The sequence below is a fragment of the Blastococcus sp. SYSU D01042 genome (assembly GCF_054050515.1).
In genome coordinates, this window is the sequence record NZ_JBJGZM010000013.1 from 1 (window position 1) to 51,878 (window position 51,878).

At 75.2% G+C, this 51,878-nt stretch carries 53 protein-coding genes and 1 riboswitch; of the genes, 25 read left to right on the forward strand and 28 right to left on the reverse strand.

Features of this window, described 5'->3' with window-relative positions; translation table 11 throughout:
* The first annotated feature begins 243 nt into the window (after positions 1-243).
* A complete protein-coding gene (locus tag ACI79H_RS18630) occupies positions 244-2,802 on the forward strand; it encodes a SpoIIE family protein phosphatase (RefSeq protein ID WP_456555912.1) in 2,559 nt (852 codons plus the stop codon).
* Between the two features lie 4 nt (positions 2,803-2,806).
* Here the strand turns inward: ACI79H_RS18630 and ACI79H_RS18635 are convergent, their stop codons facing one another.
* From ACI79H_RS18635 to ACI79H_RS18655, 5 genes are all read right to left on the reverse strand, one after another.
* Positions 2,807-3,232 carry an ATP-binding protein gene (locus ACI79H_RS18635; RefSeq protein WP_456555913.1) on the reverse strand — a complete coding sequence of 142 codons (426 nt, stop codon included), beginning with the start codon at positions 3,230-3,232 and terminating at the stop codon, positions 2,807-2,809.
* Between the two features lie 116 nt (positions 3,233-3,348).
* Complete coding sequence (locus tag ACI79H_RS18640; RefSeq protein ID WP_456555914.1) at positions 3,349-4,116, reverse strand: energy-coupling factor transporter transmembrane component T family protein; 768 nt, start codon at positions 4,114-4,116, stop codon at positions 3,349-3,351.
* The gene (locus ACI79H_RS18645) at positions 4,113-5,519 is read right to left on the reverse strand and encodes an ABC transporter ATP-binding protein (RefSeq protein WP_456555915.1); all 1,407 of its coding nucleotides are present in this window, start codon (positions 5,517-5,519) and stop codon (positions 4,113-4,115) included. The genes ACI79H_RS18640 and ACI79H_RS18645 overlap by 4 nt, the downstream gene beginning before the upstream one ends.
* 41 nt (positions 5,520-5,560) lie before the next feature.
* Complete coding sequence (locus ACI79H_RS18650; protein ID WP_456555916.1) at positions 5,561-6,169, reverse strand: ECF transporter S component; 609 nt, start codon at positions 6,167-6,169, stop codon at positions 5,561-5,563.
* Positions 6,166-6,269, reverse strand: a riboswitch (TPP riboswitch). It overlaps the preceding gene by 4 nt.
* A 101-nt stretch (positions 6,270-6,370) precedes the next feature.
* Positions 6,371-7,663, reverse strand: a complete 1,293-nt coding sequence (locus ACI79H_RS18655) for an Nramp family divalent metal transporter (RefSeq protein WP_456555917.1) — start codon at positions 7,661-7,663, stop codon at positions 6,371-6,373.
* Positions 7,664-7,876: 213 nt separating this feature from the next.
* Between ACI79H_RS18655 and ACI79H_RS18660 the strand changes: the two genes are divergently transcribed.
* Entirely contained in the window at positions 7,877-8,674 is a 798-nt protein-coding gene (locus ACI79H_RS18660) for an SDR family NAD(P)-dependent oxidoreductase (protein WP_456555918.1), read from the forward strand.
* A gap of 5 nt (positions 8,675-8,679) precedes the next feature.
* On the opposite strand, the gene ACI79H_RS18665 is transcribed toward ACI79H_RS18660, so the two are convergent.
* Together ACI79H_RS18665 and ACI79H_RS18670 are read right to left on the reverse strand one after the other, a co-directional pair.
* Positions 8,680-9,123, reverse strand: coding sequence for a rhodanese-like domain-containing protein (locus tag ACI79H_RS18665; RefSeq protein WP_456555919.1), 444 nt, complete (start codon positions 9,121-9,123; stop codon positions 8,680-8,682).
* Between the two features lie 107 nt (positions 9,124-9,230).
* Positions 9,231-10,253 (reverse strand): NADP-dependent oxidoreductase, encoded by a 1,023-nt coding sequence (locus ACI79H_RS18670; protein WP_456555920.1) that lies wholly within the window; start codon positions 10,251-10,253, stop codon positions 9,231-9,233.
* 78 nt (positions 10,254-10,331) lie between these two features.
* On the opposite strand from ACI79H_RS18670, the gene ACI79H_RS18675 reads away from it, so the two are divergent.
* The 5 genes from ACI79H_RS18675 to ACI79H_RS18695 all read left to right on the forward strand — a co-directional run bounded on the left by ACI79H_RS18675 (position 10,332) and on the right by ACI79H_RS18695 (position 15,106).
* Positions 10,332-11,246, forward strand: a complete 915-nt coding sequence (locus tag ACI79H_RS18675) for a haloalkane dehalogenase (protein ID WP_456555921.1) — start codon at positions 10,332-10,334, stop codon at positions 11,244-11,246.
* On the forward strand, positions 11,243-12,361 hold the full coding sequence (locus ACI79H_RS18680; protein WP_456555922.1) for a class I SAM-dependent methyltransferase: 1,119 nt from the start codon (positions 11,243-11,245) through the stop codon (positions 12,359-12,361). The genes ACI79H_RS18675 and ACI79H_RS18680 overlap by 4 nt, the downstream gene beginning before the upstream one ends.
* Before the next feature lie 54 nt (positions 12,362-12,415).
* Positions 12,416-13,501: a class I SAM-dependent methyltransferase gene (locus ACI79H_RS18685; RefSeq protein WP_456555923.1), complete on the forward strand. Its 1,086-nt coding sequence runs from the start codon at positions 12,416-12,418 to the stop codon at positions 13,499-13,501.
* The gene (locus ACI79H_RS18690) at positions 13,498-13,965 is read left to right on the forward strand and encodes a hypothetical protein (RefSeq protein WP_456555924.1); all 468 of its coding nucleotides are present in this window, start codon (positions 13,498-13,500) and stop codon (positions 13,963-13,965) included. The genes ACI79H_RS18685 and ACI79H_RS18690 overlap by 4 nt, the downstream gene beginning before the upstream one ends.
* Before the next feature lie 133 nt (positions 13,966-14,098).
* A complete protein-coding gene (locus ACI79H_RS18695) occupies positions 14,099-15,106 on the forward strand; it encodes an anti-sigma factor RsbA family regulatory protein (protein WP_456555925.1) in 1,008 nt (335 codons plus the stop codon).
* 18 nt (positions 15,107-15,124) lie between these two features.
* Here ACI79H_RS18695 and ACI79H_RS18700 read toward each other — a convergent pair whose 3' ends face one another.
* The 5 genes from ACI79H_RS18700 to ACI79H_RS18720 form a co-directional block, all read right to left on the reverse strand.
* On the reverse strand, positions 15,125-16,972 hold the full coding sequence (locus ACI79H_RS18700) for a diguanylate cyclase domain-containing protein (protein ID WP_456555926.1): 1,848 nt from the start codon (positions 16,970-16,972) through the stop codon (positions 15,125-15,127).
* A gap of 75 nt (positions 16,973-17,047) precedes the next feature.
* Positions 17,048-18,061: an ATP-dependent DNA ligase gene (locus ACI79H_RS18705; RefSeq protein ID WP_456555927.1), complete on the reverse strand. Its 1,014-nt coding sequence runs from the start codon at positions 18,059-18,061 to the stop codon at positions 17,048-17,050.
* A gap of 71 nt (positions 18,062-18,132) precedes the next feature.
* Complete coding sequence (locus ACI79H_RS18710; protein ID WP_456555928.1) at positions 18,133-18,513, reverse strand: MerR family transcriptional regulator; 381 nt, start codon at positions 18,511-18,513, stop codon at positions 18,133-18,135.
* On the reverse strand, positions 18,513-19,991 hold the full coding sequence (locus ACI79H_RS18715; protein ID WP_456555929.1) for a SulP family inorganic anion transporter: 1,479 nt from the start codon (positions 19,989-19,991) through the stop codon (positions 18,513-18,515). Before ACI79H_RS18715 ends, ACI79H_RS18710 begins: the two co-directional genes overlap by 1 nt.
* Before the next feature lie 111 nt (positions 19,992-20,102).
* Positions 20,103-20,639, reverse strand: coding sequence for an NUDIX domain-containing protein (locus tag ACI79H_RS18720; RefSeq protein WP_456555930.1), 537 nt, complete (start codon positions 20,637-20,639; stop codon positions 20,103-20,105).
* Positions 20,640-20,831: 192 nt separating this feature from the next.
* On the opposite strand from ACI79H_RS18720, the gene ACI79H_RS18725 reads away from it, so the two are divergent.
* Positions 20,832-21,314: a DnaJ family domain-containing protein gene (locus tag ACI79H_RS18725; protein WP_456555931.1), complete on the forward strand. Its 483-nt coding sequence runs from the start codon at positions 20,832-20,834 to the stop codon at positions 21,312-21,314.
* A 4-nt stretch (positions 21,315-21,318) separates the two neighbouring features.
* Here ACI79H_RS18725 and ACI79H_RS18730 read toward each other — a convergent pair whose 3' ends face one another.
* The 3 genes from ACI79H_RS18730 to ACI79H_RS18740 all read right to left on the reverse strand — a co-directional run bounded on the left by ACI79H_RS18730 (position 21,319) and on the right by ACI79H_RS18740 (position 22,062).
* Positions 21,319-21,453 carry a hypothetical protein gene (locus ACI79H_RS18730; RefSeq protein ID WP_456555932.1) on the reverse strand — a complete coding sequence of 45 codons (135 nt, stop codon included), beginning with the start codon at positions 21,451-21,453 and terminating at the stop codon, positions 21,319-21,321.
* Positions 21,454-21,531: 78 nt separating this feature from the next.
* Positions 21,532-21,900, reverse strand: coding sequence for a nuclear transport factor 2 family protein (locus tag ACI79H_RS18735; RefSeq protein ID WP_456555933.1), 369 nt, complete (start codon positions 21,898-21,900; stop codon positions 21,532-21,534).
* A 30-nt stretch (positions 21,901-21,930) separates the two neighbouring features.
* Complete coding sequence (locus ACI79H_RS18740) at positions 21,931-22,062, reverse strand: hypothetical protein (protein ID WP_456555934.1); 132 nt, start codon at positions 22,060-22,062, stop codon at positions 21,931-21,933.
* Positions 22,063-22,436: 374 nt separating this feature from the next.
* Between ACI79H_RS18740 and ACI79H_RS18745 the strand changes: the two genes are divergently transcribed.
* Positions 22,437-23,213, forward strand: a complete 777-nt coding sequence (locus ACI79H_RS18745) for an MmyB family transcriptional regulator (RefSeq protein ID WP_456555935.1) — start codon at positions 22,437-22,439, stop codon at positions 23,211-23,213.
* On the opposite strand, the gene ACI79H_RS18750 is transcribed toward ACI79H_RS18745, so the two are convergent.
* Entirely contained in the window at positions 23,203-24,291 is a 1,089-nt protein-coding gene (locus ACI79H_RS18750) for a DNA glycosylase AlkZ-like family protein (RefSeq protein ID WP_456555936.1), read from the reverse strand. The two genes, ACI79H_RS18745 and ACI79H_RS18750, sit on opposite strands and share 11 nt — an antisense overlap.
* Positions 24,292-24,320: 29 nt before the next feature.
* Positions 24,321-24,737, reverse strand: coding sequence for a MarR family winged helix-turn-helix transcriptional regulator (locus ACI79H_RS18755; protein WP_456555937.1), 417 nt, complete (start codon positions 24,735-24,737; stop codon positions 24,321-24,323).
* A gap of 83 nt (positions 24,738-24,820) precedes the next feature.
* Between ACI79H_RS18755 and ACI79H_RS18760 the strand changes: the two genes are divergently transcribed.
* The 6 genes from ACI79H_RS18760 (at position 24,821) to ACI79H_RS18785 (ending at position 31,095) form a co-directional block, all read left to right on the forward strand.
* Positions 24,821-26,665, forward strand: a complete 1,845-nt coding sequence (locus tag ACI79H_RS18760) for an ABC transporter ATP-binding protein (RefSeq protein WP_456555938.1) — start codon at positions 24,821-24,823, stop codon at positions 26,663-26,665.
* A gap of 64 nt (positions 26,666-26,729) precedes the next feature.
* A complete protein-coding gene (locus ACI79H_RS18765) occupies positions 26,730-27,623 on the forward strand; it encodes a diguanylate cyclase domain-containing protein (protein ID WP_456555939.1) in 894 nt (297 codons plus the stop codon).
* Between the two features lie 102 nt (positions 27,624-27,725).
* Positions 27,726-28,349 (forward strand): dihydrofolate reductase family protein, encoded by a 624-nt coding sequence (locus tag ACI79H_RS18770; RefSeq protein ID WP_456555940.1) that lies wholly within the window; start codon positions 27,726-27,728, stop codon positions 28,347-28,349.
* Positions 28,350-28,449: 100 nt separating this feature from the next.
* A complete protein-coding gene (locus ACI79H_RS18775) occupies positions 28,450-29,586 on the forward strand; it encodes a serine hydrolase domain-containing protein (RefSeq protein WP_456555941.1) in 1,137 nt (378 codons plus the stop codon).
* A gap of 5 nt (positions 29,587-29,591) precedes the next feature.
* Positions 29,592-30,146, forward strand: a complete 555-nt coding sequence (locus tag ACI79H_RS18780; RefSeq protein WP_456555942.1) for a hypothetical protein — start codon at positions 29,592-29,594, stop codon at positions 30,144-30,146.
* A gap of 19 nt (positions 30,147-30,165) precedes the next feature.
* Entirely contained in the window at positions 30,166-31,095 is a 930-nt protein-coding gene (locus ACI79H_RS18785) for an oxidoreductase (protein ID WP_456555943.1), read from the forward strand.
* 12 nt (positions 31,096-31,107) lie between these two features.
* On the opposite strand, the gene ACI79H_RS18790 is transcribed toward ACI79H_RS18785, so the two are convergent.
* A complete protein-coding gene (locus ACI79H_RS18790) occupies positions 31,108-31,563 on the reverse strand; it encodes a winged helix-turn-helix transcriptional regulator (RefSeq protein WP_456555944.1) in 456 nt (151 codons plus the stop codon).
* Between the two features lie 84 nt (positions 31,564-31,647).
* Between ACI79H_RS18790 and ACI79H_RS18795 the strand changes: the two genes are divergently transcribed.
* Positions 31,648-33,123, forward strand: a complete 1,476-nt coding sequence (locus ACI79H_RS18795; RefSeq protein WP_456555945.1) for an MFS transporter — start codon at positions 31,648-31,650, stop codon at positions 33,121-33,123.
* Positions 33,120-33,872 carry a thioesterase family protein gene (locus ACI79H_RS18800; RefSeq protein ID WP_456555946.1) on the forward strand — a complete coding sequence of 251 codons (753 nt, stop codon included), beginning with the start codon at positions 33,120-33,122 and terminating at the stop codon, positions 33,870-33,872. Before ACI79H_RS18795 ends, ACI79H_RS18800 begins: the two co-directional genes overlap by 4 nt.
* Positions 33,873-33,879: 7 nt before the next feature.
* Here ACI79H_RS18800 and ACI79H_RS18805 read toward each other — a convergent pair whose 3' ends face one another.
* Positions 33,880-35,229 (reverse strand): alpha/beta fold hydrolase, encoded by a 1,350-nt coding sequence (locus ACI79H_RS18805; protein WP_456555947.1) that lies wholly within the window; start codon positions 35,227-35,229, stop codon positions 33,880-33,882.
* Positions 35,230-35,285: 56 nt separating this feature from the next.
* Between ACI79H_RS18805 and ACI79H_RS18810 the strand changes: the two genes are divergently transcribed.
* Entirely contained in the window at positions 35,286-36,386 is a 1,101-nt protein-coding gene (locus ACI79H_RS18810) for an alkene reductase (protein WP_456555948.1), read from the forward strand.
* 62 nt (positions 36,387-36,448) lie between these two features.
* On the opposite strand, the gene ACI79H_RS18815 is transcribed toward ACI79H_RS18810, so the two are convergent.
* Positions 36,449-37,372 (reverse strand): hypothetical protein, encoded by a 924-nt coding sequence (locus tag ACI79H_RS18815; RefSeq protein WP_456555949.1) that lies wholly within the window; start codon positions 37,370-37,372, stop codon positions 36,449-36,451.
* An 85-nt stretch (positions 37,373-37,457) separates the two neighbouring features.
* Positions 37,458-38,240: a DUF4386 domain-containing protein gene (locus ACI79H_RS18820; RefSeq protein ID WP_456555950.1), complete on the reverse strand. Its 783-nt coding sequence runs from the start codon at positions 38,238-38,240 to the stop codon at positions 37,458-37,460.
* 92 nt (positions 38,241-38,332) lie between these two features.
* Here ACI79H_RS18820 and ACI79H_RS18825 point away from each other — a divergent pair, with 92 nt between their 5' ends.
* Positions 38,333-39,061, forward strand: a complete 729-nt coding sequence (locus tag ACI79H_RS18825; RefSeq protein WP_456555951.1) for a TetR/AcrR family transcriptional regulator — start codon at positions 38,333-38,335, stop codon at positions 39,059-39,061.
* On the opposite strand, the gene ACI79H_RS18830 is transcribed toward ACI79H_RS18825, so the two are convergent.
* From ACI79H_RS18830 to ACI79H_RS18855, 6 genes are all read right to left on the reverse strand, one after another.
* Positions 39,043-39,687, reverse strand: coding sequence for a hypothetical protein (locus ACI79H_RS18830; protein WP_456555952.1), 645 nt, complete (start codon positions 39,685-39,687; stop codon positions 39,043-39,045). The genes ACI79H_RS18825 and ACI79H_RS18830 overlap by 19 nt on opposite strands.
* Positions 39,684-40,121 (reverse strand): MarR family winged helix-turn-helix transcriptional regulator, encoded by a 438-nt coding sequence (locus tag ACI79H_RS18835; protein WP_456555953.1) that lies wholly within the window; start codon positions 40,119-40,121, stop codon positions 39,684-39,686. Before ACI79H_RS18835 ends, ACI79H_RS18830 begins: the two co-directional genes overlap by 4 nt.
* Before the next feature lie 43 nt (positions 40,122-40,164).
* Positions 40,165-41,715: a methyl-accepting chemotaxis protein gene (locus tag ACI79H_RS18840; RefSeq protein WP_456555954.1), complete on the reverse strand. Its 1,551-nt coding sequence runs from the start codon at positions 41,713-41,715 to the stop codon at positions 40,165-40,167.
* 94 nt (positions 41,716-41,809) lie between these two features.
* On the reverse strand, positions 41,810-43,204 hold the full coding sequence (locus ACI79H_RS18845; RefSeq protein ID WP_456555955.1) for a uracil-xanthine permease family protein: 1,395 nt from the start codon (positions 43,202-43,204) through the stop codon (positions 41,810-41,812).
* A gap of 81 nt (positions 43,205-43,285) precedes the next feature.
* Positions 43,286-43,696 (reverse strand): DUF4345 family protein, encoded by a 411-nt coding sequence (locus ACI79H_RS18850; RefSeq protein WP_456555956.1) that lies wholly within the window; start codon positions 43,694-43,696, stop codon positions 43,286-43,288.
* A 41-nt stretch (positions 43,697-43,737) separates the two neighbouring features.
* Positions 43,738-44,529, reverse strand: a complete 792-nt coding sequence (locus ACI79H_RS18855) for a DUF2470 domain-containing protein (RefSeq protein WP_456555957.1) — start codon at positions 44,527-44,529, stop codon at positions 43,738-43,740.
* A 63-nt stretch (positions 44,530-44,592) separates the two neighbouring features.
* On the opposite strand from ACI79H_RS18855, the gene rpsD reads away from it, so the two are divergent.
* The 3 genes from rpsD to ACI79H_RS18870 all read left to right on the forward strand — a co-directional run bounded on the left by rpsD (position 44,593) and on the right by ACI79H_RS18870 (position 47,507).
* Complete coding sequence (gene rpsD / locus ACI79H_RS18860; RefSeq protein ID WP_456555958.1) at positions 44,593-45,195, forward strand: 30S ribosomal protein S4; 603 nt, start codon at positions 44,593-44,595, stop codon at positions 45,193-45,195.
* A 226-nt stretch (positions 45,196-45,421) separates the two neighbouring features.
* Positions 45,422-45,826, forward strand: coding sequence for a hypothetical protein (locus ACI79H_RS18865; RefSeq protein WP_456555959.1), 405 nt, complete (start codon positions 45,422-45,424; stop codon positions 45,824-45,826).
* A gap of 61 nt (positions 45,827-45,887) precedes the next feature.
* Complete coding sequence (locus ACI79H_RS18870) at positions 45,888-47,507, forward strand: signal peptidase I (RefSeq protein ID WP_456555960.1); 1,620 nt, start codon at positions 45,888-45,890, stop codon at positions 47,505-47,507.
* Between the two features lie 23 nt (positions 47,508-47,530).
* Here ACI79H_RS18870 and ACI79H_RS18875 read toward each other — a convergent pair whose 3' ends face one another.
* A complete protein-coding gene (locus tag ACI79H_RS18875) occupies positions 47,531-48,364 on the reverse strand; it encodes a histidinol-phosphatase HisJ family protein (protein ID WP_456555961.1) in 834 nt (277 codons plus the stop codon).
* A 79-nt stretch (positions 48,365-48,443) separates the two neighbouring features.
* Between ACI79H_RS18875 and ACI79H_RS18880 the strand changes: the two genes are divergently transcribed.
* From ACI79H_RS18880 to ACI79H_RS18890, 3 genes are all read left to right on the forward strand, one after another.
* Positions 48,444-50,660 carry a DEAD/DEAH box helicase gene (locus tag ACI79H_RS18880; RefSeq protein ID WP_456555962.1) on the forward strand — a complete coding sequence of 739 codons (2,217 nt, stop codon included), beginning with the start codon at positions 48,444-48,446 and terminating at the stop codon, positions 50,658-50,660.
* A gap of 103 nt (positions 50,661-50,763) precedes the next feature.
* Entirely contained in the window at positions 50,764-50,973 is a 210-nt protein-coding gene (locus tag ACI79H_RS18885; RefSeq protein ID WP_456555963.1) for a hypothetical protein, read from the forward strand.
* A gap of 57 nt (positions 50,974-51,030) precedes the next feature.
* Positions 51,031-51,657: an alpha-ketoglutarate-dependent dioxygenase AlkB gene (locus ACI79H_RS18890; protein ID WP_456555964.1), complete on the forward strand. Its 627-nt coding sequence runs from the start codon at positions 51,031-51,033 to the stop codon at positions 51,655-51,657.
* Positions 51,658-51,878: the final 221 nt, after the last annotated feature.

Consider the following 51,878-nt stretch of genomic DNA (forward strand, 5'->3'; position numbering starts at 1 on the left):
CCCCCCCCCCCCCCCCCCCCCCCCCCCCCCCCCCCCCCCCCCCCCCCCCCCCCCCCCCCCCCCCCCCCCCCCCCCCCCCCCCCCCCCCCCCCCCCCCCCCCCCCCCCCCCCGGCCCGCCCCCCCCCCCCCCCCCCCCCCCCCCCCCCTCTGCCGTGTGCCCGGTCCGCGGGCCGGCCGGGGGCCAGGGACAATGGCAGGGCGGACCGCTCCGGGTCCCGCGCGGCCGCTGGGGAGGGGACGACGTGACCTCGGTCGACCCGGCCTCCGCCCCGCGCGTGGCCGCCGTCCGGCGCCTCGAGTCGACGGCCCTCGGCTCCGATGCGCTGCAGCGGCTCACCGCCCTGGCCGTGCAGCTGCTGCGCGCCGACGCCGCGCAGGTGTCGTTGTTCGGCGAGGACGAGCTGGTGCTCGGGGGCACCGGCCTGCCGCAGGGCACGGTGGGCATCCGCGTGCCGCTGGCCGAGTCCCTGTGCGCCGTCACCGCCGACGCCTCCCCGGACCCGGTGGTCGCCGGGGACGCCGCCGCCGATCCGCGCCTGGCTGCGCTCCCCCCGGTCGCCGCCGGCGAGGTCGCCAGCTACCTCGGCATCCCGCTCACCGTCTTCGAGGGTCAGGTCGTCGGCGCGCTGTCGGCCTTCGGCCGGGACCGGCGCACCTGGTCCGACGCCGACGTCGCCCTGCTGCGCCAGTTGGGTGACTCGGTCGCGACCGAGCTGCAGCTGGCCGCGCAGGTGCGGGAGTTGGAGTCCAGCCGGCTGGCCTTCGAGCTGGCCATCGACGCGGCCGGCATCGGGAGCTTCGACTGGGACCTCGTCAGCGGCCGGCTGGTCTGGGACGAGCGGCTCAAGGAACTCATGGGCTTCGAGCGGCACGAGTTCGACGAGACGATCGACGCCTTCACCGCCGCCTGCCACCCCGACGACCGCGAGCGGACGACGGAGGCGCTGCAGAACGCCATCGACACCGTCGGCGAGTACGACGCCGAGTTCCGGGTGGTCCTGCCCTCGGGCGAGACCCGCTGGGTGCAGGGGCGCGGGCGGGCGCTCGCCGACGACCGCGGGGCGGCCGTCCGGCTGGTCGGTGCGGCCTACGACACCACCGCGCAGCGGAACGCGGACGTGCGGGTCGCCCGCGTCATGGAGTCGGTCAAGTCGGCGTTCTTCACCCTGGACCGGGATTGGCGGTTCACCTACCTCAACGCCGAGGCCGAGCGGGTGCTGCAGTCGACGCGGGAGGAGCTGGTCGGGGCGGTCATCTGGGACGCGTTCCCGGCCGCCGGCGCCGGGGAGTTCGGCGTGCGCTACCGCGAGGCCGCGGCCACCGGCCGGGAGCAGGTGTTCGAGGCCTACTACCCGGCGCCCCTCGACGCGTGGTTCGAGGTGCGGGCGTGGCCGGGTCCCGACGGGCTCTCGGTGTCCTTCCTGGACGTGACCGAGCGCCGCGCCGCGCAGGAGCGGGCCCGGCGGAGCGCCACCCGGATGCGGCTGGTCGCCGAGACCACCGGCGCGGTCAGCGAGCGGCTGGCCGCCGGAGGCGGCGAGGAGGCGGCGATGCAGCGCATCGCCGAGGTCCTGGTCCCGGTGAGCGGGGACTGGGTGATCGCCAGCCTGGTCGACGAGGACGGGCGGATGCGCGACGTCGCCGCCTGGCACCTGGAGGAGGAGCTGCGCCCGCTGGTCGACCGGTACGCGCTGCTGCGGCTGGCGTCCCTGCCGCCCGATGCCCCGATCCTGAAGGCGTTGTCCTCCGGTCAGCCGCGCGAGGTCCCCGACGTCATGCAGGCCCTGGGCCGGTTCCTGCCGCCGGGCGAGGCGCGGGACGTGCTGCTCGCGCTGGCCCCGGGGTCGGCGGTCACGTTGCCCCTCGTGGCCCGCGGGCGCACCCTCGGCGCGCTCAGCGTCTACCGCTCACCCGAGCGCGGGCCCGCCGATCGCGAGGACGTCGACACGCTCCGCGACATCGCCGACCGCGTCGCGCTCGCGCTGGACAACTCCCGGCTGTACGAGCAGCAGCGACGCCTGGCCGAGGGCCTGCAGCGCAGCATGCTCACCGAGCCACCCGAGCCCGACCACGCCGAGATCGTGGTGCGCTACCTGCCGGCGGTGCAGGCGGCCGAGGTGGGCGGTGACTGGTACGACGCCTTCCTGCAGCCCAACGGCGCGACCGTCGTCGTCATCGGTGACGTCGTCGGGCACGACACCGCGGCGGCGGCGGCCATGGGCCAGCTCCGCGGCATGCTGCGCGGCATCGGTTACCGGGACGGGATCGGACCGGCCGCCGTCCTCTCCGACCTCGACGCCGCCATCGAGGGCCTGGGCATGGGCACCATGGCCACCGCGGCGATCGCCCGGGTGGAGCAGACGCCGGAGGAGCGGGCCGCCGGGCTGAGCCGGCTGCGGTGGTCGAACGCGGGCCACCCGCCGCCGCTGGTCCTGCACGTGGACGGCCGGATCGAGGAGCTGGCGACCGAGCGGGCGGAGCTGATGCTCGGCGTCGACCCGACCGCCCGCCGCACCGAGTCGGTGCTCACGCTCCGGCGGGGCGCGACGATCTTGCTGTACACCGACGGCCTGGTCGAGGGGCGCGACCTGCCGCTGGACGAGGGCATCGCCCGCCTGCGCGCGGCGTTCGCCGAGCTGGCCGACCGGCCGCTGGGCGAGCTGTGCGACGAGGTCATCGAGCGGCTGCGCCCCGAGGGCCTGCAGGACGACGTCGCCCTGGTGGCGATCCGCCTGCACCCCGAGGACCGACCCCGGCCCCGGGAGGCGGGTCCCGAGCAGCTGCCGCCCGGGTTCGGCTGACCGCTCAGCGGCGGGGCAGCAGCGCCCAGACGTGCTTGGCGCCGACGCCGGCGTACCAGCCGTGCCGCAGCGCCATGCGGGCGATCAGGTAGAGGCCCAGCCCGCCCTGGCTGGGGTCCCGGTCGACGGCCGGGGTGGGCGGCTGCGCGGCCGCGGAGTCGGTCACCTCGATGAGGTAGCCGGTGTCGGTGAGCCGGACGGCGGCCTCGACGCGACCGCCCCCGTGCCGCAGCGCGTTGGAGGCCATCTCGTCGAGGGCGAGGACCAGCTGGTCGAGCACGTCGGGGTCGGTGGCGGCGTCGATCGCGCGGCGCACCTGGGCCCGCATCACCGGCAGCTCGGCGACCCCGCTCAGCTGCCAGGACAGGAGGGGCTCGGCACGAGGGGGCGCCGCCGACGGCCACACGTGATCCGCCGCCTGCCCTGTCACGTGCTGCACCCTCGCATTCAAAGGCGGCTGCCGTCCTGGGCAGCCGAACGATTGTGTATGGGCCGGCCGGATCCCCCGCAAACCTGGATGAGACCCACATCACTTCCCGGGTCGGGTCAGCCGAAGACGGGGTGCCAGCTCCCGGTGACGACGCCCAGCAGCACCGCGGCCGTGCAGACGACGACCGCGCCGACGACGTAGGCGACGTCCCGGCGGCGCAGCTGCGAGCCGCGGGCGTTGGTGCGCGGGATGCCGGAGTCGAAGCCGCGGGCGTCCATCGCGGCGGCCAGCCGCGTACCCCTGCGGACGGCGCCGACCAGCAGCGCGAACGCGGTGCCGGCGAACAGCCGGGCGTGCGCGACGGGGTTGCGGCCCGGCTCGATCCCGCGCGCCCGCCGGGCCAGCCGGATCGTCTGCCACTCGGAGGCCAGCAGCGGGACCAGGCGCAGCGCGGCCAGCGCGCCGTAGGCGAAGCGGGTGGAGACCCGCCAGTGCAGGGTGAGCGCGTCGGCCAACCGCACCGGGTCCGTCGAGGCCACGAGCAGGACCCCCGGCAGGGCCAGCGCGAGCACCCGCACGGCCAGTGCGGTGGCCGAGGACCAGCCGGCGCCCTCCGAGGCGTCGCCGAACAGCACGTTGACCCAGGCCACCCCCGCCGCGCCGAGCAGCAGCGGCCAGGTGCGGGCCAGCAGCGCCCGCGGCCGGCCCAGTCCCGCCGCCGGCAGGAGGCAGACCTCGGCGGCCAGCACGACCAGAGGGGTGAGCAGGTCGCCGCTGACCAGCAGCACGGGCAGCACGACGGCGAGGGCGCCCAGCTGCGCCACCGGGTTGATCGCGGAGAGGGGCACCGGGCGGACCGGCCCGAGGGCCAGCGGCGAGCTCACGTCGTCCCCCGCGCTGCGAGCGCCGGGCCCAGGTGCAGCACGTCGTCGGCCAGCGCCTCGACCACCGCGGCGTCGTGGGTGACCAGCACCATCGCCCGGGCGTCGTCGTGCTGCTCGGCGAGGAGCGAGACCAGCTCGCTCCAGGTGTCGCGGTCCTGGCCGAACGTCGGCTCGTCCAGGACCACGACGCCGGGAGCCGTGGCCAGCGCGGTCGCCACCGACAGCCGGCGCTGCTGGCCGCCGGAGAGGGTGAACGGGTTGGCCTCGGCGAGCGGGGCCAGACCGAGCCGTTCCATGAGCTCGTCCGCCCGCGACCGGGCGTCCTCGTGGCCGGCGCCGGAGCGCAGGGGCCCGAGCGCGAGCTCGTCGCGCACCCGGCCGGTGAGGAACTGGTGCTCGGGGTGCTGGAAGACCGTGCCGATGCGGGCGACCAGGTCGTCGGCGCGCCAGCGGTGCAGCGGCCGGTCGGGCCGGCGCAGCCCCGCGGTGAGCGCCGGGCCGGCCACCACCCGGCCGCACGTCGGCCCGCGCAGCCCGGCGAGGAGCAGCGCGAGGGTCGACTTCCCCGTGCCGTTGGGGCCGGTCACCGCCAGCGTCCGGCCCGCGGGCACGACGAGGTCCGTCGGCTGCAGGGCGGGGAGGTCGCTGCCGCGGTGGGTGAACGCGGCGGCCTCGGTGCGGAGCAGCACCTCGCCGGCCGGTCGCGGCGCGCGCACCGGCATGCGCAGCGGCGCGGGCGCCCAGCCGGGGCCGTGCTCACGAGCGCCGCCGTCCGGGAGGAGCTCCACCACCCGGTCGACCAGCGGCAGCCACGCCGCGGCGTCGTGGTCGACGACGAGCAGCGTGGTGTCGCGGGCGGCGGTCGCGCGCGCCACGGCGCCGCGGACCAGCTCGGCGCCCTCCGGGTCCAGCTGAGCGGTGGGCTCGTCGAGCAGCAGCAGCCCCGGCCGGCCGGCGAGCGCACCGGCCAGCACCAGCCGCTGCTTCTGCCCGCCCGACAGAGCCGCGGTGGCCCGGTCGCGCCCGTACGGGAAGCCGACCGCGGCCAGGGCGGCATCGACGGCGGGCCAGATGCGGTCGGGCGGGGTGCCGACGTTCTCCAGCCCGAACGCGACGTCGTCCCCGGCGCGGGTCATGACCAGCTGGGCGTCGGGGTCCTGGAAGACGACCGCCGTCGCCGAGCGCGCCTCGACCGGGGGCCGGCCGCCGACGGTGACCGCGCCGGCCTGCTCGCCCTGCTCCGGGCCGAGCAGCCCGGCCAGCGCGTGCAGCAGGGTGGACTTGCCGGCACCCGAGGCGCCGGCGAGCAGCACCCGCTCGCCCGGCTCGACGCGCAGGTCGACGTCCCGGGCCGCCCAGGCGAGCCGCCCCGCGTACCGGAACCCCCACCCGGTCAGCCGCACGGGGACCGGCGCGGCGCCGGCCCCCGTGCCGCCGTCCGTGGTCAGACCCGTTCGCGGCCGGCCGGGAAGGCCGAGAGCGCGCCGGTCGCGCCGAGCGACCGGCGCAGCCACATGCCGCCGACGCCCGCGATGACCACCGTGCTGGCGGCCACGAGCACGACGTAGGTGAGCTGCCAGTCGGCCGCCCAGTCGGCGTAGTAGTTGACGAGGTCGAACAGCGCGGCGGCGATGCCGGCCCCGGCCGCGGCCAGCAGGGCCTGCGGCCAGCCCCAGCGGCGGTAGCGGAAGGCCGCGAAGCCCAGCTCGCCGCCCAGACCCTGCAGGAGGCCCTGCAGCAGGACGAGCGTGCCCCACGCCGAGCCGAGCAGCGCCGAGACGACCGCCGCGAGGAACTCGGCGAACAGGCCGGCGCCGGCCTTGCGCACGATCAGCGGCGCGAGCACCGCCGGCAGCAGCCAGACGCCGTACATCACGGCCTGGCCGGGCGGGAAGGCGGCGAACGGGGCGTCGAGGGCTGCCCAGAGCAGCCCCCACGCCCAGAAGACGACGCCGAAGGCGACGCCGAGGACGGCGGTGACGACGATGTCGACGGTGCGCCAGCGGCTCCGCCCGGCACCGGTGGACGACGGGTGGACGGCCTGATCGGCCATTGCTTCCTCCAGACTCCCTGCGCCGGCATGACCCGGATCAGGTTCGAGGGTCTGCGGTGTCCCGCACTCTCAGCGCCGAAGCGCTCCCCTGCTGTTGATGTGTGTTCAGTTGTGGCGCCGAGCGTAGCCCGCTGGTCTGACCGCCGTCCCCACCCCTGCTTTTCCGCGGAGAAGCAGGCCGCTTCTCCGCGGAAAAGCGGGTCAGAGGACGAAGCCCAGGAGCAGGTGGGCGTTGAGGCCGATGATCAGGGCGGCGACGACGCCGCCGACGACGGTGGTGATCCGGCGGTTGACCCAGCCGCCCATGAGATCGCGGGAGCTGGTCAGCCAGAGCAGCGGCACCAGGGCGAACGGGATGCCGAAGGAGAGCACCACCTGCGACCAGACCAGCGCGGTGGTGGGGTCCCCGCCGAGCACCAGCACCGCCAGCGCGGGCGCCAGGGTGATCAGCCGGCGGGCCAGCACGGGGATGTGCTTGCGCAGGAAGCCGGCCATGACGACCTGGCCGGCGTGCGTGCCCACCGAGGACGACGCGAAACCCGACGCGAGCAGCGCCAGGGCGAACGCCAGGGCGGCGCCGCTGCCGAGCTGGTCGCCCAGGCCGGCGTGGATGGACTCGAGCGACTCGGCGTCGCCCCCGCCGGTGAACAGCTGCGCGGCGATGATCAGCATGGCCGCGTTGACCAGCCCGGCCAGGCCCATCGCGACGACGATGTCGATGCGCTGGGCCCGCAGCAGGCGGCGGCGTCCCCCCGTGGTGCGGCCGGCGGTGACGACGTCGCCGTAGCGGCCGGGCGTGAGCGCGGAGTGCACGTAGATGACGTGCGGCATGACTGTGGCGCCGAGGATCCCGGTGGCCAGCACGATGCTCTCCGAGCCGGAGAAGGAGGGCACCATGCCCCCGGCCACACCGGCGGGGTCCACGCCCGAGCCGAGCAGCGTGTAGCCGAACCCGAGCCCGATGACCAGGAGCAGGCCGGCGATGACCCGCTCGAACGGCCGGTGCCCGCGGGACTGCGCGGCCAGCAGCACGAAGGCGACGACGGCGGTGATCAGGCCGCCGATCGGCAGCGGGACGCCGAACAGCAGGTTCAGCGCGACCGCGCCGCCGACGATCTCGGCGAGGTCGGTGGCGATCGCCACGGCCTCGGCCTGCACCCAGAGCCCGCGGGACACCGGCTTGGGCAGCCGCTCCCGGCACAGCGTCGCCAGGTCGCGCCCGGTCGCCATGCCCAGCTTGGCGGTCAGCGACTGGATCAGCATCGCCATGAGGTTGGCGGCGACGATCACCCACAGCAGCGTGTAGCCGAACGAGGCGCCGCCGGAGAAGTTGGTCGCGAAGTTGCCCGGGTCCACGTAGGCCACCGCGGCGACGAAGGCCGGGCCCAGCAGCGGCCACAGCCGGCGCCGTCCGGGCGGGGCCGGGGCCACCGGCCGCGGCGCGGCGACCAGCGTGGTCGGGAGGACGGCGGCCTCGGTCTTCGACAGGTACACGGCGGCCTCGCTACGGGGGGCAGGTGGGTGGGCGCTCCTGTCCTGCCCGCCCCCGGTGACACGTCGGGGCCGACCCGTGGCCCCCGCGGGCCAATCAAGCCTCTCCTCAGCCGCCGCTGTTCCCGCCGGAGTGGCCACTCCGGCGGAAGGAGAGGGGTGGGACGGCGACCGGCGGGGCAGTGACGGACCGTTCCCACCGCCCTGGAGGCCCCTGTGTCCGAGTCCGCCCGTCCCCTCGCCCTCGTCACCGGTGCCTCCAGCGGCATCGGCCTCGAGCTGGCCAAGCAGTTCGCCCGGAACGGCTTCGACCTCGTCGTCGTCGCCGAGGACGCCGAGCTCGATACGGCCGCCGTCGAGCTGCGCGGCCTGGGTGCCGCCGTCTCGCCGGTCCGCGCCGACCTCACCGTCCGCGCGGAGGTGGACAAGGTCGTCGCCGCCGTCCGCGGGTCCGGCCGCACCCTGGACGCCGCCGCGCTGAACGCCGGCGTCGGCGTGGCCGGGAGGTTCGCCGAGACCGACCTGGACGCCGAGCTCGGCATGGTGGAGCTGAACTGCGCCTCCACCGTCCAGCTGGCCAAGCACGTCGTCCGCGACATGGTGGCCCGCGGCGAGGGCCGCATCCTGTTCACCTCGTCGGTCGCCTCGCAGGCACCCGAGCCCTTCCAGGCCGTCTACTCCGCCACGAAGGCGTTCGTGCAGTTCCTGGCCCTCGGCATCCGCGAGGAGCTCGCCGACACCGGCGTCACCGTCACCGCGCTGCTCCCGGGCCCGACGGACACGGAGTTCTTCGACCGGGCCGACGCCACCGACACCAAGCTGGGCGCCTCCGACTCCAAGGACGACCCCGCGCAGGTCGCCCGGCAGGGCTTCGAAGGGCTGATGAAGGGCGAGGCCTCGGTGTTCGCGGGCTCGGTGACCAGCAAGCTGATGGGCAAGCTGTCGGCGGTGCTGCCGGACGCCATCGCGGGGAAGTCGCACAAGCCGATGACGCGGCCGGGCTCGGCGGAGTAGGCGCCTCAGCAGCCGCAGGCGGCGCCGGCCGGCGCGGTGAGCGGATCGGGGGCGCGGTGCGTCACGCCGTCCGCCGTCGCGACCGGCAGGCCCTCCCGGGCCCAGTACTCGAAGCCGCCGATCATCTCCCGCACCCGGAAGCCCAGCCCGGCCAGCGTCAGCGCCGCCCGGGTGGCGCCGTTGCAGCCCGGCCCCCAGCAGTAGGTGACCACGGGCACCGACCGGTCCAGCTCGGCGTCCGCTCGGGCGCCGAGCTCCGGGCCGGGCAGGTGCACCGCCCCGGGCACGTGGCCCTGCGCCCACGCGGCGGCGCTGCGGCTGTCGAGCAGCACGAACCCGGGCGCGCCGGAGTCCAGCGCGGCGGCGACGTCGCTGACGTCGGTCTCGACGGCGAGGCGGTGGGCGAAGTGCGCGGCCGCGACGGAGGGGGCGGTGGTCCAGTCGATCACCGCGTCGACGCTAGGGACGGCGCCCGGCCGGCACGAGGCCCGCGGCGGACGGGAACCGCAACGATGCTGCCGCTCCCCCGGCCCCGCGGCCGGGGGAGCAGCAGCGCTCAGGCCGGGTCGTCGGCCAGCTTGACGATCATCTTGCCGGTGTTGCCGCCGCGCAGGAGGTCCAGGAACGCCGGCACCGCCTGGTCCAGGCCCTCGCGCACCGTCTCCCGGACGACGAGCTCCCCGGAGGTCACCAGCGGCGTGACGTTCTCGACGAACTCGGGGCGCATGTCCGCGTGGTCGCTGACGATGAACCCGCGCAGGCTCAGCTTCCGGCCGACCATCAGGCCCATGTTGCGCGGCCCGGGCGGCGGCTCGGTGGCGTTGTAGCTGGAGATCGCCCCGCACAGCGCGCCGCGGCCGAACTCGTTGAAGGCGCCGATCGCGGCCTCGAGGTGCTCACCGCCCACGTTGTCGAAGTAGACGTCGATGCCGTCCGGCGCGGCCGCGGCGAGCTGCTTCGCGACCGGGCCGTCGTGGTAGTCGAAGGCCCGCGTGAAGCCCAGCTCGTCGGTCAACCAGCGCACCTTGTCCGGGCTGCCGGCGCTGCCGATCACGGCGGCGGCGCCCTTGAGCCGGGCGAGCTGGCCCACGATGCTGCCCACCGCGCCGGCGGCACCGGACACGAAGACGACGTCGCCCGGCTTGAACTCCGCCAGCCGGAAGAGGCCCACCCACGCGGTGAGCCCGGGCATGCCGAGGACGCCGAGGTGGTAGCTGGGCGGGATGCCCGGGAGCTCGGGGAGCACCTGGACGGTGCGGGCGTCCAGCACGGCGACGTCCCGCCAGGCGGCGTTCGTGGACACCAGCGCGCCCTCGGGGACTTCGGGGGAGCGCGACTCGACGACGCGGCCGATCGCGCCGCCCTGCATCGTCTCGTCGACCTCCCAGGCCGCGGCGTAGGACTTCCCGGCGTTCATCCGCCCGCGCATGTACGGGTCGACCGACATGGCCAGCATCCGGACGACGACCTGGCCGTCGACCGGGTCGGGGTGCTCGACCTCGACCAGGCGGAAGTCCTCGGGCTTCGGCTCGCCGTGCGGACGGGCCGCCAGCTGCCACTCGCGTGTGGTTAGGGACACAGCCGGATCATGCCCGGGCCCGCGACCGGCCCGCGCCGCAGGGTCCGCTTCCCGTGCCCGGGCTGGCAGGGTGGGGGCATGGAGGCCCTGCGCACACCTGACGAGCGGTTCGCCGACCTGCCCGACTTCCCGTACGAGCCGCGCTACGTCGAGGTCGACGACGGCGAGGGCGGGCGGCTGCGGGTCGCCTACGTCGACGAGGGGCCGGCGGACGGCGAGACGGTGCTGCTGCTGCACGGCGAGCCGTCCTGGTCCTTCCTCTACCGGCGGATGATCCCGGTGCTGGTCGACGCGGGCCTGCGGGTGGTCGCTCCCGACCTGGTCGGGTTCGGCCGCTCGGACAAGCCGGCCCGGCAGGCCGACCACACCTACGCCCGGCACGTCGGCTGGATGCGGCAGGCCCTGCTCGACGAGCTCGGGCTCACCGGCATCACCCTCGTCGCGCAGGACTGGGGCGGGCTGATCGGCCTGCGCCTGGTCGGTGAGCACCCCGATCGCTTCGCCCGGGTCGTCGTCGCCAACACCGGCCTGCCCACCGGCGACCGGCCGATGACCGAGGCGTTCCTGGCCTGGCAGAAGTTCTCCCAGGAGAGCCCGGATTTCCGGATCGGCCGGATGGTGTCCAACGGCAGCGCCACCCCGCTGCCCCCCGAGGTGGTCGCCGCCTACGACGCGCCCTTCCCGGACGACCGCTACACCGCCGGGGCCCGCGTGCTGCCCGCCCTGGTCCCCACCGGGCCCGACGACCCGGCCGCGGTGGCCAACCGCGCCGCCTGGGAGGTGCTCGCCCGCTGGGAGAAGCCGCTCGTCACCGCGTTCTCCGACGGCGACCCGATCACCCGCGGCGGGGAGCGGGTGTTCCAGAAGCTGGTCCCGGGCGCACAGGGCATGCCGCACACGACGCTGGCCGGGGGCGGGCACTTCCTGCAGGAGGACGTCGGCCCGGAGCTGGCTCGCGTCGTCGTGGACCTGGTCGCCGCCACCCCGCGATGAGCGCCGACCTCTTCGACCGGCTCCGCCGCGCGCCCGACGTCGAGGCGCCGGAGCTGGTCGCCGTCGACGCGACCGACCGGCTGCTGCTCGACGAGGCGGCCGCCGCGCTGGCGCTCGCCGGGCCGGGCGAGGTCGCCGTCGTCGACGATACGCACGGCGCGCTCACCCTGGGCGCGGTCGCCCTGCACGGTGCCCGGGACGTCCGGGTCGCCCAGGACCTGCTGGTGGGGGAGCGGGCGCTGGCCCGCAACGCCGAGCGCACCGGCCTGGCCGGCACCTACCGGTCCCTCCCGCTGGCCGAGGTGGCTACGGCGGCGACGGTCGTGCTCGTCCAGGCGCCGAAAGCCCTCGACGCGCTCCGCGAGATCGCCGAGCAGGTCGCGGCCGTCGCCGCGTCGGACGTGACGGTGCTCGTCGGCGCCCGGGTCAAGCACATGACGCACGCGATGAACGACGTCCTCCGGGAGTCCTTCACCGACGTCTCCGCCACCCTGGCCCGGCAGAAGTCGCGGGTGCTCGTGGCGCGCGGCCCGCGCCCGGGGACGTCGTCCTTCCCGCGGTGCCAGCAGCACGCCGACCTCGGCCTCACCGTCTGCGCGCACGGTGCCGCCTTCGCCGGCCCGAAGGTCGACATCGGCACCCGCGCGCTGCTCGCCCGGCTCGACGCCATGGCCCCCGACGCCGCCACCGCGCTGGACCTCGGCTGCGGCACCGGCGTCCTCGCCGCCGCCCTGGCCGCGGCCCGGCCGGCCCTGCGGGTGATCGCCGCCGACCAGTCGGCCGCCGCGGTGGCCTCCGCCCGGGCGACGGCGGCCGCCAACGGCCTCGAGGGGCGTCTCGAGGTGGTGCGGGACGACGCCGCCGAGACGGTCCCGGACGGCGGCGTGGACCTGGTGGTGTGCAACCCGCCCTTCCACGTGGGTGCCGCCGTCGTGACCACCGCCGCCGACCGCCTCTTCGCGGCCGCCGCCCGGGTGCTGCGCCCGGGCGGTGAGCTCTGGACGGTCTACAACAGCGCGCTGCGCTACAAGCCGGCGCTGGCCCGCCTCGTCGGCCCGACCCGGGTGGCCGAGCAGACGCCGAAGTTCACCGTCACCGTCTCCACGCGGCGCTGAGCTCCCGCCGGAAACCCTTGTCCGGCGGGCCCGACCGGGCCACGGTGGGCGGGCATGACGGACCGCACGACGGGCACCGACCCGCTCCCGCTGGGCGACCGGCTGGTCGCCGCCGTGATCGGCGCGTTCGAGGCGGCCGCCGTGGACCTCGGCGACCGGCTGGGGTGGTACCGCGCCCTCGCCGGCACCCCGGCCACGGCGCCGGAGCTCGCCGGGCGCACCGGCACCGACCCCCGCTACGCCCGCGAGTGGCTCGAGCAGCAGGCCGTCGCCGGCTACCTGACGGTGGACGACGTCGCCGCCCCGCCGGACGAGCGCCGGTACACGCTGCCCGACGCGCACCGCACCGTCCTGGTCGACGACGACGACCCCGGCTACACCACGCCCCTGGCCCGCATCGCGATGACTTTCACCCGCAACCTGCCGCGGCTCGCCGAGGTCTACCGCACCGGCGAGGGGCTGAGCTGGGCGGAGATGGGGCCCGAGGCGCGGGAGGGCCAGGCCGCGGCGAACCGGCCGTTCTTCGTGGGGCCGCTGGTCACCGACGTCCTCCCCGCGCTGCCGGAGGTCGACGCCGCCCTGCGGGCGGGCGGGCGGGTCGCCGACGTCGGCTGCGGCCTGGGCTGGTCCTCGATCGGCATCGCGACCGGCTATCCCGCCGCGCGGGTGGAGGGCTTCGACGTGGACGGCCCCTCGATCGAGCAGGCCCGGCGCAACGCCGCCGCGGCGGGGGTGGCCGACCGCGTGCAGTTCTCGCTGGCCGACGTCGGCGGGCTGACCGCCGACGGCGGTCACGACCTGGTCACGGCGTTCGAGTGCGTGCACGACCTGCCCGACCCGGTCGCCGTCCTCTCCGCGATGCGCCGGATGGTGCGCGCCGGCGGGACGGTCCTCGTGGTGGACGAGCGGGTCGCGGAGGAGTTCACCGCGCCCGGGGACGACGTCGAGCGGCTGATGTACGGCTACAGCCTCACCTGCTGCCTGCCCGACGCCATGAGCGCGCGGCCGACGGCGGCCACCGGCACGGTGATGCGGCCGGCGACCCTCGCGGCGTACGCGCGGGACGCCGGGTTCGCCGGGGTCGAGGTGCTGCCGGTCGAGCACGACTTCTTCCGGTTCTACCGGCTCGTGCAGCCGTGAGCGACGCGCCGGCACGTCTCGTCCGCGGGGCAGGACCCGTCGTCCTGGGCTGGTTCGGCTTCCAGGCCGTGGTGGCGCTGGCCGGGTGGGTGACGGCACGGCGGAAGGACGAGGGTGACGAGACCTCCCTGTCGCTGCGGCGGACGGTGACGCACGGCGGCCTGGAGCTGCGGCCGGTCAACCCGGGGCTGTCCCGGGTGCGCATCGACCTGGCCATGGCCGGGGCGGAGCTCGACCTCACCGCGCTGCCGCGCCCGGAGCACGGCCTGGACGTCACGCTGCGGGTGCTGATGGGCGGAGCCGCGGTCCGGGTGCCCGCGGAGTGGCGGGTGTGGTGGCGCTCCCGGGGCATCGGCGGGACGGGCGGCGACGGGAGCGTGGCGCGCGTCGACGACGAGCGGTCCGCCGACGTCCGCATCCACGCCGTCGTCGTGCTCGGCGGGGTCGGCGTGGAGGGCGCCTGAGGTCGTCCGGGGAGCGTGTGGTGCTGCCCACCGCGGGCGCACCCGGAGGTGCGCCGGCGGGGCAGCGCGGACTGGCTAGACTCCTGCGCGCGCACGGTCGGGACGGATCGGCCGGGAACGGGACGAGGGGTCGGTGGACCGAGCGGCAGGCGAGGACGTGGAGCAGTCCGCGCTGCCCCGTCCCCGGGCGCACGGGCACGGGTCCCGCAGCCGGCCGCACGCGGCCGCCCTCGTCGCCTCCGACGACGACGTCGTCGCGGCGACCGTCCCCTTCCTGGAGGAGGGCCTGTCCGCCGGTGACACGACGGTGCTGGCCTGCCTGCCCGGGACGGCGCAGCTCATCGGTGCCGCCCTGGGGCTGGGCGCGGTCGCGCTGGAGAACCACCCGCGCATCGGCCTGCTCGACACCCGCGCGCCGGACGCGCTGACGGTGACCCGGCGGCTGCTGGACCGTGCCCGCGGTACCGGGTCGGGCTGGCTGCGGGTGGTCGGCGAGGTGCAGTTCGGCGCGCAGCCCAGCGACTGGCGCGAGGGCGTGCGGTACGAGGCGGCCCGGAACGTGCTGCTGGACGGCCAGCCGCTGACCGGCATCTGCCTCTACGACTCGCGCATCCTGCCGGCCGAGGTCCTCGACAGCGCCCGCGCGACGCACCCCGACCTCGTCGTCGACGGGACCCGGCGCGCCAACCCCGAGTTCGGCGACCCGCGCGACTTCCTGCGCCGGCTCCCCGTGCCCCGCGAGCCCGTGGAGGACGCCGCCCCGGTGCTCGCCGTGGAGGCGGCCACCGTCCTGGCCGACCTGCGGCACCGGCTCGGAGCCGTCCTGGCGGCGCACGTCGCGGACCCGGAGCTGGCCGGGGACCTGCACCTGGCGCTCAGCGAGGTGGCGGCGAACGCCTTCCGGCACGGGGTGCCGCCGGTGTCCGCCCGGGTGTGGGCGGGGACGGACCGGCTGGTCTGCGAGATCGCCGACCGCGGCGTGGCCTTCGCCGACCCGCTCGCCGGGTTCCAGCCCGCGCACGGCCCGGACCTGGGCCGCGGCGGCATGGGCCTGTGGCTGGCCCGCAAGCTCTTCGACAGCGTCGACCTGCTGCCGGGGCCCGACGGGCTGACCGTCCGGCTGTCGACCCGCCTGCGCTGACGACGCGCCCGGACCTGCTCAGGCCGGCCGGGCCGCCTCGCCGTCCGGCAGCGCCGCCGCGTCCTTCCCGGCCCGCTTGGCCTCGTACATCGCGGTGTCCGCGCGGTGCAGCAACCGGTCGGCGGTGTCCCCGGGGACGGCGAGCGCCCCGCCCATGCTCGCCGTCACCGACGCGGTGGCGGCGCCCAGCACGATCGGCGACCGCACGGAGGCGAGCAGCCGCCGCGCGACGTCGGCCAGCCGCTCGTCGTCGGCGTCGGTGAGCAGCACGGCGAACTCGTCCCCGCCCAGCCGGGCCACCACGTCGTCGGCCCGCACGTCGGCGGTGAGCCGCGCGGCCACGGTGACCAGCAGGTCGTCCCCGGCGGCGTGGCCCAGCGAGTCGTTGACCGCCTTGAAGTCGTCGATGTCGACGAAGAGCACCGCGGGCGGCGCGGCCGGGTCGATCTCGGCGGTGGCCGCCTCGAGCCGCTCGGAGAACGCCGTCCGGTTCAGCAGGCCGGTGAGCGGATCGGTCTGCGCCTGGCGGCGCAGCTCGTCCTCGAACAGCTTGCGGTCGGTGACCTCGCGGAAGTTGACCACCCAGCCCTTGATGCCGACGGCGTTGACCCGGCCGCTGATCCGCATCTCCACCCACCGGGTGCCCCCGGAGCCGTGCTCGACCCGGATGTCGGTGTCCACCGCGCCGGCGCGCACGTCGGCGACGTCGCCCGCGGCGGCCACCGCGGCCCGGAGGCGCGGCTGGTCCCGCGGGTCGGCCAGCTCGATGGCGTTGCGGCCCACGTAGTCCGCGGGCGGGCGGCCCAGCAGGGACTGCACCGCGGGGCTCATGTAGGTGATCGAGCCGGTCGACGCCTCGACGATGGCGATCACGTCGGCGGCGTTCTCCAGCAACAGCTGCAGGCGGGCCTCGCTGTCGCTGAGCGCCGCCCGGGTGCGCTCGCGCTCGCGGACCAGTGCCACGAGCCGCCACAGCGCCGAGGCGGTGAGCAGCGTGCTGCCCGCGCCCAGCAGGTAGCCGACCCCGCCGTGGCCGAGCGTCCACAGGAGCAGCAGCGCCGGGCTGACCAGCAGCGCGGCGCCCAGGCCCAGCACGCGGGTGGCGGCCTCCTGCTGCTCGGACCCCGGACGGCGGCCCACCAGCGCCACGTCCGGGTGCCGGGCGGCGAGGACGAGCGCGGCCACGGCCAGCAGCGGCAGCGGGTCGAGGACCGGGTTGTCGCGCAGCGCCGTCCCGACGACGAGCCGGCCGCCGTAGCCGGCCACGGTGAGGACGGCGGCCACCAGCAGGGCCGTGCTGCTCATCGAGCGGCCCCCGGGGGACAGGGCCAGCGGCACGCAGACGACGAGCAGGACGACGGTCAGGACCGGCGCACCCAGCTGCAGCTCGGCGATGTCCGCGGGGGAGTTCGCCCGCTCACCGCTGACGGCCAGGACGGCCAGCCCGCCGGCGAGCAGCAGCGTCGCGGTGTCCAGCCAGGCGTTGCGGTCGCGGCGGCGCGAGCCGCCGCGGACCACCCCGAGCGCGCCGACGGCCAGCGCCGCGTAGGCGCCGATGTCCAGGGCGGACTCGGCGGCGCCCGTGGGGCCGGGGAGGACCCCGCTCAGCTCGAGCACCTCGGCGACGCCGCTCAGCGCGAAGAGCAGCAGCCCGAGGGCCAGCCCCCGCCAGGCGACGACGAGCGGCGTCCGGTGCCGCCGCAGGGCGGTGCGCGCGGCGGCCACGCCGAGGCCGAAGAGCACGATCTCGGCGGCGGGCCGCCAGGGGCCCATGGGCACGAGCCCGACGACGACCGCCACCACCAGCACGGCCGCGCCCGCGTGCTGCCAGGCGGCGCGGGCGGTCGGGGGGGCGACGGTGCTCACGAGAACCCATCGTCCGGCATCGGCACGAGCTTGCGGGGCATCACCCGTGTGGGTGACACGGTGTCGCCGTGCAGGTCAGGGCAGGGGTGGCAGGTCCGCGACCCGCAGGTCGGCCCGCACGCGGACGAACCGCAGCGGGTGCCGGAAGACCCCCGCCTGCAGCGCGGCGTCGGCGCTCACCTCGACCACCGCCGCGGGGCGGACGCGGGTCAGGGGCACCGAGAGCCGCCCACCCCCGAAGCGGCCGGTGCCGATGCGGTCGGGCCACGGGTGGTCGTCGTCCGCGGGCTCGAGGACGGCGGCCAGCTCTGCGCTCTGCCGGGGGGACAGCGGGCTGGTGCGGCCGACGACGACGAGCTCGCCGTCGCGGTAGCGGCCGGCCACCAGCTGGCTGGGCCGGTCGAGGGAGCCGATGACGCCCCCGGCGACCACCTCGGTGCTCTCCCAGCTCTTGACCTTGAGCCACTCGCGGCGGCCGGGGGCGTAGCGCGTCCCGGCGCCCTTGGCGACCAGCCCCTCGATGCCGGCCACGCGGAAATCGGCGAACCACTGCTCGGCCAGGGCGCGGTCGTCGGTGCTGGGCGAGAGCTGCATCGGCGGCTTCCAGCGGGCCGAGAGGGTCTCCAGCTCGGCGCGCCGGCGGCCCAGCGTCGCCTGCCGCAGGTCGGCGCCGCCGAGGGCGAGCACGTCGAAGGCGACGTAGGACGCCGGGTGGGCGGCGACCTGGGCGGCGACGCGGGCCGGTGAGCTGACCATGCGTTGCTGCAGCAGCCCGAAGTCCAGCCGGTCGTCGTGCCAGACGACGACCTCCCCGTCGAGCACCGTCCCGGCCGGCACCTGGGCCAGTGCCGCAGCGGCGACGTCGGGGAAGCGGTCGGTGAGGTCGCGGCCCTGCTTGGACCACAGCGAGGTGCCGTGCGCCTCGCGGACGACCACCAGGCGGTAACCGTCCCACTTGGGCTCGTAGCGGCATCCGCCGGGCAGGGCGTGCGGCGCCGGGATCTCGCGCACCGGCTTGGCCAGCTGCACGCCCACGGGCCCGGTCAGCCCGGGTGGGAGCCCCGGGAGGCCGGGGGCGGTCTGCGGCACCGGACCAGCGTGGCGGTCCCGGCACCTGCGCGCATCCCCGCGGGAGGACGTCACACCCGATCGGGCGCGGGTCAGCCCAGCCGGCCGGACAGGTCCGCGGCGAAGCCCTCGGCGATGGCCAGCTGCTCGCGCAGGTCGTGCACCCGCGCGGTCGCCGCCTCGTGGAACATCCGCAGCCGGTCGGTCAGGGCGGCGTCGTCGGGGCGCTCGGCGAGGTCGGCCAGCAGCGTGAGCAGCTCGTGCATCTCCTCGAGGCGGAAGCCGAGCGGCTTCATCCGCTTGATCACCTCGAGCCGGGCGACGTCGTCGTCGCTGTAGAGGCGGAAGCCGCCGTCGCTGCGGGAGGTGGGACGGACCAGTCCGTGCTCCTCGTAGAACCGGATGGTGCGCAGGCTCAGCCCGGTGCGCTCGGCGACCTGGCCGATCTGCAGCAGGCCGCTGCGCGGGCTCATCAGTGCCCCGCCCCCAGCTGGCCGCTGTGCCGCTCGAAGCGGGCCGTGGAGTGCTCGTCCAGGCCGACGAACTCCACCCGCTTGCCGCGGGTGGCGTACTTGTGCGCGATGGCGTCGAGGGCTGCGACGGTGGAGGCGTCCCACACCTGCGCGTGGGACAGGTCGACGACCACCTCGGCGGGATCGCCGGCGTAGTCGAACTGGGTGGAGAGGTCGTTGCTGGAGGCGAAGAAGAGCGCTCCGGTGACGGTGTAGCGCACGCGGCCGTCGGCCTCGGGAGCGCGGCGGACGTCCACGAGGTGGGCGATCCGCTGCGCGAACAGCACGCAGGCGACGAGCACGCCGACCGCCACCCCGATGGCCAGGTTGTGCGTGAGCAGGGTGACGGCGACGGTCGCGATCATCACCGTCGTCTCGCTCTTCGGCATGCGGTGGATGGTCCGCAGGCTGTGCCAGTCGAAGGTCGCGATGGACACGAAGATCATGACGGCGACGAGCGCGGCCATCGGGATGATGCTGACGACGTCGCCGAGGGCGACCACGAGGACCAGCAGGAGCGCGCCCGCGAGGAACGTCGACAGCCGCGTGCGGGCACCCGAGGCCTTCACGTTGATCATGGTCTGGCCGATCATCGCGCAGCCCCCCATGCCGCCGAAGAAGCCGGAGGCCACGTTCGCCACGCCCTGCCCCCACGACTCCCGGGTCTTGTCGGAGTGCGTGTCGGTGATGTCGTCGACGAGCTTGGCCGTCATGAGCGACTCCATCAGCCCGACGAAGGCGATGCCCAGGGCGTAGGGCGCGATCACACCCAGCGTCTCGACGGTGAACGGCACGTCCGGCAGCAGGAAGAACGGCAGGCTGTCGGGCAGCTCGCCCTCCCCGCCCACGTCCGGCAGCTCCCAGCCGGCGGTCACGACGAGGGTCGTGAGCACGACGATCGCGACCAGCGGCGCCGGGATCGCGGAGGTGAGCCGGGGCAGCAGGAAGATGATCGCGAGGCCGGCGGCCACCAGCGGGTAGACCAGGAAGGGCACGTCGGTCAGCTGGGGCAGCTGCGCGGTGAAGATCAGGATCGCCAGCGCGTTGACGAAGCCGACCATGACGCTGCGCGGGATGAAGCGCATCAGCCGGGCCACGCCTGCGGCCGCCAGCAGGATCTGGAAGACGCCCCCCAGGATGACCGCGGCGAACAGGTACTGGACGCCGTGGTCCAGGGCGAGCGGGGCGACCACCAGCGCGATGGCACCGGTGGCGGCGGTGATCATGGCCGGACGACCGCCGGTGAAGGCGATCACCACGGCCATCACGAACGAGGAGAAGAGGCCGACCCGGGGATCGACACCGGCCAGGATCGAGAAGCTGATCGCCTCGGGGATCAGGGCGAGGGCGACCACCAGCCCGGCGAGGACCTCGGTGCGGGCGACCCGAGGGTCGAGCCAGGACGGGCGGGCAGGGCGGAGCGCGGGCGGGACGGGCATGCTCTCGATTCCGGGGGTGCGAGTGTGCTGCCGGTCGAGTCGGCGCGCGGGTCGCCGTCGATGCTCGCACGAACTCTCCTCTCACGTGAGAGTCGAGTCATGCGTCGTCGATCACGTGCTCCGAACGGGCCCCAGCAGGTGCAGGGCGTACCCGGCGAGCGAGGGCGCGTCGGTGAGCCGCCCGTCCCGGGCCATCGCGTGCAGCTCCTCCGCGGGGACGAAGCCGGTCACCATGTCCGCCTCGGTGGCCTCGCGGGCGGTCGGACCGGGAATGAGGTCGCCGGCCAGCCAGACGTCGAAGCGCTGCGTCATCAGCCCGGAGGCGATGTCCAGCCGCCCGAGGTGCTCCAGCCGGCCGGCCCGGAACCCGGTCTCCTCGGCCAGCTCCGCCCGCGCCAGCTGCTCCGGCGTGCCGTCGCTGCCGGCGGGCCAGGTGCCCTGGGGGAACTCCCACGAGCGGCGGCCGATCGGGTGGCGGTACTGCTCGACCAGCCAGAAGCCGTCGTCCTGCGCGGGCAGCACGAGCGCGAAGTCCCGCTTCTCGACGACGCCGTAGATGCCGGGCGTCCCGTCGGGCAGCTCGACGGCGTCCTCGCGCACGCGGATCCAGTCGTTCCGGTAGACCTCCCGGCTGCTCGTCGTCCGCACGCCCCGAGCTTGGCAGACCGGTGCCACGATGGAGGACGCGACCGAGCGTGCGAGGTCGCGCACGAGCAGAGCACCTGTGGGCACGCGGACGACGAGCGCCGGCGAGGGGGGAGACGTGACCGAGCGTGCGAGGTCACGCATGAGCAGAGCACCTGTGGGCACGCGGACGACGAGCGCCGGCGAGGAGGGAGCGTGACCGAGCGGAAACCGCCCGGGGTCTCCTTCGAGACGTGGGTCGAGCGGCAGATCGCCCAGGCGCAGGAGCGGGGCGACCTCGCCGCCCCGGCGGGCGCGGGCCGGCCGCTGCTGGACCTGGACCGCGAGGAGACCGCCTACGACTGGGCGCTGGCCAAGGCCAGGCGCGAGGGCGTGGACACCGGGGCCATGCTCCCGCCGGGTCTGCGGCTGCGGCGCGAGCGGGACGACCTGCCCGAGCGCGCGGCGCGGCTGGCCACCGAGGCGGAGGTCCGGGCGCTGGCCGAGGACTACAACGCCCGGGTGGAGGCCTTCTGGCGGCAGCCCGCCGAGAGCCGGTGGGCGGCCGTGCCGGGGCTGGCCGACGTCGAGGCGCTCGTCGCCGGGTGGGCCGCCACGCGCCCGGAGCCCGCAGTGCCCGCCGAGACCGTGGCCGAGCCGGAGCCCGCGGCCCGCCGCTGGTGGCGCCGCCGCCGCTGAGGGGTCAGTCCTCGTCGGCGTCCTTCTCCGCGTCGTGCTCGCGGGTGGCCATGCCGCCGTGCCCGCCCTCGTCGTGCTGGCCGGGGTGCAGGTTGTTGGTCTCGTCGCCCGTCTGCTCCTGCTCCTGCGGCTCGCTCACCCCCCGATCCTCCCGCCCTTCCCGCCGAAGTGGCCACTCCGGCGGTCGGGACCGCGCCGGAGTGGCCACTCGGGTGGATCAGGCGGGAGCGGGGACGCGGTCGAGGAAGCCGAGGACGGTGCTGATCCGGCCGTCGGCGTCCAGCAGGGCGACGTCCGAGCCGACGATGGGCGCCTCCGCGCCCTCCGGGCCCAGCTCCCAGGTGAAGCGGAGCTGGTCGTGGTGGGCGTCGGCCGGCCCGGCGAGCCGGAACACGAACCCCGGGAACTGACCCTGGACGGCGCCGATGGTGGCGGTGAGCGCCTCGGCTCCCCGGACGTCGGCCATCGGGTCGGTGTAGCGGACGTCGGGGCTGAACACCTCGTCGACGGCGGCGCGGCGGGCGACGGGGTCGGTCTCGTTCCAGGCGGCCAGGTAGCGGTCGGCGTGGGCGGGGGTGGCGGTCATGGTGTTCCTCTTCTCGGGGTGGGAGGGGAGTCAGCGCCGGCGGAGGCCGACGACCTGGAGGACGGCGAACCCGGCGACGACGGCGGCCTGCAGCACCAGCCAGCCGGCCCCGAGCCCGGTGAGCGAGCCGATGCCGACGACGGCGGCGACGACGCTGCCCACGGCCCACAGCGCGTTCGCGCCGATGACCGCCTCGACGGCGGGGCCGGAGATTCGCCGGCGCGCGGCGACCAGCCAGACGACGCCGGCGTAGCCGAGCAGGAAGACGCCGACGCCGCGCAGCAGGCCGGAGGACAGGCCGAGCGGGCCGTCGAGCAGGGGAGCGCCGAGCAGGTAGGCGGCGCCGTTCGCGCCGGTGACGACGGCGTCCAGCCGGAGGACCGGGCGGAGGCAGTCCGCCGGCGGCGGTGGACGGGGAGGCAGCGGGTGCTGAGCGGATCGTGGTCATGCCGAGAACGGTGGCGCCGCGGGGGAGGCGCGTCGATTACCTCGGAGGTAAGCGACAGCGCGCACCTCCCGTCGCTAGCGTCGCCGCCGTGACCAGCGCCGTCGCCTCCGAGGTCCCCGTCGGCGAGCTGCTGCGCCAGTGGCGCCTGCGCCGCCGGCTCAGCCAGCTCGACCTGGCCGGGGAGGCAGGTGTCTCCGCCCGGCACCTCAGCTTCGTGGAGACCGGCCGGTCGCGGCCGAGCCGCGAGATGGTCCTGCACCTGGCCGAGCAGCTGGAGATCCCGCTGGGTGCGCGCAACGAGTTGCTGGCCGCGGCCGGCTTCTCCCCGGCCTACCGGCGGCGCGACCTCGGCGACCCCGACATGGCTGCCGTCCGCGCGGCGCTGGATCTGGTGCTCGCGGCCTACGAGCCGTTCCCGGCGCTGGTCGTGGACCGCGGGTGGCACCTGGTCGCGGCGAACGGGGCGCTGTCCGGCCTGATCGGCGACGCCGCCCCGCACCTGCTCGAACCGCCGGTCAACGTGCTGCGGCTGAGCCTGCACCCCGACGGCCTGGCGCCGCGGATCCGCAACCTGCCGCAGTGGCGCCGGCACCTGCTGCACCGGCTGGGCCGGGAGGCGCACCTGAGCGGGGACCTCGGGCTGGCCGCGCTGCACCGCGAGCTGCTGGCCCTGCCCGGCGGCCTGGACCGGACCCCGCCGAACGGCATCGTCGTGCCGCTGCAGCTCGAGGCGGGCGACGAGGTGCTCAGCTTCCTGAGCACTGTCACCACGTTCGGCACCGCCGTCGACCTGACCGCGGCCGAGCTGAGCGTGGAGGCGTTCCTGCCCGCCGACGCCGCGACGGCGGCGGCGCTCAGGCGCTGATCTGCACGGTGCGCAGGGCGAGCCCGCGGAAGGCGGCCAGCCGCTCGGCCTCGGCGCCTACGTCCTCGCGCAGCTGCGGGGGAACCGCGCCGTAGGTGGTGACGGACAGGTCGAGGTGCTTCCCCGCCTTGCGCGCCCGCCAGGAGCCGACGAGCTCCCCGCCCGACAGCACGCCGCCGGGCCGGCCGATGGTCCGCCACAGGTCGGTGGCCCGCGCCGGATCGGGCAGCAGGGTCGGGCGGTCCCGCGCCTGGAGGAACAGGTCGTGGCTGCCCAGCAGCCGGGTGACGGCGGGCGGCCCGGCGGTGAGGCGGTCGGCGTCCTCGGCGAGCACCCACCGCGGCTCGCCGTCCACGCGCACCTCGAGCGCGTCGGCCGGCCAGTGGGCCTGCACGTCCTTGACCGGCGCGTCGAGGTACCCGGCCACGTGCTTCGGCGTGGCCGGTCCGAGCAGCCGCAGGTAGCCGCGGACGACGTCGAACCGGTCCGCCGGCGCGGCGGCGGGCGCGAAGCCGGGGATCGGTCGGAGGACGGGCGGGGAGGTGCCCGGCTCCAGCTCCAGGCCGGCCCGCAGCGCGGCGAGCCGGAACGGCTGCTCGTAGGCGTGCACCGCGCCGCACGGCACGCAGTCGCGCAGGTAGGGCCCCTCCAGCGCCGCGGTCAGCCGGGTGGACATCTCACCCTTGCCCATCGGCGCGGTGACGATCTCCCGCATCCGCGCGGCGATGGTGTCCAGGCCGGTCAGCACGGGGATGCCGGCCGCCTTCAGCGGGCGGGACGCGTCGAACACCCGCGTGGCGGCGTCGGCCTCGGAGAACGGTGCGGTGACCGCGGCGACGTCCGCGAGGTCGGCCCGGCGGTACAGGTGCGGGGCGCCGCGGATCGTCCAGAGCAGCACGAGCTCGTCGGCGGCCGGCTCCGGCACGCCGCGCAGCCGCAGCGCCCAGGCCGCGCCGTCGGTGCCGGTGTCCTGCACGCCCAGGTCCAGGACGGCGGTGTCGGCCACCGACCCGGCGTCCCGGTCCAGCTGCTGCGCGCGGACGCGGAAGCCGAGCACGTCGCGGGAGGTGAGGTCCACGACGCGGGAGTGTGCGCCGCGCCGGGCGGTCAGTCGAGCAGGGCGGTCAGCAGGCGGGCGAGCGTGGCCCGGTCGTCGGCGGGCAGGCGGGCGAGCAGCTCCTCGTCGACCGCTGCGCGGGCGCGGCCGACCTCGGCCCGCACCCGCCGGCCCTCCGCCGTCGGGCGCAGGACGACCGCGCGGCGGTCGCGGGAGTCGGGCGTGCGCTCGACCAGGCCGCGCTCCTGCAACCCGTCGGCCACCTCGGTCGCCGAGCGGGGTGCGATGTGCAGCGCCTCCGCGAGGTCGGACAGCCGGACGCCGTCGTGCTCGGTGACCACCCGCAGCGCCCGGGCCTGGTGCGGCGAGAGGTCCCACGGGGCCAGCGACTCCCGCCAGCGCCCGCGCTGGGTCCGCGCGACCCGCATCAGCAGCTCGCCCAGCTCGGCGGTCGGATCGTCGGCCACGGGGGAACACTAGCGCAGATATGGTGGTTACCTCACCATGTGGTAGCCGCAGCAGAGCACCCGGGAGGTGTCGCATCACCGACATGACGATGGGCGGCCGGGGCGGGAGCCCCGGTGGCGGAGGTTCCGGGGGCCGTCGACCGGACCCGGCCGACCGGGCGCAGCTCGAACGCTCCCCCGTCCGCTGGAGCCGGGTCGCCGCCCTGTTCCGCCCCTACCGCGCGCAGCTCGGCGTCGTGGTCGCCCTGATCGTGGCCTCCTCGGTGGTCGCGCTCGGCACGCCTTTCCTGATCCGCCTGGTCATCGACGAGGCGATCCCCGACCAGGACGTGCCGCTGCTGCTGTGGGCGGTCGGCGGCATGCTCGCCGTCACCGTCCTCACGGCGGTCTTCGGCGTCGTCCAGACCTGGCTGTCCACGACGGTCGGGCAGCGGGTCATGCACGGCCTGCGGACGGCGGTCTTCAGCCACCTGCAGCGCCAGTCGCTGGGCTTCTTCACCCGCACGAAGGGCGGCGAGGTCCAGTCGCGGCTGATGAACGACATCGGCGGCATGCAGAACGTGGTCACCTCGACCGCGACGTCCTTCGCCTCCAACGCCACCACGGTGATCGGCACGGGCGTGGCCATGGCGGTGCTGAGCTGGCGGCTCTCGCTGCTGTCCCTCGTCGTGCTGCCGCCGGCGGTCTGGCTGACCCGCCGCGTCGCCCACCTGCGCCGGTCCATCACCGCCCAGCGCCAGCGGCACCTCGCCGACCTGCACTCGCAGGTGGAGGAGGGGCTCTCGGTCAGCGGCGTGCTGCTGGGCAAGACGCTGGGGGCGGGGCCCGCGCAGTCGCAGCGGTTCGCCGGCACGTCGGCGTTCCTCGTCGACCTCGAGGTCCGCTCGCAGCTGGCCGGTCGCTGGCGGATGGCGACCATGAGCATCGTCTTCGCCGGCATCCCGGCCCTGATCTACCTCGCCGCAGGGCTCCCCGCGACGTCGGGCGGGATGACCATCGGCACGCTGGTCGCCTTCACCACGCTGCAGGGCGCGCTGTTCCGGCCGCTCATGCAACTGCTGGACATCGGCGTCTCGCTCACCGCCTCCATGGCGCTGTTCAGCCGGGTCTTCGAGTACCTCGACCTGCCGGTGGACATCGACGACCCCGAGCACCCGGTGGCCGTCGACCCGGCCGCCGTGCGCGGCGAGGTCCGGTTCGAGCGGGTCGGCTTCCGCTACCCGGACGGCGTCCGCCCCGCGCTGGCCGACGTCGACGTCACCGTGCCCGCGGGCTCCACGCTGGCCCTGGTCGGCGAGACCGGCTCGGGCAAGAGCACGCTCGCCTCCCTGGTCGCCCGGCTCGACGACCCGACCACCGGCCGCGTGCTGGTCGACGGCGTCGACGTCCGGGAGCTGTCGCTGGCCGACCTCGCCCGCATCGTCGGGGTCGTGTCGCGGGAGACCTTTCTGCTGCACGGGACGGTGCGGGAGAACCTGCGGCACGCCAAGCCCGACGCCACCGAGGAGGAGATGGTCGCGGCGGCGCGCCGGGCACAGGTGCACGACGTCGTCGCGGCGCTGCCCGACGGCTACGACACGGTCGTGGGGTCGCGCGGGTACCGGTTCTCCGGCGGCGAGAAGCAGCGGCTGGCCATCGCCCGGACCCTGCTGCGCGACCCGGCGGTCCTGGTGCTCGACGAGGCCACCAGCGCGCTGGACAACGAGACCGAGCGGGCGGTGCAGGCGGCGCTCGACGAGGCCAGACGCGGCCGGACCACGATCACCGTCGCCCACCGGCTCTCCACCGTGCGCGACGCCGACCGGATCGTCGTCCTGGACGCCGGGCGGGTGGTCGAGCAGGGCACCCACGAGGAGCTCCTGGGCCTCGGCGGGCGGTACGCCCGGCTGGCCGGGCTCGCCCAGCGGGACGCCGTCCTCGCCGGCTGAACCCCCGCCTCGACGGTTGCGGAACCGGCGTGTCGCGCAGACGCGCCGGGGGAACCCCACGTCCGTGGACGGAGGGGACGTCGGGGCAGCGGACGCCGGCGCGCAGGCGCTGGTGGCCGCCTTCATCGATGCCACCGAGGCGCTGGTCTGCATCATCGCGGCGGACTGCCGCATCCTGTTCGCCAACCCCGCCCTGCAGCGGTTCACCGGGAGGAGCCCGGACCTCCTGCTCGGGCAGCGGTTCTGGCAGGTCTACGTCGCCCCGGAGCACCTCGAGCTGGCGCAGGACGCCATCGCCCGGGCGATGGCGACCGGTCAGGCGCACCCGCAGGAGGCGGACTGGCTCACCGGCGAGGGCGTCCGGCGCCGGGTGGCCATGCGGAACACCGTGCTGACCGACGATGCAGGCCGCCCGTTCGCAGTCGCCACCGTGGGCATCGACGTCACCGCGGACCGGGAGCGCGAGGAGCGGCTGCACCGACGGGCGCAGACCGACCTGCTCACCGGCATCCCCAACCGCGCGGCGCTGTTCGACGCCCTGCACCGGTACCTCGACGGCCCGACCGGCCCCGACGTCGGCGTGCTGTTCTGCGACCTCGACCGGTTCAAGCAGGTCAACGACGAGTACGGGCACGCCGTGGGGGACCGGGTGCTGGTCGAGGTCGCCCGGCGGCTCTCGGAGCTGGCCGTGCCCGGCGACCTGGTGGCCCGCTTCGGCGGCGACGAGTTCGTGCTCCTGCGGCCGGGTGCCGACGAGGCGACCCTCGTGGCGCTGGCCCGCCGGGTGGCGACGACGGTGCTCGCCCCCTTCGGCGGGCTGCCCGACCAGCCGGTCGGCGTCAGCGTCGGCGTGGCGGTGGGGCACCCGGGGGAGGCGGTCGACGAGGTGATCGCCCGCGCCGACCGCGCCATGTACGGAGCGAAGAGCCACCACCGCCGTCGCACGCCCCGCGACTGACCGGAAGAAAGTTCGGCGCCCCGTGTCGATGAGGCGGGCGCCCGATCGACGTCTGGATGAGGGGCGGCCGACGGGGCCGCCGCCACACCCGGAGGAGATCCCATGCGACCGCTCGTCGTCACCACGTTCCTGACCCTCGACGGCGTCATGCAGGCGCCGGGCGGACCGGGGGAGGACCCCTCGGGCGGCTTCTCCCACGAGGGCTGGCTGCCGCCGTTCTTCGACGAGGCGCTGGGCGAGCAGATGAACGCCTGGTTCACCGGCGCCCAGGACTTCCTGCTCGGCCGCTCGACCTACGAGACCTTCTACGCGTCGTGGCCGCAGATGATCGGCGACGACCCGGTGTCGCAGGGCCTGAACTTCAAGCCCAAGCACGTCGCCTCCCGCACGCTGGAGTCGGTGGAGTGGGAGACCGCCCGGCTGGTCGAGGGCGACGTCGGCGACGCCGTCCGCGCGTTCAAGGCCGAGGACGGCGGCGAGCTGCAGGTGCACGGCTCGGCCGGTCTGGTCCAGACGCTGCTGGCCGAGGACCTCGTCGACGAGCTGCGGCTGGCGGTCTTCCCGGTGGTGCTCGGCGAGGGCAAGCGGCTGTTCGGCGACGGCGCGATCCCGCGCACCTGGCGGCTCACCGCGCAGTCGACGACGCCGTCGGGCGTCCTGCTGCTCACCTTCCAGCGGGTGGGCGAGGTCGAGACCGGCGCCGTCGGGCCGGAGTACGACAGCTGAGGGGCCGTCGACCGCTCGCAGCGCCTCGCGGGCGCCCGCGGGCCGTGGTCGGATGGGCCGACGGACGGCGACGGCGCCGTCCCGGATCACGGGGGGTGGCATGGCCGAGGTCCACGGCCGGTGCGACGAGCGGTTCGCCGGCGTGCGGGAGGCGCTGGCCCAGCAGCTCGACGCGGGGGAGGAGCTCGGCGCCTCGATCGCCATCGACCTCGACGGCGAGACGGTCGTCGACGTCTGGGGCGGGCACCGCGACGAGCAGCGCACCCGGCCGTGGTCGGAGCACACGATCGTCAACGTCTGGTCCACCACCAAGTGCGTGCTGGCCCTCGCGGCGCTGATGCTGGCCGACAGCGGCGAGCTCGACCTCGACGCCCCGGTCGCCGACTACTGGCCCGAGTTCGCCGCCAAGGGCAAGAAGGACGTGGCGGTGCGGCACCTGCTGTCGCACACCTCCGGCGTCTCGGGCTGGGAGCAGCCGTTCTCCGTGCGCGACATGTACGACTGGACGACGGCGACCGAGCGGCTGGCGCAGCAGCGCCCGTGGTGGGAGCCGGGCACGGCGTCGGGCTACCACGCCAACAACCAGGGCCACCTCGTCGGCGAGGTCATCCGCCGGATCACCGGGACGACGTTCAAGAAGTTCGTCGCCGACCGCATCGCCGACCCGCTGGGCGCGGACTTCCAGATCGGCGCCCGCGAGTCCGAGGTCTCCCGCATCGCGCCGGTCGTCGCCCCGCCGCGCCCCGAGGTCGGCGGCCCAGCCCCCGACCCGGACTCGGTCGTCATCAAGACCTTCACCGGCCCGAAGGCGTCCGCGGTCGCGGCGAACACCCCGGAGTGGCGCGCGGCCGACCTGGGCGCGCTCAACGGGCACTCCAACGCCCGCGGGGTGATGCGGGTGCTCCGCACGCTCACCCTGGGCGGTGAGGCCGGCGGCGTCCGGCTGCTCCGCCCCGAGACCGTGGAGCGGGTGCTCGACCAGCAGTCCGACGGCGTCGACCTGGTGCTCGGCGTCCCGATCCGCTGGGGCACCGGCTTCTGCCTGGCCACCTCGGTCGTGCCCTACGTGCCGGAGGGGCGGACGTTCTTCTGGGGTGGCTGGGGTGGCTCGCTGGTCGTCATCGACCTCGACCGGCGGCTGACGATCAGCTACATGATGAACCGGATGGGAGGCGGGGTCCTCGGCTCGTCGCGCAGCGAGGCCTACGTGCGCGCCGCCTACGCCGCCCTGGGCTGAGACCCGTGCTGCTCGACGACGTCGTCCCGCGGCCGGACCACGTGACCCGGCAGGCGCGCCGGATCGCCGCACCCCCGGACGCCGTGTGGGACGCGCTGCACGACGTCCGGCTCACCGGGCTGCCGGTGACGCTCGTGCTGTCGGCCGCCCGGTTCCTGCCGGTGGTGCTGGCCGGCCGCGGGCTGCGGCAGCTGCACGATCGGCCCTTCCTCGACGCCCTGCCGGTGCCGCTGCTGGCCTCGGAGCGGCCGTCGTCGGTGGTCTTCGGCGGGCTGCTGCAGCCCTGGCACGTGACCGGTGGCGAGCCCGGGCCCGCGCTGGACGCCGCCGGGCTGCGGGCCTGGACCGCGCCCGGCTGGGTCAAGGCCGCGGTGGACTTCCAGCTCGTGCCCAGCGGGGACGGGACGGAGCTCAGCTCCGAGACCCGGGTCGAGGCGACCGACGACGCCAGCCGCCGGGCCTTCGCCCGCTACTGGCGGGTGGTGCGCCCGGGCAGCTCCGCCCTCCGGTGGGAGGTGCTGACAGCGGTCGAGCTGCGGGCGACCGGCCGGCTGGGCTGACCTGCGGGAGGATCGGGCCGTGGCCTGGACCGAGAAGGACATCCCCGACCTCAGCGGCCGGACCGCGGTGGTGACCGGCGGCAACGGCGGCCTGGGTTTCCAGACGGCGCTCGCGCTGGCCGGCGCCGGGGCGCACGTCGTCGTCGCCGCCCGCGACCCGGAGAAGACCGCCGCCGCGACGGCGCGGATCCGCGAGCGGTACCCGGCCGCCTCGCTGGAGGTCGTGCCGCTGGACCTCGGCGACCTGTCGGTCGTGCGGGCGGCCGCGGACACCGTGCTCGCCGCGCACGAGCGGATCGACCTGCTGGTCAACAACGCCGGCGTGATGGCCATGCCGCAGCGCACCACCGCCGACGGCTTCGAGATGCAGCTCGGCGTCGACCACCTGGGCCACTGGGCGCTCACCGCCCACCTGCTCCCGGCGCTGCTGCGCAGCACCGCGTCCCGCGTGGTGACCGTGACCAGCACGGCCCGCTTCATGGGCGGCCCGCTGGACCCCGCCGACCCGCACATGCGGCGGCGCTACCGGGCGTGGGGCTCGTACGCGCGGGCCAAGATGGCCAACTACCACTTCGGGCTCGGCCTGCAGGAGCGGTTCGCGCGGGCCGGCGTCGCCGCCGCCTCGCTGATCGCCCACCCGGGGCTGTCGAACACCGACCTGCAGGCGCGGACCGTCCGCGAGGGCGGTGGTGGCTGGACCGGCGCCGTGGCCCACGCGGTGACGGCGAGGTCGGGGATGACCCCGCTCGAGGGCGCCCGACCGCAGCTGCGGGCGGCGACCGACCCGGCCGCCGCGGGCGGCGAGCTCTACGCGCCGCGCTTCGGCTCGCACGGGCCGCCGGTGCGCCGGCCCGTGCTGCGCCGGTTCGACCTGCGCAAGCAGATCGACGTCCTGTGGGAGGTCTCCGCGCGGGAGACCGGGGTGCCGCTGGAGGCGCCGCGCGCCTGACGCCGTCAGCAGTCAGCCGGCGGCGGGCTCATGCCGCTCGCGGACGTGCCGCTCGATCCCGCGGCCCACCCGCTCCCCGCAGACGTCGCACACCCAGGACGCCGAGATGCGGTGCCCGGCGTGGTGGAACTCGACCGGCGGCTCGTCGGCGACGTAGCGGTCGCCCCACTGCATGAGCGCCTGCAGCACCGGGAAGAGGTCCCGGCCGGCATTCGTCAGGTGGTAGTCCCAGCGCGGCGGGCTCTCGCTGTACTGCTTGCGCTCCAGCACGCCGGCGTCGACCAGGGCGTTCAGCCGCGCGGTCAGCTGCTCGCGCGGTGCGCCGGTGCCGCGGCGGATCTCGCTGAACCGGTGCGCGCCCAGCGACACCTCGCGGATCACCAGCAGCGCCCACCGGTCGCCCACCACGTCCAGCGCGCCCGCGATGGAGCAGCGCCGGCCCGGCAGCTCGTCCAGTCGGCTCGTCATGCGTCAAGGTTCGCATACCGAACCAACTCGTGTACGGTCCGGCTGAGTCGGTTCGGCAGGCGAACCGAGAAGAGGCGGGGTGCGATGAGCGCGACGACCGGTCCGGCAGCACCTGCACCCGCCCCCGTCCGCAGCCCGGGACTGGTGCTGCTGGTCGTCTCGGCGGCGGTCTTCCTCTCCTCGCTCGACCTCTTCATCGTCAACATCGCGTTCCCGGTGCTCGGGGAGTCCTTCGACGCCTCGACCGGAGCCCTGTCCTGGGTGCTCAACGGCTACACGATCGTGTTCGCCGCGCTGCTCGCTCCGGCCGGCCGGATCGCCGACCGCATCGGCCGCCGGCGGGTCTTCCTCTCCGGCCTGGCCACCTTCCTCGCCGGCTCGCTGGGCTGCGCGCTCGCCTGGGGGGTGGGCAGCCTGGTCGCTTTCCGGGTGGTCCAGGCGGTCGGCGGCGCCATGGTGACGGCGACGTCGCTGGCGCTGCTCCTGCACGCCTTCCCCCCGGCCCGGAGGGCGACGGCGATCGCGGTGTGGTCGATGGTCGGAGGCGTGGCCGCCGCCCTCGGGCCGCCCATCGGCGGGCTGCTGGTGGAACTCTCCTGGCGCTGGATCTTCCTGGTGAACATCCCCGTCGGCATCGCGGCGCTGGTGATCGGCCTGCTGGTGCTGCCCGAGTCGAGGGACGAGTCCGAGACCCGTCGTCCCGACGTCGCGGGCACGGTGCTGCTCGTCGTCTCCGTCGGCCTGCTGGCGTACGCGCTGGTCGACGCGCCGGACCGGGGCTGGACCAGCGGTGTGGTGCTGGGCGCCTTCGCCGGCGCCGCCGTCGCCGCCGCGCTGGTCGGCCTGCGCGCGGCCCGGGTGCCGCGGGGCACCGTGCCGGTGCTGCCGCTGGCGCTGTTCCGGGTGCGCTCGTTCAGCCTGGCCAACCTGGCCATGGCGTTCTTCATGGCCGGCTTCGGCGGCATGCTGCTGGGCAACGTGCTGTGGCTGACCGGGGGCTGGGGCTACACGTCGGTCGAGGCGGGCTTCGCGCTCATCCCGGGGCCGGCGCTGGCCGCGCTGACGGCGATCCCGGCCGGGCGGCTGGGCGCGCGTGTGGGCTGCGGTCCGGTCGCGGCCGTCGGGACGGCGGTCTTCGCGTGCGGCGCGCTCTTCTGGCTGCTCCAGGTGGGCGAGCAGCCGAGCTTCGCCGCCGACTTCCTGCCCGGGCAGGTCCTCACCGGCATCGGCGTCGGGCTCACGCTCACCAACCTGTCGGCCGCGGCGTCGTCGTCCCTGCCACCGGCGTCCCTGGCGACCGGGACGGCGACCTTCGGGGCCGCCCGCCAGATCGGCGCGACGCTGGGCGTCTCGATCCTGCTCGCCGCGGTGGCCTCGGCGTCGGCGCCGCTGGCCGGGGCCGAGCGCGGGTGGGCGCTGACGGTGGCGCTGGCCGCCGTCGCCAGCCTGCTGGCGCTCGCGGTGGGCCGCGGCCACCACGCCGACCTGCAGCTGCCTGCTCCCGTGGCAGTGCCTGCGCCGACCCCGGCGCCCGTCGACCGGGCGGAGGTCCCGCGATGACCCTCACCACCGGCACCGCGCGCCGGCTCACCTTCGCCCCGTCGTGGCGGTCGTTCACCAGCACGCAGGGCGGGCTGCTCATCGGGCACCTGCTCGCCGCGGCGGCCGACCTGACCGGCGCCGCGCCGCGCGCGGTGACCGCGCACCTGCTCGGCGGCGTCGTCCCCGACGTCGAGGCGGTGGTCACCGCGAGCGCGGACCGGACCGGCCGCACCGGCAGCGTGCGCGGCGAGCTGCGCCAGGACGGCGCGCTGCGCGCGGTCGCCCAGGTGCTCACGTCGGCGGGCGTCCCCGGACCGGCGGCCGAGACCGGGGGCGCCCCCGCCGGTCCGCGGCTGGAGGACGGCGAGCCCTTCGAGCTCCCCCGCGACTACGTGCCCGTGGGCGAGCACACCGAGATCCGGGCGCTGGGCAGCTCACGGCCGCTCGGCGGTGGCGACGAGCCGCGGCTGCACGCCTGGGTGCGCATCCGCGGCGCGGAGCTCGAGCCGCTGGTCCAGCTCGGGGTGCTGCTCGACGCGCTGCCTCCCTCGCTGTTCGCCGTCCGCACCGCGCCTGCCGCGATGCCGACCGTCGAGCTCTCGGCGCACCTGGCCGGCCCACCACCGCCCGCGGGCGCCTGGGTGCGGGTGGACCAGCGGACGGTCTGGTCCGACGCCGAGGTCGCCGTCGACGACGTCGAGCTGCGCGCGCCGGACGGGTCGCTCGTGGCGCGCGGCCGGCAGACCCGTCGCTTGCTCGGCGGCTGAGCCGGGATCAGGCGCCGCCGTCCACCGGCCAGTCGCTGAACACCAGGCTCACCGTGTGCCCGGCCGACGGCCAGTTCGGAACGTTGAGCGTCTGCGGGCGGGACGCGTCGCCGCGGGGCAGGTTCCGGGCGGTGACGGTGCCGTCGGCGTCGGGGGACGCGGGCAGGAAGACGTCGATGCCGCTCTGGAACGGCTGGTCGCCGAAGTAGGGCAGCTTCGCCAGCGTGCTCTGCCCGGGGGTGGCGGCGTCGTCGTGGACGTGCAGGCCGATGGCCGCGTTGCCCACGAAGTCGGTGATGACGTCGACCGGTTCGCCGTCGTCCACGCTCAGCTCGAGCACGTCGGCGTCGCCCTGCGCGTGCCACTCCCGCATCCGCATGACGACGAGCGACGTGTGGTCCTCCCCGACGTTGGTGTTCTTGCGGACGGCGCCGTCGGGTTCGGAGGAGAGCAACCGGACGAAGGCGCTGCTGCGGACGTAGGGCTGGAGGTAGAGGTGGTGGACGACGGGCGAGGCCTCGGAGCTCAGCGCGTACTCGTAGTGCGCGGCCATCTCCAGCTCGACCGGGCCGAACTCCCCGTCCGGCCCGAGCTCGATGCTGGCGTGCGGCTCGTCCTCGGTACGGGCGCCGGTGCCGGCGTCGATCGCCCAGATCTCCAGCGTCGCCTCGCGGCCGGTGTTCGCCGGGAAGTTGACCGCCCGGCCGGAGATCTCGACGGGGGCGCGCTGCGGCACGATGTCGACCACCCCGGGCGCCTCGCCCACGAGGAACTCGTACTGGACCGCGAAGGACTCCTTCGACGTCGCCACCTCGACGTGCGACTGGCCCGGGAACTGCGGCTGCTCGGGGGCGATGCAGGGGACGACCGGCGGCTCGGGGCAGCCGCGGCCGTCGATGGCGACGTACCTGGCCACCTTCGCGGCCTGCGCTGGGTCGCCGAGGTAGAGGTCGGCGACGCCGGTGCCTCGCGAGTGGCCGATCAGGTACACCTGCTCGACGTCGAACTCGGCGAGGGTCTCGTCGACGACCTCGCCCAGCCCGGCGGCGTAGCCCGGGATGTCCAGGCCGGCGCCGTCGTGGTCGTAGGCGACGATCCGGTCCTCGGGATAGCCGTTGGCCACGAACCGCATGGCGTTGGACTCGATCTGCTGGGCCGAGCCCGCGAACCCGTGCACGAAGACGATCGGCAGCGCGACGTCGTCCGGCAGCGGGGGCAGGGGGTCGGTGCCCTGGACCTCGGCCGCCGCCGGTGCGGCCTCGGCGTCCCCGCCGTCGTCGGACGAGCAGGCGGTCAGCGCCAGGGCGAGCGCCAGGACGACGGCGGGCAGCGGACGGCGGGATCTCGGGTCGGCCACGCGGACACCCTAGGGGCAGGGAGTGACCTGGATCGCACCTCGGAATGCGCTCCGTGGTGAGCCGCCTTCGTGCCGTCGTGGACCTGTTCTCCCCTCTCGCCCTGGGCGACCTGAAGCTGGCCAACCGCGTCGTCATGGCGCCCCTCACCCGGCTGCGCGCCGGCGAGGCCGGTGTGCCCGGCGACCTGCTCGTCGAGCACTACCGGCAGCGCGCGGGCGTCGGCCTGATCATCACCGAGGGCGTCTGGCCGAACCGGCAGTCGCGGGCCTACCCCGGTCAGCCGGGCATCGTGGACGACGAGCAGGTCGCCGGCTGGCGCCGGGTCGCCGACGCGGTGCACGAGCGCGGTGGGCAGATCGTCATGCAGCTCATGCACGGCGGCCGCGTCTCCCACCCCGACGTCACCGGCGGGCTCGAGCCGGAGGCACCGTCGGCCATCGCCATCGAGGGCACCGTCCGCACGCCGTCGGGCAAGCAGCCCTACCCGGTGCCGCACGCGCTGACCGCCGAGGAGCTGCCGCGCGTCCGGGACGAGTTCGTGCAGGCCGCGCGCAACGCGATCGCCGCCGGGCTGGACGGCGTCGAGCTGCACGGTGCCAACGGCTACCTGCTGCACGAGTTCCTGGCGCCGGCGTCCAACGAGCGCACCGACGCCTACGGCGGCACGCCGGAGAACCGGGCGCGCTTCGTCGTCGAGGTGGTGACGGCGGTGGCCGAGGCGATCGGCGCCGGCCGGGTGGGGCTGCGCATCTCGCCGCAGCACAACATCCAGGGCGCGTTCGAGACCGACGAGGCCGACGTGCTGCTCACCTACGGCGCGCTGCTCGACCAGCTGCGCCCGCTGGGCCTGGCCTACCTGTCGGTGCTGCACGCCGAGCCGGGCAGCGCGCTGGTGCAGGAGCTGCGGACGCGCTTCGGCGGCCCGCTCATCGCCAACAGCGGTTTCGCCTCGGTGACCTCCCGCGAGGAGGCGGTGCGCCTGATCGAGGACGCGCACGCCGAGGCCGTCGCCGTCGGCCGGCCGGTGATCGCCAACCCCGACCTGGTCGAGCGCTGGGCCGGCGAGCACCCGGAGAACGACCCGCAGCCGCACCTGTTCTACGCGTCCGGCGTCGAGGGCTACAACGACTACCCGACGCTGCAGCAGGTGAGCTGACGCGCCGCGCGCCGCTTGATCAACGCCCGCTGAGGGCCCTCTCGATCCGATCGAGGGGGCCCTCAGTGTGCGTTGATCTCCTCGGCGCGGCGCTGCTCGCGCCGTTTCTCCGCGCTCGGGATCGGGGAGATGCCGTCGTCCCACCGCTCGGAGGTCTGGGCCACCCAGAACCAGACGAACAGCGCGATGAGGCTGGCTTCCAGGGTGAGGACCCAGTGCGACCAGTCGCCGATGATCAGCGCCACGTGGACGGCGATGACGGCCGCCATGGCGACCGTGATGCGCGTGTAGCGGTTGAACCGCCCGGGGGTGAGCCCCACCGCCTCCTCCGCCGCGTAGCGCTGGAAGGCGTTGAGGCGGACGTTGGCCAGGATGAAGACGAAGAAGAGGACCGCTGCGGCGTTGTGCGCGTTGCTGAGGAAGAACGTGCGGAACACGACGAAGACGACGTTCGCGACGAGCACGAGAAGGACGGCTGCCCAGAAGCCCCGCACGGCGACGGGCGAGGGTCGCGCCTTCCGCCGCACGGTGATCACGGCGATGAAGGCCAGGGCCAGCCAGGCGACCACGAGCAGCGCGGTGACGTTGGTGCCGACGTTCAGGTAGCGCTCGCTGGTGGAGACGAGGACCTTGCCGCACTCGCGTGACTTGTTCGGGGTCGGCACCAGCGCGATGAAGGGCGCGCAGATCCCGGCCAGGTCGAGCAGGACGTCCTCACCGTCGCTGGCCCCGCGCAGGCAGATCAGGCAGACCCCGATCGCCACGAGCACACCGACGAGCACCCCGGACGCCGGGGTGTAGTAGTACGCGCTGATCGAGGTCTGCCAGCACTCGGCCAGGCTGCGCGCGTGCAGGACCGCCACGGCCAGGCCGACGGCGAGAGCGATGAGGCCGACGCGCAGGTACCGCCAGGTCTTGACGGCGAGATCGTGCTCGTCGCCGCGGTTCGCGAGGCCGGTCCCGGCGCTGTCGATCGTCTCCCTCATGCCCATGGCGACCCCCCGCGCGTCCGAGTGCCGCGAATGCTCGACCCACCGCCGACCCGCTCACAAGCACTCCGCGCGCGGGTCCTCAGCCCTCCGGCAGCCCGGCCTCGTGCGCCGGCTCGCGAACACCTCGGCGATCCTGACGGCGCTCCACCTGCTGCTCACGGGCGCGCTGCCGCTGGTGGAGTCGGGTGGTCGTCGCCTCCGTCGCCGGCGGGGCGAACCCCCGCGCGATCAGCCGCACGGCCAGGCACATCTCCCAGGCGGCGACCGGGACGGCGGCCAGCAGGGCGGCCGCCGAGGTCTGCGCGTAGACCCCGAAGAGCACCGCGGTGGACGACGCCAGCACCAGCGCACCGCCGCCCAGCCCGAGGCGGGCGATCCAGCGGGGCACGAGCCGGGACCGGTGCATCAGCCAGGCCAGCAGCACGCTGTTGACCCCGATGACGAGGCCGGGGCCCAGCAGGAACGTCCAGTCGTGCAGGGCGATCAGCGTCCGGGCGGCCGTGGTCAGCGCATCGTCGTCACCCGTGCCGGCGCGGCGCAGGCTGACCAGCGACAGCGTGGCGACGATGCCGACGCAGATGAGCGCGGCCTCCAGCAGCCGGCCGCACACGTAGCCGAGCGCCGTGCTCGGCCCGTGCTGCCTGATCACCGGGTACAGCGCGACCGCCGTGCCGATGCAGGACCCGGCGAGCAGCAGCTCGAGGAGCCCGCCCAGGAGCACCTGCCCGTCCGCACCGGGTCCCAGGACGTAGCCCGGATCGCCCAGCGCCGGTTGGTACAGCGCCAGCCCCGCGACCGCCGCGCCGAACGCGACGACGAAGAACCACCCCGCCGCGACGGCGCTGCCTCTGCTCGATCCCATGCTGCTGCCCTCCGACTACAGGTGTACGGCGTACACCACTGCTCGGGGACGCTAGGTGTACGCTGTACGCCTGTCAACGTCGGGGGAGCGCAGTGGTCGGGGAGGCCGCGCGACGCACGCCGCTGAGCCGTGACCGGGTGCTGCAGGCGGCGGTGGCTCTTGCCGACGTCGTCGGGGTCGAGGGGCTGAGCATGCGGCGCCTCGCGCAGGAGCTGGGCGTCGTGCCGATGGCGCTCTACAAGCACGTGGCCGGCAAGGACGAGCTCCTCGACGGCATGGTCGACGTCGTCCTGTCGGGCATCGAGCCGGCCGACCCGGCGTCGGGCTGGCGGGCAGCCGTCCGGCAGCGCGTGCTCTCGGCGCGGCAGGCCGTGCTCCGGCACCCGTGGGCGCGGAAGGCGATCGAGTCGCGTACCCGCCGCACGCCCGTCGTCCTCGGCTACATGGACTCCCTGGCCGGGATCTTCCGCGCCGGTGGTTTCTCGGCGGACCTGACCCACCACGTCATGCACGCGCTGGGCAACCGGATGTGGGGCTTCAGCCCCGAGCTGTTCGAGGAGCCGTCGGACCCGTCCGCGCCGCCGCCGACCCCCGAGCAGCGGGACGCCATGGCCGCGGACTTCGGCGAGCGCTTCCCGCACATCCTCGAGATCGCGACGGTCGCGACGCGGGGGGATCTCTCCGGCGTCGGTGGCGGGTGCGACGACCAGTTCGAGTTCGAGTTCGCCCTCGACGTGCTGCTCGACGGCTTCGACCGGCTGCGCGCGGAGGGCTGGAGCTCGCGCCGCTCTGAGCCCGGGTGTCAGGGAGCGGGCACGTGATCGACCTGCCCGCGCACCGCGGCCAGGAACGCCGCCGGGTCGTCGGCGTACAGGGCGATGCGGCGCACGGCCGCGGTGCCCTCGGGCAGGCGGACGTCGATCGGCCGGTCGAGCAGCACGTCGACGTTGGTCTGGTCGTGCATCCACAGGTGCAGTGCGCCCGGGCCGTCGACGCCGGGTTCGAGCCGCGGCGCCTTGTCCGGCCGGTTGGCGACCCGCCGGACGACCGCGTCGATCGCGTCCCACGGGACGTCGACGTCCACGTCGGTCGTGTACCGCACCCGGATGCCCTCGGGGCCGACGGCGTGCGGGCGGGTCACCATGCCGGTGAGCAGCCCGAACATCCACGTCAGGCCCCAGATGCCGACGACGAGCAGCGGGATGCGGACCGCCGGCCAGCGGTGCACCAGCAGGTCGACGACCACCAGCTCGATCGCGGAGACGACGATGAACGCGATCAGCACGGGCAGCACGACCCGGTGGTAGGTGAACGCTGCCGCGCCCGCCGGCACCCGCGGGCGGCGGAGCAGGAACCGGTAGAGGCTCTGCCAGACCCCGATCTCCAGCTCGACGGCGCGACGGGCCCAGTAGGCCACCGTCTCGCCGGCAGTGCGGGTCGTCGTCACGACGGGTCCATGAGCTCGTGCAGCCGGGCGGTCACGGCGTCCAGGTCGGCCCGGAAGCGCTCGAGCCGGTCGGCGTCGAAATCCGAGACCAGGTGCGCCGCCATCCGCTGCCGCTGACCGACCATCTCGGTCACCGCCTGCGTGCCCTTGTCGGTGAGCGTCACCAGCGTGGCCCGACGGTCGGTGGGGTGCGGTGCCCGGCGGGCGAAACCGCCTGCCTCCAGGGCGTCCACCAAGCCGGTCACGTTGCGGGGGCTCACCTGCAGGGCCCGCGCCAGCGCGCCCTGCGTGCTGGGCCCCTCGGCGTGCACCAGCCAGAGCAGGTGCGTGCGGGCGGAGGTGAGCCCGGCCGGCTCGAGCTCGCGCGCCATGTCCGCCTGGATCAGGAGCGCGATCTCGAGCAGCCGGTCGAAGACGTGCACGTCCGACGCCATGACCGTGAAGGTACTACATCTTAACCTGGCTTCACGACTCGGGTCAGCCGGCGGCCTCGATGAGCTGCGCCATGCGCTCCTGCTCACCGAGCACCTCGCCGATGCGGTTCTGCACCTCGTCGAGCCGGCCGATGATCTCGCCGGTCGTGTGGATGCCCTCCGCGACGGCCTTGCTCGAGGACTGGATGCCGGCGATCTGGTCGGCCACCCGCTGGGTCGCCTTGGCCGTCTCGCGGGCCAGGTCCTTGACCTCGCTGGCGACGACGGCGAAGCCCTTGCCCACCTCGCCGGCGCGGGCGGCCTCGATGGTGGCGTTGAGCGCGAGCAGGTTCGTCTGGTCCGCGATGCCCGAGATGATGCGGATGACCTCGCCGACGGCCGCCGACGCCTCGTCCAGCGCGGCGACGTCGCCGGTCATCGCCGAGGCCTGGTCGACCGCGCTCTCCGCGACCCGGCCGGCCTCGTTGGCCGCCTCGCGCAGCCGGGCGACGGTGACCAGCAGCTCGCGGGCGTTCTCCGCGCTCTCCTCGTTGCGGCGCAGCACGTCCAGCCGCTGGGAGACCAACTGCTGCACGTTGCGCAGCGAGGCCGCGCGCGACTCCGACAGCTCGATGGTCTCGGTGACGAAGAAGTCCATGGTGCCGATGACCCGGCCGCCGACGACGAGCGGGAAGCACACGCCGGACTTCACGCCCGCGCGCGTCGCGGCGGGGGCGCGGACGCAGTCGGTGACCTTGCCGATGTCGGGCACGAAGACCAGCTCCTTGGCCCGCCACGCGCGGCCGGAGAGGCCGACGCCCTCGGCGAAGCTGGCGCTCAGCGTGACGGCGCGGAACTCCTCGCCGGCCGAGCCGGACTCCTGCTGGAAGCGCAGCACACCCGCCTCCTCGTCCAGCGCCCAGAAGGACCCGTAGGCCCAGCCGAAGGAGCTGCGCACGGTGTCCAGCGCCACCCGGAGCGCCTGCTCCTGGGTGGCGGCGGCGCCGACCGTCGTCACGACGGTGGTGACGGCCTCGCGGTCGTTGAGGGTCTCCTGCAGGTGCGCCCGCGCCATGGCCGCCCGGTGCGCGTGGACGAGGACGCCACGCAGCGCACGCCACTTCGAGGCCCGGCCGCCGAAGAACGGCAGCTCGCTGGCGTTGTAGAACTCGTAGAGGGACGTGACGGCGCCGCGCTCGTCGAGGATGGGGAGGACGCAGCCGCGGGTGGCGCCGGTGGACTGGGCGGCCTTCCAGCGGCCGCAGAACGTCGGGTCGGTGGTCTCGTTCGCCAGGACGACGTCCTGCGTCCGGATCGCCTGGGCGGCCAGCCCCTCGGTCGGCAGCAGCCGCTCGATCCGGGCCGCCCGCATCGCCTCGGCGTAGCGGCCGGTGTCGGCGACCAGCGAGAAGCCGCCGTCCTCGTCGAGCACCCAGGCAGCGCCGTAGTCCAGGCCGAGCTCGGCGGTGAGGGTGCTCGCGATGATCCGGTGGGCGGCGGCGCTGTCGGCGACGCCGTCGTTCAGCGCGTTGATGACGGCCTCGACCGCCTCCACGTCGCGGGGGACGGCGACCGGGGTGTCGCCGCTGCTGGCTGGGCGCGTGCGTCGGTACATCGGTGCGTCTCGGCTCCTCGCTCGTGGGACGACCGGTGCCCCTGCCGTCGACAGCCGGTATCGGCAGGCGGAGTACCGGAATGCACCCGACGCGCTACCTCGGGGCGCTCTCCTCGCCGTGCACGTGCCCGAAGGTGGAGCCGGCCGCCGGGTGCGGCCCCTCGCGGGTCAGCGACGCCCGCATCTCCTCCGGTGCGAGCGCCCGCGCTAGGTGCCAGCCGACGACCGTGACCAGCGTGCCCAGCGCGATCCCGCCGAGGGAGAAGTCGTCGGTGATCTGCAGCAGCGGCGCGTCGTCGCCCGAGTTGCCGACGGCGATGACGATGCCCGCCGCCAGCGGCACGAGGTTGATCGGGTTGGCGAAGTCGACGCGGTTCTCCTTCCAGATCTTCGCGCCGAGCAGGCCGATCATCCCGTAGAGGACGACGGTGATCCCGCCGAGCACGCCGCCCGGGATCGCGTTGATCAGCGCGCCGAACTTGGGCACCAACCCGAGCCCGATCGCGACGACGGCGGCGACGTAGTAGGCGGCCGTCGAGTAGACCCGCGTGGCGGCCATGACGCCGATGTTCTCCGCGTACGTGGTGGTGGGGGAGCCGCCGACCGACGTCGCCAGCACCGTCGTGAGGCCGTCCGCGGCGACGGCGCGGCCGATCACCGGGTCGAGGTCACGCCGGGTCATCTCGGCCACGGCCTTCACGTGCCCGGCGTTCTCCGCGACCAGTGCGATCACCGCCGGCAGCACGAGCAGCGAGTAGTTCAGCGAGAAGGAGGGCCCCGTGACGTCGGGGAGACCGAACCACGGGGCGTCCCCGACGGCGTCGAAGGCCACCCGGTCCTCACCGGTCGAGCCCAGCGGCCCGGCGGCCCAGTCGAGGAGGATGGAGAGCAGGTAGCCGAAGACCAGGCCGAGCAGGATGGAGATGCGGGCGAGGAAGCCACGCAGCAGCAGCGAGGCGACGACGACGAACGTCATCGTCGCCAGGGCCACCCACTGGTCCTGCTGCCAGTAGGTCGCCGTCGCCACGGGCGCCAGGTTGAAGCCGATGAGCAGCACCACGGCACCAGTGACCGCCGGCGGCAGCACGCGGTTGATCACCCGCACCCCGGCCAGGTGGATGGCCAGGCCGACCAGCGCGAGGACGACGCCGGACACGAGCAGCGCCCCGAGGACGTCGGCGTCCGAGCCGCCGGCCGCCCGCACCGCGACCACGCCGCCGACGAAGGACGCGGAGCTCCCCAGGTAGCTGGGCACCTTCCCCTGCACGACCAGCAGGAAGATGATCGTGGCGATCCCGCTCATCATGATCGCGAGGTTCGGGTCCAGGCCCATGAGCAGCGGGAAGACGAACGTCGCGCCGAACATGGCGACGACGTGCTGCGCGCCGATGCCGACCGTCCGCGGCCAGGTCAGCCGCTCCTCGGGGGCCACCGCCTCGCCCAGCGGCACGGTCCTGCCGTCCCCGTACAGCTTCCACCCGAACGCCATCGGTGCCTCCTCGACCGGCCCGCGACCGGCGGCGGGCGACGCGCATCGTCGCACCACCCGGGGACGGCGCCCCGGGCGGTCCTACCGCCCGCGCGAGCGGGTGGCGACCCGGTGCTGCCAGGCCACCAGCGCCGGCGGACCCAGCAGCTCCAGCGCGGTGGCCCCGAGGACGACGGGGTGCGGCCGGCCGGTCCTCCGCCACGCGAGGAGGCGGGCGGCGCCGCCGAGGAGCAGCGCGCCGGAGACGCCCCGCAGCAGCGGGCCCTGCTGCTCGACCCGGGGCAGCGTCGACCAGATCAGCGGCGCCGCCGCGGCGTAGACGGCGTGCGCGTAGCGGTACTCGCTCTCCACCTCGGCGCTCGCCGGACCGCCCGCGCCGGGCAGCGAGGCGGGCCCGAGGAGCGCGCCGGCCAGGCCCGACGCCAGGGGGATGGCGGCGAGTGCGCCCAGGGTGATCTGCAGGCCGCGGCGGCCGCCGTCGGAGGAGGTCATCGCAGGACCGTCGCACAGGGCCGCCGGAGCGACCACCGGGTTCAGTCGAGCGCGCAGCTGAGCAGGCAGCCGACGGCGGCGGCGAACTCCGCGCTGCTGGTCAGCGGCTCGGAGAACGCCACGCGCACGTCGTAGCCCCCGCGCGGCGACTCCACCCGGAAGCGGACGCCGAAGCGGTCGAGACCCAGCAGGCGGACGTCGTCCCGCCGGCCGGCCCACGCCTGAACCCGGACCCGCAGCCGGGCCAGCGTCTGCGACTCCGCCGTCAGGAGGTCGGCCTCGGCGGCGGTGACCGGGTCGGGAGCGGCCGCGACGAAGTCCTCCGGCTCGATGTGGTCGACCGCCTGCGCCTCGTGCAGCACCACGTCGGCGACGTCGAGCCGCAGCAGCGTGGCGGTCAGCCCTACCTCGAACAAGGCGTCACAGGGGCAGCCCTCGGCGAAGGCCAGCACGGCGGCCGGGACCTCGTCGGCCGGCACCGGGCTCAGCCAGCCGGCGAGCTCCACCAGCGCCCGGATCGGCCGGCGCAGGGCGGACGGCCCGCGGTCGGTGACGGTCAGCCGGGCGGGGAGGTCGCCCACGGGGGAGTCCCGCAGGGCGCGCAGCAGCGGGCCGGAAGTGGGGACGACGACCAGCGTGGCGCCGTCGGCGGTGGTGGTCGCCGCCAGCGCGGGCGTCGTCCCCGTCCCGAGGACGTGCAGCGCGGCCGAGGGCCGGGCCGCGACGGTGCGGGCCCGCTCGGCCGCCGAGGGCTGGCCGCCTGCGGCCGGTGGCGCGGTGACCGGTGCCGGGATGCCGGCGCGGAACCGGCCCGGCGTGGATCCAGCCGTCATGGGAGCACCTCGAAGCTTCCGGGAGTGTGGGTAAGGTGAGCCTAACCAAAGACGGAGGACCACGTGAACACTCCCCGGCCCAAGATCCGGATCAGCCGGGCGCTCGGCATCCCGCTCACCCCCAAGGCGGTCGCCTACTTCGAGCGCCGCCCTTACCCGCCGGGCGAGCACGGCCGCAAGCGCCGCAAGGACAGCGACTACTCCACCCGGCTCAAGGAGAAGCAGCGACTGCGGGCGCAGTACGACATCAGCGAGACGCAGCTGCGCGCCGCCTTCGACCGCGCCCGGCGCACGGGCGGCAAGACCGGTGAGGCGCTGATCCAGGACCTCGAGTCGCGGCTGGACGCCACGGTGCTGCGCGCCGGGTTCGCCCGCACGATCTACCAGGCGCGCCAGTTCGTGACCCACCAGCACGTGCTGGTCAACGGCGCGCGCGTGGACCGGCCGTCCTACCGGCTCAAGCCCGGCGACTTCGTGCAGATCGCGGAGAAGTCGCGCACGAAGGAGCCCTTCCTCGTCGCCGCCTCCGGCGCGCACGCCGAGCCCCCCACGTACCTCGAGGTCCGGCTGGCCGACCTGGCGGCGCGCTACGAGCGGACGCCGTCACGTGAGGAGGTCCCGGTGATCTGCGAGGAGCAGCTGGTCGTGGAGTACTACTCGCGCTGACCACTCCGCGAGATCTGCACACTCGGGGCATTCAGGGCGCTGAAGTGCCCGAGTGTGCAGATCTCGCGGCCGTTCTCACCGGGGCTCCGGTTTTCTCCTGGGACAGGAGTTGAGTCCGCGCCCGGGCTGCCGAAAGTGCCTGCGTCAAGGATGACGGCGCAGCCATCGCGGAACGGACGACGGATCGTCCGGAGCGGGTCTGGGCCACGAGAGAACGGACACTCCCATGCGCCTGACGCGCGTTCTGCTCGCCGGTGCCGCGGTCGCCGCTGCCGGCGTCGCCACCTCCGCCTTCACCGCCGGCAACGACGTCCAGGACACCGTCGCCGGTTACGGGGACGCCGAGGTCACGGGCGCCACCACGACCAACATCGACTACGTGCTGGACCCGGTCGACAAGTCCGAGGTCACCTCGATCGACTTCGACGTCACGGAGAACTTCGACGCGGCCGTCGTCCAGGGCCTCAAGGCGTACGTGCAGCTCCAGGAGGCGGACGGCGACCCCGTCGGCACCGCGCAGCTCTGCACCATCCTCCCCTTCGAGACCGACCACACGCCGATCAACTGCCCGCTGCCCGCGGACACCAAGATCGCCAGCTTCGACGGCATCGCCCTCACGGTGGCCGAGTAGTCCTTCGCACGTGAGCGCGGCAGGCGTCGTGAGGCGCCTGCCCGCCCAGCCGGAAGCGAGCATGAACGCCGCAGCCAGAGCCGCCAGCACCAGCGCCGTCGCCGCGCTGGTGCTGGCGGCTGCCTGGTTGTTCTGGCCCGCGCAGCTCGGCGGCTCCACCACGTACGTCACCACGCACGGCGTGAGCATGGAGCCGGGCTTCTCCACCGGTGACCTGGCGGTGCTCCGGCCCGCCGGCTCCTACGAGGTCGGCGACGTCGTCGCCTACCGATCGGAGGCGCTGGACACCGTCGTCATGCACCGGATCGTCGCCGTCGAGGGCGACCGGTTCGTGCTGCAGGGCGACAACAACGACTGGCTCGACGAGGACCGCCCCACCTCCGACCAGGTGATGGGCAAGCTCTTCCGCCAGGTCCCGCAGGGCGGCAAGGCGCTGGCCGCGATCGCCTCGCCCTGGGCGCTGTCCCTCGTCCTCGTCCTCGCCCTGGGGCTGTTCACCACCAGCCGCCGCACGCGGAAGGGCCGTCCTGCCCCCCGCCACCGCGCGGCCCGACCGGCGCCCCGCGCGCTGCCCGCCCTCTCCATGCCCACGCGCGCGCAGGCCCGCCAGGTCGCGATCGCCTCCGGCGCCGTGGCGCTGCTGGCGGCGGCCGGCGGTGCCGTGCTGCTCGCGCTGCCCTCGACCGAGACCGAGGCCCGGTCGCGGACCGTCGCCCAGGAGGGACGGTTCTCCTACGCCGGCGACGCCGAGGCGGGGACGACGTACCCGACCGGCGCCGTCACGACCGGCGACCCGATCTACACCAGGCTCGCCGACGCGGTGACGGTCTCCTTCGCCCACGAGCTCAGCGCCCCGGGCCTCGACGCCGTCGACGGCACCGTCCGGCTCGACCTCACCGTCGCCACGGCCGACGGCTGGAGCGCTCCGCTCGGCAGCAGCCCCGCCGTCCCCGTCCAGGACGGCGCGGTCACGGCGGCCGCCGAGATCGAGCCCACCCTCGCCGCCTCCCTCGTCGGCCGGCACAACACCGAGATCGGCGGCAGCGCCGGCTCCGCCAGCATCCTGGTCACGCCCGTCGTCGCGGTGACCGGGACGGTGCAGGGCCGGCCGTTCACGGCGGGGGAGCTGGCCCCGCTCACCTTCACGATGGACACGGTGGCGCTGCGGCCGCCCGCCACCGAGGCCGCCTTCGCGCCCACCGCCTCCGTCCCGGTCTCCGTCGACGCGGTGGTGGCGCGGTCGTTCACCGTGCTCGGCGTGGACCTGCCGATCGGGGCGGCCCGGCTCCTCGCCGGGGTCGTCCTGGTCCTGGCCGCCGTCGTCGCCGCCGTCACGGGCTGGCTCGGCCGGCCGCGCACCGGCGACGCCGCCGACGCGTTCGCCGTCCGCAACGCCGCGCGGATCCTGCCGGTGGCCGGCCTCACGCCGGGCCGCAGCGTCGTCGACGTCTCCGACGCAGCCGCGCTGCGCCGCGTCGCCGAGCGGGTCGACGGCCTGGTGCTGCACCACGCCGGCCCGGAGGGGCAGACCTTCGCCGTCCAGGACAACGAGACGACCTACCGGTTCGTCTTCCCCGACACCGCGATCACCCGGACGCCGCTGCCCCCGCCGCCCCCGGCCGTGCGCCGGGCGGTGCCGGTGCAGGTGCCGGTGACCGCGCCGCTGCCCCGCATCGCCTGAGCCGAGGCGCTGGGACCCGCCGGTCAGCGCCGCCAGAAGTCGAAGCGGTCGCGACCGGGACGGAAGCCCGCCGCCTCCACCACGTCGACGGCGAGGTCGAACTTCTGCCCCACGGCCGACGGCGTGTGCGCGTCGCTGCCGAAGCTGACCGCCTCCCCGCCCTCCTCGAAGAACCAGCGCATCTGGTCGGCCGAGGCCAGCGGGCTGCTGGTGTTGATCTCCAGTGCCCGCCCGGAGCGGGCCAGCGCGCGGAAGACGGCCCGGTACTCCTCCTCGTAGTCCTTCTCGACGAAGCGGTGCGTCCCCCCGGGCCAGTACCGGCGCGGGAAGTCGACGTGCGCGAGCACCTGGAAGACGGCGCTGCTCTCGATCATGTCCACCAGCTCGCCGAGGTACCGGCGCATGGTGCCGTCGTCGTCCTCCCAGAGCAGGTGGCCGACGCCGTAGAGCTTCCCCTCGTGGGCCAGCGAGTGCAGCGAGCCCAGGATCCGGTCGACCGGCGCCTGGCGCAGGTAGGAGGCGACGCTGCTGCCGAACAGGTGCGGCTCGCCGGTCTCGACGCCGGACAGGATGCGCAGCTCCGGGAACCGGCCGCGCACGTCCTCGAGCTCGGCGAAGTAGCCGTCCACGTCGATCTCCGCGTGCCGGGACGCATGCCTCTCCACCAGGCCCTCGTCGGTCGCCCGGTCGTCGGGGTCCCAGACGGTGAAGTCCAGGTGCTCGGTGAAGGCGATCGCCGGCAGCCCCAGCTGCACGGCCTTCTCGCAGGCCGTGCGCATCGTCGAGGAGTCGGCGGTGTCCCAGGACCAGTGCGTGTGCACGTGGTTGTCCGGCGGTCGCTGCCCCTGGTGTGCCATCGCCTGTGGATTCTCCACTCCCGTCCACAGCTCCCGCTCGCCGGTCGGTCCTGTCACCCGCGGTGCCTACTGTCGGGGCATGACGACCGCGGCACCGACGTCCGAGATCGCCGACGAGGCGCTGGCCGTGCTCCGCGAGCTCACCGGCCGGCCGGGCGCGGTCTTCCGCGAGGGGCAGGACGCCGCCGTCTCGGCGCTGGTCGAGCGCTCGCAGCGGGCGCTGGTCGTGCAGCGCACCGGCTGGGGCAAGTCGGCGGTCTACTTCGTGTCCACCGCGCTGCTCCGCCGGCGGGGCAAGGGCCCGACGCTGCTGGTCTCCCCGCTGCTCGCCCTCATGCGGGACCAGGTGGCGGCCGCGGCCCGGGCGGGCATCCGCGCGGTCGAGATCTCCAGCGCCAACATGACCGAGTGGGACGACATCGCCGCCCGCCTCGCGGCCGACGACGTCGACGTCCTGCTCGTCTCGCCCGAGCGCCTCACCAACCCCCGGTTCCGCGAGGAGCAGCTGCCCGGCCTCGTCGCCCGCTGCGGCCTCGTGGTCGTCGACGAGGCGCACTGCGTCTCCGACTGGGGCCACGACTTCCGCCCCGACTACCGCCGCATCCGCGACCTGCTCGGCACGCTGCCCGCCGGCACGCCGGTGCTGGCGACGACCGCCACCGCCAACGAGCGCGTGGTCGACGACGTCGCCGAACAGCTGGGCTCCGGCGGCGTGGAGGTGACCACCGTCCGGGGCCCGCTGTCCCGGGACTCGCTGCGGCTGGGTGTGCTCCGGCTCCCCTCGGACCGCGCCCGGCTCGCCTGGCTGGCCGCCCGGATCGGCGACCTCCCGGGCAGCGGCATCGTCTACACGCTCACCGTCGCCGCGGCGGAGGAGACCGCCGCGCTGCTGCGCGACGCCGGGCACGAGGTGCGCGCCTACACCGGCCGGCTGGACGACGCCGACCGAAAGGACGCCGAGGAGGCCCTGCGGGAGAACCGGGTCAAGGCGCTGGTCGCCACCTCGGCCCTCGGCATGGGCTTCGACAAGCCCGACCTCGGGTTCGTCGTCCACCTGGGGGCGCCGTCGTCGCCGGTGAGCTACTACCAGCAGGTGGGTCGTGCCGGTCGTGCCGTCGAGCACGCCGACGTGCTGCTGCTCCCCGGTCCGGAGGACATCGCGATCTGGCAGTGGTTCGCCACCTCCTCCATGCCGCGGGAGGACCACGCCGCCGCGGTGCTGACCGCCATGGCCGACGGCAAGGCCTGGTCGGTGGCCCGGCTCGAGACGGTGGCCGACGTGCGCCGCTCCCGCCTGGAGCTGCTGCTGAAGGTGCTGGCCGTCGACGGCGCGGTCGAGCGGGTACAGGGCGGCTGGCGCTCGACCGGCCGGCCCTGGGTCTACGACGCCGACCGGTACGGCCGGGTCACCCGCACCCGTGAGGCCGAGCAGCGGGCGATGCTGGCCTACGCCCGCCCGGTCGGGGAGGCCGAGTGCCGGATGGCGTTCCTCCAGTCCGCCCTCGACGACCCGACCGCGGTCCCCTGCGGCCGCTGCGACGTGTGCGCCGGGCCCTGGTACTCCACCGACGTGCCGGAGGCGGCCGCGGAGGCCGCCTCGGCGGCGCTCGACCGGCCCGGCGTGGAGCTGGCTCCGCGGGCGCAGTGGCCCACCGGCGCGGACCGGCTGGGCGTCGACGTGAAGGGCAAGATCGCCGCCGGTGAGCAGCTGGAGCCCGGCCGGGCCGTCGCCCGGCTCACCGACCTCGGCTGGGGGCAGCGCCTGCGCAGCCTCCTCGGCGACGACGGCGTGGGCGGGTTCGTCGACCTCGAGGCGCCCGGGATCGAGGAGGACCCGGACGCCGCCTTCGACGTCCCGCTGCAGCACCCGCTCTCCGACGTGCCCCCGGACGAGGAACTCCTCCGTGCGTGCGCGCGGGTGCTCGCCGCGTGGGACTGGGTGCAGCGGCCCGTGGCGGTGGTCGCCGTCCCCTCCCGGCGCCGGCCGCGCCTGGTGACCGGGGTCGCCCAGGGCCTGGCCCGCATGGGCCGGCTGGACTACCTCGGCGAGCTCTCGCTGGCCCACGGGGGGCCGACCGGTCAGCCCGGCGGGAACAGCGCCTTCCGGCTGGCCGCCGTGTGGGACCGCATCGTCGTGGGCCCCGAGCTGCGCGAGCGGCTGGCGTCCGTGGCGGGTCCGGTGCTGCTGGTCGACGACCTGGCCGACTCGCGCTGGACGATGACCGTGGCCGGCCGCGAGCTGCGCCGGGCTGGAGCGCCGGCCGTGCTGCCCTTCGCGCTCGCGCTCACCGCCTGAGGAGGCACGCGGTCCTTTGGACCCTGGTCCTCCGGCGGAGGGCGACGTTCCATCGATGCTCCCGAAGCCACCCGGGGACCGCCCCTCCGCCGGGGAGTGCACCGTGGACCGATCCGACGAGCTCCTCGAGGAGCCCCTGTACCTGCACGGCGCCTTCGTCCGCCGGTGGGACCAGCTCGCCCGGCTGCCCCGCCCCGACGCCGCCGTGCCGGATCGTCCGGTCCGGCGGGGGTGGCCGCGCCTCCGGGCAGCCGTGCCGGCGCCCCGCATGCCGCAGACGCTGCGCTGGGCCCGCGAACCGGCCGACGACTGAGCTGTCCACAGCTTTTCGCACACATGTGCGAAACCTCGGAGTAGCGTGCCGCAGGTGATGCTCGCGCACCAGCCCTCCATGTGGGACGTCGCCGAGGAGGCCGCCCTCACCCCGTTGGCCGGCCGCGTCGAGCGGCACGTGCTGAGCGCCGGAGCCTGGGTCGACCACCTGCCCGGGTGGGTCACCGGCTCCGACGAGGTGCTCGAGGTGCTGCTCGGCGACATCGGCTGGCGCGAGGACCGCCGGCAGATGTACGAGCGCGAGGTGACCGTCCCGCGGCTGCTGCGCTGGTACGGCGCCGGCGAGACCTTGCCCCACCCGCTCCTCACGCAGGCGCGCACGGCGCTGGACGAGCACTACCGGCCCGAACTCGGCGAGCCCTTCGTCTCCGCGGGCATGTGCCTGTACCGCGACGGCCGCGACAGCGTCGCCTGGCACGGCGACCGGCTGGGCCGCGGCCGCGCGGGCGACACGATGGTCGCGATCGTCTCCTTCGGTTCGCCCCGGCCGCTGCTGCTCCGTCCCGTCGGCGGGGGAGAGAGCCTGCGCTTCCCCCTGGGGCACGGCGACCTGGTCGTCATGGGCGGCTCCTGCCAGCGCACGTGGGAGCACTGCATCCCGAAGACGGCCAAGCCGGTGGGACCCCGCGTCAGCGTCCAGTTCCGGCCACGCGGCGTCGCCTGAGAAGCCCGGGATCCCGGGCTCTCCTGGCCGGCGCAGGTCGGCCCTGAGGCCCGGGGGGACCCCCCCCTGCAGACACCCCTGGAGGGCGTGTACTGTTCTCCATGCGCCGCGCGGACCTGAGGGTCTGCCGGACCGGGACCCGCCGCTGGCGGGGGCAACGGAAACCGGCGTAGTGTTGGACATCCAGCCAGGGACGACGCCCGTGAGGGTCGAGTGTCTGC

Coding starts and splice junctions, on each gene's coding strand:
- ACI79H_RS18650 (WP_456555916.1), bottom strand. CDS start 6,169: ATGGCCGATCAGGCCGTCCACCCGTCGTCCACCGGTGCCGGGCGGAGC.
- ACI79H_RS18675 (WP_456555921.1), top strand. CDS start 10,332: ATGGAGGCCCTGCGCACACCTGACGAGCGGTTCGCCGACCTGCCCGAC.
- ACI79H_RS18680 (WP_456555922.1), top strand. CDS start 11,243: ATGAGCGCCGACCTCTTCGACCGGCTCCGCCGCGCGCCCGACGTCGAG.
- ACI79H_RS18685 (WP_456555923.1), top strand. CDS start 12,416: ATGACGGACCGCACGACGGGCACCGACCCGCTCCCGCTGGGCGACCGG.
- ACI79H_RS18710 (WP_456555928.1), bottom strand. CDS start 18,513: ATGAGCCCGCGCAGCGGCCTGCTGCAGATCGGCCAGGTCGCCGAGCGC.
- ACI79H_RS18715 (WP_456555929.1), bottom strand. CDS start 19,991: ATGCCCGTCCCGCCCGCGCTCCGCCCTGCCCGCCCGTCCTGGCTCGAC.
- ACI79H_RS18735 (WP_456555933.1), bottom strand. CDS start 21,900: ATGACCGCCACCCCCGCCCACGCCGACCGCTACCTGGCCGCCTGGAAC.
- ACI79H_RS18760 (WP_456555938.1), top strand. CDS start 24,821: ATGACGATGGGCGGCCGGGGCGGGAGCCCCGGTGGCGGAGGTTCCGGG.
- ACI79H_RS18770 (WP_456555940.1), top strand. CDS start 27,726: ATGCGACCGCTCGTCGTCACCACGTTCCTGACCCTCGACGGCGTCATG.
- ACI79H_RS18775 (WP_456555941.1), top strand. CDS start 28,450: ATGGCCGAGGTCCACGGCCGGTGCGACGAGCGGTTCGCCGGCGTGCGG.
- ACI79H_RS18790 (WP_456555944.1), bottom strand. CDS start 31,563: ATGACGAGCCGACTGGACGAGCTGCCGGGCCGGCGCTGCTCCATCGCG.
- ACI79H_RS18795 (WP_456555945.1), top strand. CDS start 31,648: ATGAGCGCGACGACCGGTCCGGCAGCACCTGCACCCGCCCCCGTCCGC.
- ACI79H_RS18800 (WP_456555946.1), top strand. CDS start 33,120: ATGACCCTCACCACCGGCACCGCGCGCCGGCTCACCTTCGCCCCGTCG.
- ACI79H_RS18815 (WP_456555949.1), bottom strand. CDS start 37,372: ATGAGGGAGACGATCGACAGCGCCGGGACCGGCCTCGCGAACCGCGGC.
- ACI79H_RS18820 (WP_456555950.1), bottom strand. CDS start 38,240: ATGGGATCGAGCAGAGGCAGCGCCGTCGCGGCGGGGTGGTTCTTCGTC.
- ACI79H_RS18835 (WP_456555953.1), bottom strand. CDS start 40,121: ATGGCGTCGGACGTGCACGTCTTCGACCGGCTGCTCGAGATCGCGCTC.
- ACI79H_RS18840 (WP_456555954.1), bottom strand. CDS start 41,715: ATGTACCGACGCACGCGCCCAGCCAGCAGCGGCGACACCCCGGTCGCC.
- ACI79H_RS18845 (WP_456555955.1), bottom strand. CDS start 43,204: ATGGCGTTCGGGTGGAAGCTGTACGGGGACGGCAGGACCGTGCCGCTG.
- ACI79H_RS18850 (WP_456555956.1), bottom strand. CDS start 43,696: ATGACCTCCTCCGACGGCGGCCGCCGCGGCCTGCAGATCACCCTGGGC.
- ACI79H_RS18855 (WP_456555957.1), bottom strand. CDS start 44,529: ATGACGGCTGGATCCACGCCGGGCCGGTTCCGCGCCGGCATCCCGGCA.
- ACI79H_RS18865 (WP_456555959.1), top strand. CDS start 45,422: ATGCGCCTGACGCGCGTTCTGCTCGCCGGTGCCGCGGTCGCCGCTGCC.
- ACI79H_RS18870 (WP_456555960.1), top strand. CDS start 45,888: ATGAACGCCGCAGCCAGAGCCGCCAGCACCAGCGCCGTCGCCGCGCTG.
- ACI79H_RS18875 (WP_456555961.1), bottom strand. CDS start 48,364: ATGGCACACCAGGGGCAGCGACCGCCGGACAACCACGTGCACACGCAC.
- ACI79H_RS18880 (WP_456555962.1), top strand. CDS start 48,444: ATGACGACCGCGGCACCGACGTCCGAGATCGCCGACGAGGCGCTGGCC.
- ACI79H_RS18890 (WP_456555964.1), top strand. CDS start 51,031: ATGCTCGCGCACCAGCCCTCCATGTGGGACGTCGCCGAGGAGGCCGCC.